Raw genomic sequence first — 57,671 nt, 5'->3', positions numbered from 1 at the left:
TGAGATTGGCGATCACAATACCATTCGAGAGGCTTGCAGTTTACACCGCGGTACCGCCCAAGACAGTGAGCTGACCAAAATTGGTAGCCATAATCTGCTGATGGTCAATACTCATGTCGCTCATGATTGCGTGATTGGCGATCATAATGTACTGGCAAACAATGTCGGGGTGGCAGGGCACGTTACTATTGGCGACCATACTATTATTGGCGGTAACTCAGGCATTCATCAATTTTGTACGGTTGATGACTATAGCTTGATTGGCGGCGCCAGTTTGATTTTAAAAGACGTCGCTGCCTTCACCATGGTATCGGGTAATCCTGCAAAAGCTCATGGTCTCAATGTCGAAGGCATGCGCCGAAAAGATTGGTCGAAAGAAACCATTGATGTTTTGCGTCAAGCCTACCGTACTATTTTTAGATCAGGTCTGACCACAGCAAAAGCGTTGGAGGTGCTACATGGTGAGTTACTCTCTCAAGAGCCAAAAGTTCAATTATTGATTGATTCATTAGAAAACAGCCGTCGCGGGGTGGTACGCTAACTATCCACATAGTAGCTGTTAAAAACTAACTATTAAAAAGAGATTGCCAAAAAGTGACTGTTAAAAATTAATTCTTAAACGATTGCTATTGAACAAGGATTATTAAACAGCAATTATTAAAACAATATCGAGTATTGATTGTTTAATTAGTTAAGATATTACCAGTTAGCATTAGCAATATAAAAAGCCATAACGAATCGTTATGGCTTTTTATGTTTAGAATTACTTGACTTTTTTGGTCGCTTAGCAGAAACTTCCTAATCATGTACAGTTAGATTCTAGTAACTTATTTTAACCAACCGCTCATTTATAGTCTCTTTAAGTATCTGTCTTTTACCGAGTTTGATAGCTTAAAGGGAACTGCAATTGAATCTTAGGAGTGTCGTATGGCAGAGCAAAGGGAAAATTGGTCCAGTAGAACTGGATTTATTATAGCCGCTGTCGGTTCAGCCGTGGGGTTAGGAAATATATGGCGTTTTCCGTATGTGGCTTATGATAATGGTGGTGGGGCATTTATGGTGCCGTACCTTATTGCCTTATTGACCGCAGGTATCCCGCTATTATTTTTAGATTATATTGTCGGTCACAAGTATCGTTCTGCGCCGCCGCGTGCTTACAAAAAGATGGTGAAAAACGCCCAGTTTATCGGGTGGTGGCAGACGCTGGTTTCCTTTGTAATTGCCATTTATTATGCTGCCGTTATTGTTTGGGCCGGTAGTTATATGTTTTTCTCCTTTGGTCAAAAATGGGGCGAGGATACCACCACTTTCTTCGTCAGTGATTTTGTCCACCATACCGGGGATTTAAGCTCAGTATTTGTACCACAGATGTTTATAGGGCTTGTCATTGTTTGGGCAGTTGCCATGTTGATTATGTTTGGCGGTATCCGTAAGGGTGTTGAGCTTGCCAACAAAATCTGTATTCCATTGCTGATCGTGTTGTTTGGTATCATGGTATTCAAAGCAATCACTTTACCAGGTGCTGAAGTTGGCCTAAATGCCTTCTTTGAGCCAAACTGGGAAAAAATGAAAGATCCTAACGTTTGGCTTGCTGCTTATGGTCATGTGTTTTTCTCGCTATCGGTCGGTTTTGGTATCATGGTGACCTATGCCTCCTACCTTAAAAAGAACACCAACCTGACGGGTGCAGGCCTAGTCGTCGGTTTTGCCAACTCTTCTTTTGAGTTGATTGCTGGTATTGGTATTTTTGCTGCTATTGGTTTTATGGCAGTGTCAACTGGTCAAGATGTGGCAGAAGTTGCCAGTGGCGGTGTTGGATTGGCATTCTTTGTCTTCCCAAAAATCATCTCTACCATGGGGGCCAGTGGTGATTTCGTTGGTTTCTTATTCTTTGGTTCTTTGGTCGTCGCGGGTATTAGCTCGTTGATCAGTATTCTTGAAGTACCTATTTCTGCATTCCAAGATAAGTTTGATTGGACACGTAAAAAGGCTGTTGCTGTGATAGGCGGTGCTTGTGCGGTTATCTCTATCGTTGCGTTCTCTACAGGTAGCTCGCTGGTATTGGTCGACGTGATCGATCACTTTGCCAACAATATTGGTATCGTCGCTGGTGGCTTGATGTCAATTGTTTGCGTAACATGGTTCAATCGTCAAAAAATCCCAGGTTTACTCGATCATATCAATCGCATCTCTAGTGTTAAGTTAGGCGGCGCTTGGGTATTTATGCTAACGGTCATTACACCAACCGTTCTAACTATTGCTTTGGGTCTTAAACTGATCGATTTGATGCAAGAGCCGTATGAAGGCTACTCAACCACCATCCTATTGTTATTCGGCTGGGGCATTGTGGTATTCTTCGGGTTAGGCGCGTTTATCCTTACTCGTATCAGAGGTCGTCACGATGATGAGGATGATAAATCTCGTTTGATTGATGATAGTCTCTAACCAGATTGAAATTTTAATAGGAATTTATTATGAGTACTTCAGCGATTATTTTTATGATTATTTCAATGCTGCTTATATGGGGTGGTTTAATTGCTGCCATTCTACATTTGAGAAAGCATCCTGATATTCCAATGGATCAATTACCTGATGACCATATCTACTAAAATCTTTGCGCTTATAAAGATTTTGGTTATCAAAAATAAAATGCCAGTCAGTTTTCACTGACTGGCATTTTTAGGTTTTAAACTTTTAAATAAAACAATTAAGAGCTTTATTCACATTAGCGAAGGTTTAATTCTGGAACCGTTTGTCCGCGTTTGCTATAAAATTCGTTCACAAAGGCATCGAAGTTATCTTCTTCGATCGCATCTCTAATACCTTGCATCAAGCGCTGATAGTAACGCAAGTTATGAATAGTCGCTAATTGTGCGCCCAGCATCTCTTTGCACTTGTTAAGGTGGTAAAGATAAGCGCGACTAAAGTTTTGGCAAGTGTAACAATCGCATTCAGGGTCTAGTGAACCTTCGTCATTACGATATTGGCTGTTACGGATGCGTACCACGCCGGCGTTGTCTGTATCGCCTGTCACAAAATAATGGCCATTACGCGCATTACGGGTGGGCATGACGCAGTCAAACATATCTACGCCGCGGCGCACGCCTTCAACTAGATCCTCAGGCTTACCAACGCCCATCAAATAGCGCGGTTTGTCTGCTGGCATATCATCAGGGAGGTAATCTAATACATCTATCATCTCCTCTTTAGGCTCACCAACTGATAGACCACCGATGGCATAACCGTCAAAGCCAATATCGAGTAAACCATCGAGTGACTGCTGACGCAAATCAGGATACATACTGCCTTGTACAATACCAAATAATGCGTTGGTGCTGCCCAGTCTGTTATGCTCGTCGACACAGCGCTGTCCCCAACGAAGTGATAATTCTAAAGACTTCTTGGCTTCGTCATGAGTGGCTGGATAAGGGGTACACTCATCAAACTGCATGACGATGTCTGAATTCAAGCTGTATTGAATCTGCATGGATTTTTCTGGAGACAAGAAAACCTTGGCACCATCGATAGGTGATTTAAAATTGACACCTTCTTCTGTAATCTTGCGCATGGCCCCAAGGCTAAATACTTGAAAACCACCTGAATCAGTCAAAATCGGCTTGTCCCAATGCATAAATTTATGCAGACCGCCAAATTTATCGATCACTTCCGTACCCGGACGTAGCCATAAATGAAAGGTATTTCCCAAAATGATATCCGCACCGATGGCTTCGATATCGCGTGGCAGCATACCTTTGACCGTACCGTAAGTGCCGACAGGCATAAAGGCGGGCGTTTGCACGTCGCCGTGATTGAGATGAACCGTACCACGGCGCGCACGCGTTTCGCCGCTGGCCGTTTTGTGTAAGACAAATTGCATATGATAACCGCTATTTAAGCTATGAAAATAGCGCCAATTATAGCATTGTTGGCTGTTTTTTTGGATAAGTATGTTTGTACCTGAGCCATATAATCACAGTAGGGGACTGACAGGACCCATTGTCCTTACTGTTTTTAGTGTGACTCACTGCCATAAAAAAAGACAGCCGTGGCTGCCTTTTCTTGTATCAAGCTTTAATGGTTTTAGATTAGCGGTTTTGTTCTCGGATGATGTTTAGCATGCGGCGCAATGGTTCAGCGGCACCCCATAATAGCTGATCACCGACCGTAAATGCACCCAGATATTCAGGACCCATATTCAGCTTACGTAGGCGTCCTAAAGCAACGGTCAGCGTACCAGTTACCGCCACGGGTGTTAAGCGGTTGATAGCGGCTTCTTTGTCATCTTCGACCACATCTAGCCATTCATTACCGCTATTTTTAAGCGCAGCTTCGATTTCCTCTAACGGAATGTCTTTTTTGAGCTTGATAGTCAGACCTTGCGCATGGCAGCGCATCGCGCCGATACGCACACACATACCGTCGATAGGGATGGTATTGGTGTCATTATTACCAAGGATTTTATTGGTTTCAACGCCGCCTTTCCATTCCTCTTTTGACTGTTTGTTTTCTAGCTGTGCATCGATATAAGGAATCAAGCTGCCAGCCAATGGCACACCAAAGTATTGCTTAGGAAAGTCAGCTGAGCGCTGGGTCTGCGCAATTTTCTTATCGATATCTAAAATCGCACTGGCAGGATCGGCCAGCTCATCTTTAACCGCATCATGCAACACACCCATGCCACTGATCAACTCGCGCATGTTGTTGGCACCAGAGCCACTTGCGGCTTGATAAGTCATCGCGCTAACCCATTCAACCCAGCCTTTATTAAACAGCTCACCGATTGCCATCAGCATTAATGATACGGTACAGTTACCACCAATGAAGTCTTTTTTACCATCCGCTAAAGCGCTATCAATCACCGAGCGATTGACTGGATCAAGAATGATGATGCTGTTATTTTCCATGCGCAATGTACTTGCCGCATCGATCCAATAACCATTCCAACCGCTATCACGTAATGGCTGATGGACTTTTGAGGTGTAATCTCCACCTTGGCAGGTAATAATCACATCACAAGCGGCTAGGGCATCAATATCATGAGCGTCTTTTAATTGGCTGGTTGCAACACCTTCAAAGCTTGGTGCTTTACCACCTGCGTTGCTGGTCGAAAAAAACACGGGTGTGATACCGTCGAAGTCTTTTTCTTCAATCATGCGCTGTATCAACACTGACCCAACCATACCGCGCCAGCCTACCAAGCCTACTGTCAAATTACTCATGCAATCTAATCCTATTTACCGTTATTTATTCATTGCCAGCCGACAATATTTATTCGTTGCTAGTCGGTAACAATGCCGTGAATGGCCATAAAAAGCAAGACGTTTCGGCAATTTTTCGTGCACTATTAACTGTGGTAATTATAACTTTAAGTTATTAACATAATGCCAGTACCTACTGTCTTTATAGGGGCTCTTTATAGGATCTATCTTATCTAAAAGTAAGAGGCGTTAGCTAATGAACAGCCTATTCTAAACCCGCAAAATTGTAACGTTTTACGACAGTTATCGCATAATTAATACGCAATGAGTAGGCGACAGTCTTATGAGATGATAAAGTAGCCTATCATTTTTGTTCAATTAAAAAAGCGCCTATCTTTGGGTTTGAGGTAAACATCATCGCAGTTTTTATTATTCTAATAAACGGTTAATACATATTATGGATTTCTCATTATTATATTACAGTGCACAGTGGCTAGCAGGATTCATCGCGTTTGTAACAATTTGGGGCTGGATACCACTTGATAATTGGTGGATACGTTGCGTTGATTTTCCCCGCATTCAGATTCTGGTATTAGGAATCATTGCGTGGGTTGGGCTGGTGATGTTTGGGTCAGAGTGGGAGCTTGGGCAGTGGGTATTGTTCGTATGTTTGAACATCACTTTAGCGTTTCAGCTTAGAATGGTTTTGCCTTATACCAAGCTATGGAAAAAAGAGGTGAAAAAAGCAACCGTGAAGCCAGAAGGTGACTTTTATCATCTTAAAATCATGGTCTCAAATGTTTTAACGCCCAATGATGACACGCAAAAATTGGTTGATTTGGTGAATAAAAACCAGCCCGATATTTTAATCACGCTAGAGAGTGATAAGAAGTGGGAAAAAGCTTTGGGTCAAATTGAACCTGATTATCCTTATACGGTAAAAATACCGTTGGATAATTTGTATGGTATGCATCTTTACTCAAAGCTTGAACTGATTGATCCTGAAGTCAAATATTTGATGATTGATGACATTCCCTCTATTCACACACAGTTGCGTCTTCAGGATGGCAAAGTGATTTGGTTATATTGCTTGCATCCTATGCCGCCAAGTCCCACAGAAGCGGACAAATCCACCACTCGCGATGCTGAGCTATTGATGGTGGGCAAACACATAAAAGAGAGCGGACACACAGCGATATTGGCAGGCGATCTCAACGATGTGGCATGGTCAAAAACGACCAGACGTTTTCAACGTATCTCAGGGCTGTTAGATCCGCGTATTGGTCGCCATTTTATCAACACCTTTCACGCCAGCTATCCGTTTTTACGTTGGGCGTTAGATCATCTTTTTCACAGCGCCTGCTTTACGGTGGTTGATATCCGGCGTTTGCCTTCGATTGGCTCCGATCATTTCCCAGTCATGACGACGCTACAATACGAGCCAGCAGAAGAAAGCCAGCAAAAGCAAAATGCGCCGACTGCACAAAGCGAAGACATTACAGAGACTGATCACAAAATAGAAGAAGGCAAAGAAGAGGGCAAAGTACTCTCAACCGAACATGCAGAAGAGCAAAGAAAAGCCGATTGATAGAGTGTTAGTGATAAGGCCAAAGTGATACAGCCTTTGATTGTGTAATGTACTACAAGAATGTAAGCATATGCTTACGTTAAATAAGGTCTTTAGCGTCTAGTGACATGAAGGGGTTTGGCCTACAATAAATTCATCAACAAAAGGATAGGCAAGGATGCATTGTTGAGGCAGATATCTAAACATTCAGATCAGCCCGCTGTCGTTTAGATGACTGTTTATGACTTAGGATTAGTCAATAAGGAGCAAACAATAATAAGAACACGAAGCGTTATAGCCCTGAACCAATCGCCCTAGGTTCGGGGCTTTTCTTTGTGTCAGTTTTACTTATAAAGCCTTGTATAAGCTTTACTAAAAAAGGGTACATGCATTGGCACGTACCCTTTTTTGATTTTAATATACTAATAGCGCTGATTTTATGTGTTTTGCTAAAATCGGTAGAGACTATCCAAGCACTTGAATATAAGCACCAGCGCGTAGCTCTTGTAACCAATCTTCTTTGGCTTGCGGCGCTAAACGTTGATAAAGCGCTTGGCGTGCCATATTGCGACGATATTGCTCACTCACATCTTGCTCACGCTTGCCTTCTACTTCTAAGATGTGCCAGCCAAACTGAGTTTTGAAGGGCGCAGAGTAATCACCAACCGTGGTATTTTTCATGACCGCTTCGAATGGTGCAACCATATCTGATTCACTGACCCAATCAAGATCACCACCGCGACCCGCTGAGCCTGGATCGTCTGAATAGGTTGAGGCTAAATCAGCAAAATCTGCTCCATTACGCAGTTGACCATACAAATCATTAATCTTTTGCTCAGCCAGTGCATCTGTCTGTAGCTCATCGACTTTGACTAGGATATGACGCGTATGCCACTGCGGTACTAGCATTTTGTCACTTTCTTTTTTATCAGCAAGCTTGATGATATCAATACCTTCAGGTGTCACTAACGGTGCGCTGACCGCGCCAACTTCAAGCTTGGTAATCTCGCTTGATAGTTCAGTAGGTAGAGACGCGGCTTGATGAAAGCCCATGTCGCCACCCTGCAATGGAATGGGATAGTTGCCCTGACTAGCAGCAACCGCTTCAGCCACATTCACATTTGGTTCAAGCAGACGGTCGCGTAAATTTTGTGCCACTTGCAATGCTTCTTGACGTTGAGCATCTGATAGGCGGCTATAGTCATCTATATAAGGAACGCGTACATGGATGGTCTGATACTCGCTCTGGTTCAGACGCTTGGCTTCAGGCGAAGCCAAAAACGCATCGATATCCTGCTCGCTAATGCGTACACGGCTGCTGATTTGACGCTGTTGTAAAGCTTGAATGGAGGCTTCTTCTATCAGCTGAGCACGTAGCGCGGCATAACTGCCAGGTTGCGCGGCATCTAAGCGTTGTTGCAATTCTGAGAGGCTGCTCAGTCCTTCTGATTGAGCAATTTGACCAAGGCGTTGATTGATTGCTGCTTCGTCAGGGTTTAAACCCACACGCTTGACCATAGACAGTTGTAGCTCACGTAAGATGAGCGCGTTTAATACCTCAGACTGCAATTGTGGTGAGTTTTCAATAGGCTCACCAGCCGCTTGGGCGCGAGCTTGCGTTTGTGTAATGGCATCGATCAAGTCACTTTTTAAAATCGCGTTTTCATTGACCAAAGCAATGATACCGTCCGTGCTATTGGCTGGTGTCAAACGATTACCACTGCTTTGTTCAGCTGTGGTTGCCGCTTGTGCTGTCGCAGGCTTAACAGTAGCCGCTTGGGCGCTCAGTGTCAGCACAAGGCTGGCACTCATAGACAGCAGTACAAAGCGGCTGGTCTGACGTAAAGAAAAAACTCTCATGATGCTCCTCATCAATGTCATCACATCGGATGGTAGTCGGTTTACCCTATCTCATATGCTCGGTGGCACAGTATCAGATAGGGTTGTCCATAATAGGATTACAAACTGGGTAATAGAAAAGGTTCTATAAATATTTATGCAAACGATTTTTCAATTAATCGAAAAATGATTTATCAGTCTTTCCATGCCGTTTGGACTGGTTCAAAGCCCAACACTTTATCAGAAAGCAAGCGGGTTAAGCGACTGCTACCACTGCCAAGGCCGTTTAATCGAATCTCAGCCATAATCGCTTGTGTGGGTTTGTCTTTAACGTTTAGGTCATTATAGTAACGACGGCCATAAACTGCAAAACCAAAACAGCAATCTTCATAATCAACGCCCACCAATGAATCCAGCATTTTATTACGGTTATAATCGTATTGACCTTGTGCCAATACCCGCCAGCTATTATTGATAGGGAAGACGGCAGACGCGGTAAAGGCAGAAAGCGGTAGCTGGTTGGTGTTTTCATCACGTTGGCGTTTGACATATCCCACGTTGAACAAACTGTTTTCTGACGGCTGATAACGCAATTCAGTCGTAATGTAATTTAAATCATAACTGTTGGTAAGCGCGCCGCTGACATCCACCCAAAAGTTGTTATAAGGCTGCGTGCTCGTGTCCCAAACCATGCCTGAAGAAGAAGACGTAAAGACAGGTTGTTGATCATCAAGCGTAACGCGCCCATTATCAAGATAGAACTGCTCTGCTATGCTACCATCAAAACGTGTCACACCCGTTGCGTCGATGTAACGATAGTTGATGCCAGGGGTCAGTGAGTGCAAATCTTGCAATCGATCATGACCCAAAAACCAGCTGTCCGAAAACAGTTGCTCATAGTTAATAGACGCAATACGGGTATTAAAGTTGGGCAGCTCGTTTTGATCTTTATAAGGCGAATAGGTGTATTTCAATCGCGGGCTAAGCAAGCGATAGCCGCCCATGGTATCGTCAAAAGCGCCAAATGGTGAACCGGCTTGATAGAAGTTCAATCCAGCGTCAATACTGGCTTGCGGCACAAATACCGATTGGCTGCCATCTTCATCGCTCAGCTGATTGTCTTCCAAGCTGTCTTCGTCATAAGACGTATAAAGATGCTGCAAGCTTAGCTTGGGTCTGACATAGCCCCAAGAGCTTTCGATGGGATAAACGGCACTGAGTTTATTATAAAGACGCGCACCACTTTTTTCATTTTCAGACCCATCATCAATCGATTTTTTGAAGTAAGCGGAGTCTTGTACACCCGTAACATCAAAATTCTCAAACCAAGGCAGACGATAATTGAGCTTGAGCTGCGGTAGCCGTGAGTAAGGCTTGTCTTTGTCTTGTAGAGGTTGACCGCTGTCGGTAAACGCATCCAATGTCTGGAAAGTTTCTACTTTCAACTCGCCATCGACGTAATCATTATAATAATTGACGCGCGCTCGACGTGGTAAGTTAATGGTGCTGTCTGATAAACCCAACGTATCGAAATCATTGAGGTAGTCGGCGTCCGATACATAGCTGTATTTGGCATCACCGCTCAAACGCGGAATGTCTTTAGACGTCCAATAGTGATCATAGAAGAAGCTGGTACGATCTTCATCATCATAGTTTTTGTCATTAGGTAGATACGAGCCGTTAAAAATACCTTCGCCGTAATTGTCAGTTAAGTAACGAAACTCACCTGAGAGCATGGGATTGCGATCAGTGTAAATGTGGGTATTAAGGGTCGCATCATAGTTGGGCGCAAAGTTGAAATAATAGGGCACATCAATCTCAACACCGCTTTCACTACCGACACTAGCGCTCGGCAATAAAAAGCCGCTACTGCGACGACTGTCAATCGGGAAGTTGAAATAAGGCAGATAAAACACGGGTACATCAGCAATACGGAACGTGGTGTTATACGCTTCGCCTCGACCCGTATCTGTGTCTAAATCAATGCTTTTGGCATCAAACTGCCACTTACGATTGGTCGGCGGGCAGGTGCTAAACATTACCTCATCTAACTCATACTGAGTGTCATTGGGTTTGTTTAGGCGCTTGGCGTAGCCATGGGCTTGCAGTGGTACACTCGCAAATGCCACATCATTGGCGGTTGATTGTCCTGTTTCTGTGTTATAGGCCAAGCTGTCGGCCACACCAATCAAACCACCTTTGGATGCTTGTTCTTTAATATTGTTTTGAAAATTGGTTCGAGTAGCATTTGAGGTATTGGCTGAGGCGTTGTTGCGTGGTTGTTGATTGCCAATCGCTTGGTCGGTAAACATGACTCTACCTTCGGCCGCGGCAACGCCTTGGTTTAAATCAAGCACGACTTTTTCTGCTTCTATGTGCTGGTTGCCTTGATTGATAATGACGTTGCCTGACAGTTCCGCATAATCAACACTGTCATAATAACCATAGTCCGACTCTGAAAACAGCGGGGCTTGATTGTTCGGTATGCCGTTTAGATCAGGTGCTGGCTGACCAGTCGCTGCATTCGTCTCATTGACAGCGCGCTGATAGTTGGGATTGCGCTTTGGATATACCCATTGACCTTCACAGCGTTGGGCGCTATCGATATCACTTGGCAACAACTGTAAGTTTTTACCCACTTTAGGAATGGTTTCTGCGCTAGGCGCTAGGGTGTTTTCGACAGTATCTGTTTCAAAATCTGCGGTCTGATCCGCTTGCTCTAAGGCTGAGGTTTTATTCTCACTGCCAGTCACATTACCAACATCAGTGTCGGGTGTTAGCTCATAAAACTCGGCCAAACGCATTAGACTGTCTTGAATACTTTCATCACTAGCTTCACGTTTATTGCTATTTGTAGCAGGGGCAGCTGCTTCATTAACCTGTCCATTACTCGTCGTTGACGTACTTACTCTTGTGGCAAGACCTGTCTTAGAGGACGAAAAAGACGTTACATCATCGCTGTCTTCAATATCGGTTATGTTCAAAGAGCGGTTGTCTAAAACCCCTTCCTCTAAATTAGTGTCATTTAAATCACCGCTTTCTAATCTACTATTGTCTAAAGCGCTGTTGTTTTCTAAAGCGCTATTATTTTCTAAAGTACGATTGTTTTCTAAAGTACTGTTGTCCAAACGACGGTCATCAGAATCAGCGCCATAACGGGCGCTACTGTCCGTGATTGGTAGTTCAGTTTGCTGCGAGTCAACATCATTGGGCGCCGCATTAACAGTAAGACTGGATAAGCCTAGGGCGCCAAATAAGATCAAACGGATGCTTTGGTAAAGCGGAGAATATAACAAGGGCACACCTATGATTGCAGAGCCTATTGGATTGCGGTACTAAGTTTAGAGCCGTGCTATTTAAACATACATAGCGGGTAATAAACGGCTAAAAAATTCCTAATAAATAATGTAGTCTCAAAATTTGGGCGTTTTACATATAATGACGACTAATCATAGTCAAAAAAAACCAAATCAGCTACACTATTTAGCAAAATTTATAGCATAGCCAAGTTGTTTTTTAAACGGTTGCTCAGAGCAATCTCAGTACTAGATGGTGAATAATCTACTAAGGCGACTGTGACAGTATCTGTCGTGGCTCAAGACGTCACTATTTTAGCAAGTATTGGCGCGACTTATCACTACTTTAATCGTTTATGCTCGATATTTAATCTGCGATCTATTTAACCTACGATGCCTTTTATGGCGAATCCAATCATTTTAGAGCCTACCATGACCGAGACCAATACAAACAATCGCTTACAGCAATTAGAGCACTGGTTACAGCAAGTATTTACTGATAAAGCATTCAATCTTGATAGCCTGCCAGGGGATGCGAGCGCACGCCAGTATCATCGTCTCCAATTGCTCGATAGCAGTGAGACCGAAAATTTGCGCTATATTGTCATGGATTCTGCTGACGAACAAGACGCCATGCGCCAATTTATTAATGTTGCCAAATTGATGTCACCCGCGATCAATGTACCAACGCTGATCGCGCAAGACCTAGAAAAAGGTTTTTTGGTATTACAAGATTTTGGGTCGGTAGAGTTTGCCCATTTGTTGGTCGCGGCAACGCCTGATCAAATCAACCAATATTATCAGCTGGCAATGCAAACGCTGGTTGCGCTACAAACGGTCTCCATTGACACTGCAAAATCTCAGCATCAGTTGCCAGATTACGATACGGCATTATTGGAGCGGGAGATGGATCTATTTAGTGACTGGTTTATACCTTATGTTGGTATCACGCTTGATAAGCCAGTATGGAATCAATTAAAAACCGCATTGATCAAAGAGATATTACAACAACCTCAGGTCATCGTCCATCGCGACTATCACAGTCGCAATCTGATGCAAGACCAAGCAGATCCGTCTCGTTTGGGTGTGATTGATTTTCAAGACGCTGTAATCGGTTCTTATACCTATGATTTGGTCTCGCTGGTACGTGATGCATATGTCGAATGGCCAGAGAGCCAGATAACAACATGGATTCACGATTTTTGGCAATTACAAAAGCAGGCAGCGCTGACGACGGTAGCGACCGTAGAGCAGCTTGAAAACGATGTCAATGTGATGGGCGTGCAGCGACATTTAAAAGTGCTGGGGATTTTTATTCGCTTGTCTAAGCGTGATGGTAAAGATCGTTATTTGGCCGATATCCCAAAAGTGATGCGTGATTTGCTTACAGAGTTGGATTGGCTGGCTGAGCGAGGCAGTGATGAGATCAAGCAAGCGATTATTCCCTTTAACGAGTGGCTACAAAATACGGTATTACCCGCTTATCAAAATAAGTTCGCTTCGGTATAGTTAATCCAATATAAAAAAGACACAGCGAGAATGGGACTCATTTTTTGATGCCTCTGTCGGCGTAGGCACAGCAAGCAAGAAAAATTGGTTCCAGTCTCGCTCCATCCTTTCTTGTATTCATTTTAGTTAGGATCAACTATAGTTAACAAACTTAGATAGTTGAAAGAATATAGTGCAATAACAACGATAAAAAAAGACGGCTCATCATTTAAGTCGAAAACTTACCTAATACAATGAAAAGGAGCATGCATGTCTACGTCTAAGATTACGCAAGCCATGATTTTGGCGGCTGGCAAAGGAACCCGTTTGCGCCCGTTGACACTAGAAACCCCAAAACCCTTGGTAGAGGTAGGAGGACAGCCGCTTATTGTCTGGCATATTAAAGCGTTGTGCGCCGCTGGTATTACCGATATCACTATTAATACCTCGTGGCTCGCTGATAAATTGATGGAGACATTGGGTGATGGTTCACAGTATGGAGTCAAGTTACATTGGTCCGTAGAAGACGATGAGCCGCTTGAGACGGCAGGCGGGATTTTTCAGGCCTTACAATCAGGACAACTGCGAGATGAACCGTTCTTATTGGTGAATTCCGATATTTGGACGACTTATGATTTTACTCAGTTGCGAGACTACACGTTAAGTGCCGATCAGCAGGCGCATTTACTATTGATTGATAATCCTGAACACAATGATGGCGGAGATTTTGCCATTAATAACGGTCTGGCCAGTGAGCAGCCAATCGCTGGAGCAGACAAGTATACGTTTGCTGGTATCAGCGTGATATCGCCTAGATTGGTTGATGGATTGGTATCGGGTCAACCCGCAGCGCTTGCGCCACTGTTTAAGCAAGCCATGATAAAGTTCCAAATTACCGCTGAGGTAATCACCGACAATTGGATAGACGTTGGTACGCCCGAGCGTTTGACGCAAATCAATGATTTTATTGCTAGCAAAGGTGCCGACAATCACCTAGGCGCATAAACTTGGAACGCGTCCTGCTATAAAATAAAAAACAAGCGCAAAAAAAAGCAGCATTGATTTCTCAACGCTGCTTTTTTAATTTTAACGATTGGCACTAGACGCCCATCGCTAATTTGATCAACTGGGCAATGGTAAAAACAACCAAAAACCCTGCTGCATATAAACCAATAAACCATAACCATTGTGACTGTTTTTTACTAAGCTTTTTCATAAAACCTCCTGATTAGCTTATGAATCGTGGCTATTCTATATTAATAGTAACAGCCAAAGTTTCAGTCTGAATCGTCATCAATCTTTATTCATCATGACTATTGCAAGTGATTACTATTGCAAGTGATTACTACATCAAGCAATTATTATGCTTACTGCGCTAAGCCGTTAATACATTGGATTGTGATCAGATTTGCCTTTAAAAGTATAATAAGCAAAAGCGGTATAGCTTAAGATGATTGGTAGCATAATAACGGCGCCAATCAACATAAACGATAGCGAGGTGTCAGCCGCTGCCGCATCATAAATAGTCATCTGATACGGGACGATATAAGGGAATACAGCAAAACACACACCGATATAACCCATCAAAAATAAAGCGACCGTCAGTAAGAAAGGACGATATTCACGCTCTGTTTTTAAATCTTTACGCATAAGGAAGAACAACAGCAGCGCAATAACAGGCATAGGGGCAAGATATAAGAGACTTGGGAACTTAAACCAACCTTCTAATGCATCGATATCTGAAAAATACATAAATATCGTCACGACAATCATTGCCACTACTAGGGCAGACAGCAGCCAGCCTGATACTTTACGCGCCCAAACCTGCAAAGTGTGCTCAGTTTTTATGATGAGCCATGTGGAACCAAGTAAAGCATAACCAATGATCATGGCAAAACCGCAGACGATAGAGAAGGGGGTTAGCCAATCAAAAGGACCACCGGTGTAAAGACGGTTGCTCGCCTCTAATCCCTGTACCAACGCGGCCAGCATAATGCCCTGAAAAAATGTCGCCATGACTGAGCCGATAAAAAAGAAAGTGTCCCAGACGTGGCGACGCGCTGACGCTTTAAAGCGAAATTCAAACGCCACACCGCGCATGATCAGACCAAATAGCATAAAGGTAACGGGCAAATAAAGCCCTGTCATAATAATACCGTAAGCCACTGGAAACGCAGCAAACAGACCACCGCCGCCCAATACCAGCCAAGTCTCATTACCATCCCAAAACGGCGCGATAGAGTTCATCATGCGGCTACGATTTTTATCGGAGCCTGCAAATGGGAACAAAATACCGCAGCCCAAATCAAAGCCATCAAGCAATACATAAATAAAGACAGCAAGGACGATAAGTCCGCCCCAAATCAGAGGTAAGTCTAATACATCACCGAAGTTAAACATTAGCGTAACCCTCCATCATCGACATCGTTAGCAGGCTCGCTAGTATCGGTATCATTTTTCTTTGTGTTATCGCCTGCATTTTTATCACCGCTTAGAGCACGGCCTTGCGCTTCAGTAACAGAGTGATCATAAAAATGATCTTCTGATGGATCTTCATAAGGTTTGGGTCCTTGGGCAATAAGGCGTAAAATATAAAAACTACCTGCGCCAAATACGAAAATGTACAAGACAATAAAGCCGATGAGCGTCGTTGCCACTTGTTGTGCTGCGAGCGGTGACATACTTTCAGCAGTACGAATCACGCCATAAACGGTATAAGGTTGACGCCCTGTTTCGGTCACAAACCAGCCAGCTAGTAGGGCAAGAAAACCAAGCGGCGTCATCATCATCCAAGCACGGTGAAACCACACACTTTCAGAATCGAACTGCTGCTTTTTAAAATACTTATAAAGACTAAATAAGCCGACTAAGACCATCAGCATCCCAATGCTAACCATAATACGAAATGCCCAAAACACGATAATAACGGGCGGTTGATCTTCGGGTGTCCAGTTTTTGAGGCCTTTAACCTCACCATCTAGCGAATGGGTTAAGATTAATCCCGAGACGTAGGGGATGGCCACTTCGTATTTATTGGTTTGGTTCTTTTGATCAGGAATTGCAAACAAGCGTAGCGCCGCGCCGCGTTCATCCTCCCAAATACCTTCCATCGCTGCCACCTTGGCAGGTTGATGCTCCAAGGTATTGAGACCATGCTCATCACCGATCAACACCTGAGCAGGTGCCACAAAAATCGCCATAATCATTGCCATACCCAGCATGACACGACCATGACGGCGGTGATCCGTATGTTTTTTAGATTGAAGATAATAAGCACCGATACCGCCAATGACAAAGGCGGTGGTCAAGAACGCTGCGGTCATCATATGAGCGTAACGATAAGGGAATGAAGGATTGAATATGATTTCGAGCCAATTGGTGGGATATAGTAGCCCATCCGCGCCCATCATAAATCCTTGCGGCGTTTGCATAAAGCTATTGGCGGCCAAAATCCAAAAGCCTGATATCAGCGTACCAATGGCGACAATGGCTGTTGCGGCAAAATGCATGCGTTTGCTCACGCGTCCCCAACCAAATAGCATGATGCCCAAAAAGGATGCCTCTAAGAAAAAAGCCGTCAGTACTTCATAGGCGAGTAAGGGCCCTAAGACGTTCCCTGCTTTATCTGAAAAGACTGCCCAGTTGGTACCGAACTGGTAAGACATGACCACGCCTGATACCACACCCAAGCCAAACACCACGGCAAAGATTTTTACCCAGTGTTTATAGACCTCAGCGTAGATAGGATCGCCAGTTCTTAACCAACGGAATTCAAGCACCGTCAGCCAGCTGGCAAGTCCAATAGAAAAAGCGGGAAAGACGATATGGAACGAGATAACGAAAGCGAACTGGATACGCGCGAGCAAGAGCGCATCTAGTTGGTCAATCATAAACGTAGCGAACATAAGTGGTTACCCTTATCTGTTGGCTGAATAGCGCTGGCTTCCATAAAACGCTTAAGTGACTGCCGTATATCGTATTGACAATAATCATAGGCAATAGCTCAGTGCCAGCTAGCATGCAACATCGAGATAAAGTGCAGGTAAGCTAACAACTGTTTAGCTGAATTGAATAACTTACATCCTTATAAATTAATATAGTGCTGTCGTATATTTAAGACACATTATGCGCTTCCCTAGATATACACGCAAGGCAAGCTACGTCTCAGTTACATACCGGATAGTCGCTTAAAAACGCTCAAAAGAAAGCCAAGCGCTTGAATTAATAACATAAAGACAGCAGGCAATCCAATAACGGTATCTTCAAATGCGCTGCTGATTTATATGTCAGTTCTGCTATATGCCGTTTCTGCTGTATAGAGTTTTTACTGTATAGAGTGTCTTTATTGAATAGCGCTAGTATTCAGCCTTATTCTTGTAGCTGCTTGTGCAAAATCTGCCGTAACGTCAAAATCGTCTGCGGATTGGACTGAATACTATGGCCGCCATTGATAACCGTCTCAGACGCTGCACCGTCTAAATGGGCACTGGTATAAGGAACGATACCGTCTGATAAGCGTTCTGTGAGCGCCTGACTAATATTGTCGTTGACAGTTACAGCCGCCACTAGCGGTTCAGTAGGCATATCTGACGTAACCGTCGAGCCGTTCTCATTGCTTGTATCTTCTTCTACGGCTTGCGACAAGTCGATTTTTACGCCGTTTGGCTGCATTTGTGCCAACCCTTTAGTAATATCCGAATCATTATTGGCAATAATTGAATGATAGGTAATGCGATCATTGATTTTAATGTCTTTAGTCAGCTGTATAAAGGAGGATTTATCGCTGAGCTGGCTTGCCCCATTCTGTAGATAGAGTGCGCCTAATGGGTTTTGTGCCAAATCGCCCTGTGTGGCAATCGTGGCTAAGTTATCAGTGACTGTCTTAACCAAGCCCACTGGCAAATAGACAATACGGCGTAGCGCTCGTGTGAACCAACGGTCCGCATAATCTGTACCTCGAAAAGGAGCCGATAAAAAGACAACCGTGTCTACTTGCGGCAATGCGTTGAGCTCAAAACGATCCTTTAGCGTATCTTCTGAAAACGACTCTTTAAGGGCGTCTCGAATTTTACGTTTCTCACTACCAGACAATAATTCTTCATCATCTAGTCTATCTAAATTGTTGGCCAAATTGTTATCAGACAGCATCATGCGCGCGATAATCGCACCCATACTATGACTGATAATCACACTGTTTTTGCTGGCGCGATTTTGTCCCGTTGGGTCGGTTTGTTGATAAGTGGCATTGATCAAGCGCTGGATCTGATAACGGTTTTCCAAAATAGGTAAATTGGTTGGATAAAATATCTGCCAAACTTGATAGTTGTCGCGCAGCTTATCGTCGTTCAGAATGTCGTTGGTCAAGTTTACCCAAGTGGCAGGGCTAGAGGCTAAACCATGCAGCATGATCAATACGCGCTTGTTGGGATCGTAAGGCTCAAGCATGAAGAGTTTCGGCAGTCTTGCCTCTGGTTGACGGGTGATTAGATTTAAATAGCCCACGCCATCCAACTGATTTTCCGAGAGCCATAAGCCATAACCTGCCGAAAAATTTGCCGCTAGCGGGTAGTCGTCGTCTAAGATGTTAACGGTTTCACTTTGGTACGGATTGTATAAATGAATATCAAGCTTACGACTGTCCAGCACCTCAAGCACGCTATTTCCGCTTGGCTGAATCAATCCTGTTAAGAGTAAATGCCCTGTCGGATAAATGCGGGAATTTGGTTTGCTTTCTGCTGCCTCCTCGTCTTTCTCGCTTGCTAATCGACCTGATAAGGAGGCCACCAATAATTGCCGGATTGTCGTGGTATAGCGATCATCTAAGGACGCCACAAAGCTGATGCCTAAGCCTGGGCGCTTACTGATAGAGTTCAGGCCAGAGAGACGCAGCTCATAAGTGGACACAAGATCCGCGAGCGCGGACGCTTGCTTATGCGCATTTTGTAGATAGTTGTTTTCATTGGGCAAATAAATACCAAGATCATAGTCATCGACTTGTACTTTCATGACTTTAACTTGGTCAGTAGGCTTACCCTCTAATGGGGAGGCATTGGCAATCGTTTCTTGTTTACTAAGATTACTGGCTGAGGTTGGTAAATAATTGACTTTTATATTGTCTTTAAACTTATCTGAGCGGCTAGTTGAGCGATAAAGCTGGGTAATCACATTGTTGCTGGCCGCATTATAGATATCTTGCGTTTGAATATCGACATCGCTTGGAATGCGGTTTTGGGGGCCAGAGCGACTGTCAGCCAGTTCTGCGCCTTCAAAGTCATGCGTCAAATTATCATAAAATAAGTAAGTATAACTGGACTTAATGGCATCAAATAAGCGCGCCTGATAATCAATCACACAACGACTCGTGTTTTCCTCTTGCGATTTAGACTCCGCATCGCTCAGAGGCGCATTGGCATAATAAGGATCTAAGGGCGGCCTAGCAAGGGCATTACGGCAATCCTGAGAGTCAGCAAGCTGACGCGATTTGGCATAATGTAGTTCTGCAAAAATCGCCAAGGAAGGGCGATGATGTTCGTTTAGCATACTATCGGTCAGCTGATTCAAGCATAAGTCGAACTGCTGCATGCAAGCTTGTTCATTGAGCCCTGCTGACAGTAATGCCGATGCGGTATTACTACTTAAGTCGTTACTGGTGACAATGTTGCTACGCTGCGCTGTAATGGTCTTTGAGGAAGCTTGTTTATTGACTGAGACAGCACTACAGGCAGGCAAGAGCGCGACAGCGGCCATCAAAGCAACTGAGGTGATAGGCAGTGAGCTTTTATTAGCGTGCGCCACTATATGTTTAATAGAGCGAGCAAAAGTCATAGGTTCGTCCAGTAAATGGCTATGATGAAGTTATCAGTCATCAAATTAGCAATAATAATAAGTGCGAGTAAAGCATAATTTTTAGTATTAGACTATTTTGCCTGCGGCGCAATCTTTAAGTTCGACTTATCAAGTCATGTAGTCAAGCAAATATACCTTTAATAGCCTAGCGTACTTCTATTAATAGCATATTAACTGACACAAAAAAGCACCGACTTTTTATATTGACATACTATCGATATAAAACGAAGGTGCTTAGTGTTTAGCTATTGGTGTTCAGCTATTAGGGTTTGGCTCAAACAACTGGACAATCATTGATCTAAGTAAACAAAGTTACGTTAGACACTTGGTTTGACGTCAATATTAGGCGCCGCTATGTCCCAAATGTAGAACTTACCGTCTTCCACAAGTTTGATTTGTTGGGGAATAATCGTATTGTTTGGGTTTTCTCCTGCAAGACGACGCAGACGCTGTAATGCGCTATCGCGACGATCACTCAACACATCCGACTGTGCCAAGCTTTGCTCGGCTTCGGTATAACCCAAAGACACCGCCTTATCTAGATACTTTTGACCTTCTTTAAAGCCACCGCCTTCTGACAACATCATGCCGTATAGGAAGTTGGCTTCTCCACTATCTGGCTGGATTTTGATAGCGCGATCCACATACTGGCCGCCGCGTACCGTATAGTCTGAACCTAAGTCCAAGTTACGTCCCATACCATTAAGTTTAGCCGCACGAATCAACACATCATAAGAGGCGTTTGGTGACTGAGCATAAGGTTCGATCCATTCAGCCAATACTTTGATTTTTTCGCGTGTATTATAACGCTGGGTGCGGTTAGGGAAGTTTGGTGGATAATGACGGGCGTTAGGTGAGACTTCGTTGATAAAGGCATCCAGCAAGCTTACGTCTAGTTTATCGGTACCAAGCCCTTTTTGTTGCGGGATCAAGACAGTAGGCACAAAGCTTACGTCTGACAATTGTACCTGCGGCGTTGGGATGTTAGAAAGCTGGCCACCACGAAGATCAATGCCCGTTGCGGTCATTGGACTTGGCGTGTATACACGCGTCGTACCTGTCGGTTCCGTATTTGCTACCCCTGAGGTCGCTGCGGCTTGCGGCTGCGCAGTATTTGTACGCATCGGGACATTGTTCGACTGAGTGCTGCTTGGCTGCGTACCGCTTTGCTGAACACTGCTTGGTTGAGTGTTGGTGGCTACATCCGCTGCTGAGTTTGGTTGTGGCGTAACTTGCGCACTTGGTTGAGCCGTACTGGTAGCGGCATTAGGACGAGCAAGACGAATGACTCGTTTGCTTGAATCCATGGCGCTCGGTACAGACGTGGTAGAAGTCGCTGCCGTATCGGTCTCAGCGGCATTAACAGGTGCAGATAGCAGCAATGCACATGCGGTAGCCAGCGCTGTCATGGTGGCAAGTTTGGGCGACTTGGTTGACAAGCTGCTAGACAAAATCGATTGGTTAATGGCTTTCATAAAAATCGTTACCTTATTTATTCGTTATTGAGCAAATGGATGGCAATTGGGTCATGTCTGTAATGCAAAATCGTACAAATTTTTAATACCCTAGCAAATTAAGCCAAGCGCTATCAGTAGTAGGATTGTTAATAGGGCGTGTTGCCCATTCACAAATAGGCCCTAATAAGCCTGAACCCAGTCAAGGGGTATTCATATTACCATTAACCTTTATCTTACTGGTCATACTTATTATATTACTATCGGTGTGACTACTATCTTTATGACCACTACCTTATAAATGATAAGCGGTGGCTTTCATGCGGTTGGCCATCCAGCGCATGGTATGACGGACCGGTGGTGACAATGCCGCACCACCATTGGTTAACGCCAACTCTCGATGATGCAACTCTTCCATATCCATTTGTGCCAGTATCTCTTTTGAGCGCTTATCATGTTCAGGGAGCTGGTTGATATGATCCTGAAGGTGCTCGCTGACTTGTGCTTCCGTCTCTGCGACAAACCCCAAACTAAACTCGTTGGAAACTGCGCCTGCAACTGCGCCAAGACCGAACGACATGCTATACCACAGCGGAGTAAAGATACTAGGATGACTACCGAGCTCACTCAAACGAGTCTCACACCACACCAGATGATCGACTTCTTCCTCAGCTGAGTGCTGCATGGCTTGCTTAACGCCATCGTCTTTCGCCGCAAACGCTTGCCCATGATAGAGACCTTGCGCACAGACTTCACCAGTATGGTTGATACGCATCAATCCTGCGACATGGCGCGCTTCAGTAATGGTCAGTTCAGGAATCTCATCACTGCTCACAGGTAAGGGACGAGTACTGGGGTTTGAATGTGGCACGACAGCTCGTAATGCTTTATCAACCCCAAGTAATAAATGGTCGATTTTGGTTAAAGGACGCAGGGTCATGGTTCACTCCTGATGGCTTAAAGATCAATAGTAAATATAATATAAAAAAACGCTATTATAAGACAACGCTGGTAATGACATTGTATTAACTTATAGGACGACTTCATCATGCGTTTGAATGACGGCCTTTTTAATATGTTGGTTGAGTTTGATATATAGAAAACCGCCAAAGAGAATATTGAGCAACCCTGTCACCAAAAATAGCTGCGGTAGCGTCAAACCTAACGCATTCAAGATAATAATCGCAAAAATCGCTGAGGTAACCATAAAGATGGCATTAAAGATATTGTTGGCACCAACAACCCGTGCACGGTGACTTTTGGGTGAATAGGCCTGCATAGAGGCATACAAGGGAACAATATATAGACCGCCACTAAACCCTAATAAGAACAAGTCGACAAACACACGCCAGCTACCACTGATGCCGAATAAATCACCAATGCCGAAGAGCGTCGCACTAGTCACATCAATACTGAGACCTGAAAGCGAAAAGTACAAATCAATGGCAAAGATACTGAGACCGGCAATACCAAAAGGCAATAGGCGTAGACTGACTTGGTTTTTGGTCAAAGACTTACACAATAAGGAACCGATCGAAACGCCAACAGAAAATAAGGTCAATAAGAAAATAACCACTGACTCATCGCCGTGCAAGATGACCTTACTGAACTCAGGCGTTTGCGTCAAAAACGTCGCGCCGTAAAACCAAAACCAGCTATTGCCAAGAATGACAAAGAATAAAAAAGGCAAGGAGTATAAGTAGCGTATCGTGGACAGACTGGTGGTAATGATGTTCCAGTTGATATTAAGATTGGGCTGCATGGCAGGCATCGTAGGAATATAGCGAGCGGCCAAGTAACCCAAAACCGCGACAATCAGTACGGCTGCACTGATCCAATATAACGACTGCGACAACTGCGTTAAGACGCCCGCGATAATCATACCCAAAAGAATGGCAAGGGAGGTGCCCATTTGAAACAGACCGTTTGCGCCCACCAACTCATCTTCTTTCATTGCTTGCGGCAAATAGGCGTACTTAATCGGGCCAAAAAAGGTCGAGTGCGTCCCCATTAAAAATAAGGCCACAAAGAGTAGTGCATACCATTCAAACACAAAGCCAACCGCAGCAATCGCCATAATCACCAGCTCAAGCACCTTAATAAGCTGCGTGAGTTTTGATTTTTCGTATTTATCTGCAATTTGTCCTGCCAATGCCGAAAACAAAAAGTAGGGTAAAATAAACAACATGGCAGCCAAGTTATTTAAAATACTCACTTCCATGCCCAATTGACTTGCGGCAGTATAAGTTAGAACCAGTATGAGCGCTTGTTTAAAGACATTGTCATTAAAAGCCCCTAAAAACTGGGTAAAAAACATGGCGCTAAAACGGCGATGCTTAAACAATTGGAATTGATTAGCCATGAAAATTCCTACAAATGAGTCGCGACTGATAAAGTAAAAAAAGGATTCAATAAAATCTTTAAGAGTGAGGTAATTATCAACAGTATCAAAAACTTATTAAAATATGGCATAGGTTTTATCAATATTAGAACGTATAATAGCAAGGCTTTGTTAAAAATACATGCAACCGATGCTATGATTTCATAATTAACTAAGTTATGATTTGTAAATTTCACACGGCTGTACACTAAGAGGCAAGTGACGATAAAGCATCACGATTGCCCAATTCTACCCGTCAGTTGATGAAAACAGCATTAAATGTTGTTCTGTAAACTGTGGCTATCAAAAGCGTGTTTATCGAAAATAGTCATCAAACAAACAATGGTCAAAAAACAGTTATCAAAAGCAAAGTAGCAAACCATCATTCCAGCCCACTGCTATAAGTTTATCCACCGGTAAGACTTGGCGATTGTTATCGTTAATAATATTGTACCGCGTGAGGTGATAGGAAATAGAAATGAAACATCAGCCTTCAACGCTAGCGCGTAACGTATCTATGGTTCAGCGTGATATGGTCAATATTCAAAATGATATCAGTAGTCCACACACGCAAAAAAACGCTCATCCAGCCATTATTGGTATTCAAAACAAAACGCCGCGCCTGCATTTTAGACGCTCGGCGCTTTTTACGGCGTTAGCCACCAGTTTGGTTGGTTTTGGTATTGCTCCAGTAGCATGGGCTGAAACCGAAAATAACGTCACCATTCCCAATCAAGCGGTTAATAATCAAACAGACAATTTGGCAGACCTGCCTTTAGAAGATGACGACCAGCTTGACATGGCGTTAGACGCGCTACGTCTAAAAAAGGCGGTAGAGCAAGGCGTCATTGATCAGTCTGTATTGGACGACTATAGCGAGCAAACTTTAGGTATTAAAAAGGCGGACTCAAAGAAGTCTGATTCAACGAATAACAACGCTCAAAGACCACAGACTCAAGAACAACGAACTCAGAATACGGCTGGCTTGCGACCAGATAGCGCCAATAATTCTAGTGACAGTAATTTTAGCGACAGTGATTTTAGCGACAATAATTTTAGCGACAATAATTTTAGCGACAATGACTCTAGGGACAATGACTCTAGGGACAATGATTCTAGGGACAGTGATTCTAGGGACAGTGATTCTAGGGACAGTGATTCTAGGGACAGTGATTCTAGGGACAGTGATTCTAACGCCATGGATGAGATGTATGAGATAAATACGGATCAGATGGCGCTGTCCAATCCTTCTAATGAGGATTTATTACAGCAAGCGGCCGCCATACAAGATCAGGGTTATCAGATGATGACACCTGAGCAAATTGATCGTGAACTGGCGGCGATGGATCTACAGAACACGCAAGATATCAATAATATTAATAATAGTAACGGGGTTGATGACCTTGATGGTATTAATAACAACAGCATCAACAATGAAGATAGCGATTTTGATGGGCCAATTGCGACGCTGAATGACACGACTCCGCCCATTGGCTTGGATGCAGACTTGGATGTCGATAGTTTGCCAACCCCTAGTAATCTCGATACCTTAGGTCAAAGTGAGACGAGCGCCGAATCGACAGAAACAGCCGAGGTAATGTCGCGTCCGCTTGAGGTGAGTGATGCGGTTAGTAGTGGTCGTGTAGACGATGACGGTAGTGAGACTATTGCCGCGAACGACAATGATACCGCTGGTGAAAACCTGACCTCACCAGACTTTATCGATCCGGATGATTATTTGCCAGATTATCAGACAGAAACTCAAGCGGTCAGTGAGAGCATTGAACAAGCCGATAAGCCCAAACCATTGGCGCGTAATAGAGGGAACATTGTTAAGCGCTTATACAACCGTTTGTTTAATAGAGATGCAATCACACTACCTCGTGTAGAAACCACGGTGTACATGCGTCAAGCAGCACCCGAAAATACGGCAGAGGGTCAGCCAAGACTAGTCGAAGCTGATGACGATATTCAGCCGATGAAAAACATCAAAGCTGCCCTTGATGATACGACGGTTCAATCGGTTGTTGATTTTACCGCTGCGTTGCCGCGTTTACGTGAAACGGCATTAGATGCTGCCAAAGCAGTGGGGTATTACGATATTACCTTACGTTTGCGCCAACCTAATGCGGATACGATAGATGTGATTGTTGAAGAGCTGGGGGAACCAGTACGTGTCGATAGCCGTATTTTTGAGATTCGAGGTGAGGGTCGTGAGCAAGAAGAGTTCGCCGAGCTTGAAGAATCGCTGCCGCCACAAGAAGGGGATATTTTCAATCACCGTGTTTATGAGAACAGCAAAGCGGCGCTTGAGTCACTGAGTAATACATACGGTTATTTCGATCAATATTGGCTAAACAAATCTGTCGATATTATCTTACCAGATGACACAGCAGATATCTCCTTGATCTATAATACGGGTGAGCGCTATGCGTTTGATGACGTTGTATTCTTTACTTATGACGCCGAAACCAACACGTTGACTCAAGATCCCGATAAGCTGCCTGTCGAATTGTCATTGCTACAGCAGTTGTATGACTTTAAAACAGGCGACCCTTTTTATCGTCCCGATGTGACTAAATTCAGCAATGATTTATCGGCAACCCGTTACTTTAACACGGTCAACGTCGAGTCAATATTGCCGCCAGATGAACGCACTGAAGCCAGCACACTGGCTTTTGATAACTCGGCGAATAACAATAGTGAAACAGCAGATATTGATAACGACGGCGTAGCAGACGTCGATGGTACAGATGCTAGTGCTAACACAGAAAGTCTAACAGCCTCTAATAATGCTCAAAATAGTGGGCAAGGCGATGTAAATAGTGATGTAAATAGCAATTCTGCGGACGCAAATGATTCTGATACGGCGGATGTAAACGGTCTGAATACCAGTAGTGGAGAGACAGTCAATCCTGCCGATATTGCTGCGATTCAGTTTGAAGCAGATGAAGAAACGCTTGATAAGTTGCAGGCTATTAAACAAAAAGCAGAGCGCCTAAGCAACTCGCCCAATGATCGAGTATTGGATGAAAAAGATGAAGAGGCTGAAAACCTGTTAGGTAAGATTAGCGACTCAATCAGTAATATCGCGGAAAAAATATTTCCTGACGATGATAATGAGATAGATCGCATCATTACTGATGAAGACTTTGTACCACCAACGCTGGCAGGACGTAAAACGCCGCAAGATGTGGCAGAGAATAAACGAGTACCACTGTATGTATTTGTATATGCCGATAAACCGCGCGATGCCCAAGTGGGCTTGGGGTATGGAACGGACACAGGCGTGCGAGCCACAGCGAAGATTGATTATAACTTAATCAATCGCCAAGGTTATCAAGCGGGGGCAGAAACAGAAGTGTCGCGAATTGCTAAAAACGTCACTGTCTATGGCAGCCGCCCTTGGAAGCACCCACTCAATGATAAGCTGGATGCGCGCCTGACTTATGAAGAAGAAGTCATCGATCAAGGGGAAGGTAACTTTGATTTGTCTACCAATACGTTAGAAGCAGCATTGGCACGTAATATCCGCCCTGATAGCGGCTGGAATCGCAGCTATTCTATGCGTTACCGTTTGGATGAGCTTGAAACTGGCGTAGGTGTTGATGAGTTAGAAAAACTTCCTATAGAATTTACCTCCTCAAACCCTAAGCAGCAAGCGTTATTATTCGGCTATGGTATCAATAAAACCAATGTCGATAGTGCGACCAATCCAACTCGCGGAATACGTCAATATTACTCACTCGAAGCGGGTGCTGATAGCTTGGCAAGTGACACCGACTTGGCTATCGTGCGCGCTGGAGTCAGTGGGATTTATAGCTTTGGTGATGACAAAAAGCATCAAGTACTCGGCAGTCTCAATACCGGTTATATCTGGGCTGATGACTTTTATGATGTGCCTTATAAGCTGCGCTTCTTTGCAGGTGGTGATCAGAGTCTGCGAGGCTATGACTATGAAAGCTTATCGCCATTAGAGAACGGTTATTTGACGGGCGGTCAAGTGCTGGCGGTCGGTAGCGCAGAGTATAACTATGAATTCAAACCGGGTTTCCGCGGGGCATTTTTCACTGATGTGGGTAATGCGTACGACAAAAACTTCGAGACTGAGACAAAGGTCGGCGTCGGCGTCGGTATCCGCTGGGCCTCGCCTGTAGGCGTGGTGCGAGTCGATGTAGCCGCTGGTGTCACAGAAGAGAGCATTCCTGTCAGATTGCATTTCTTTATTGGCTCGCCTTTATAGATATCCAAGTGGCTGTTTTTATTAAATGCAGCCATATATTGTATTATTCGTTTTGTATCGTGCCGATTGCTGGCAATCATTCTTTAACGTAGTTGAGTGTCATGTTGACAAAAAATACCCCGCCAAACAATGCACCAGATGAAGATCCAGCACAGCGCGATGCACGCGCTGTCAAACGCTGGTATCCGCTGTCTTTTTTACTCAAACTACTGGTGCTTACTGTCATCGTATTAGCGATTATGTTTGCGGTTTTCTTTTATGCAGTCGGTACAGATTCTGGCACGAAGTTCATATTAGAGAAAATCAGTGCTGAGACTGGTATCGAGTTTAAGTATGGGCGCGGCAACTTACGTGACGGTATCTGGATTACTGATATCGATATTGATGCGACTGAAGACCTTGAAGTATTGGTCGATAAAGCCTATGTAAAGATTGGCTGGCGTGCCATATTTGCTAAAGAAGTGCATTTGCGTGATGCAGACATACAGACCATCGAGATTCTCAATAAAAAGCCACCAACGGGTGAGCCATTCGATTATAAAACCTTAGAGTTGCCAGTCAACTTACGTTTTGATCAAGCAAAAATCAAAAAAATTGTCTATAAACAAGTCACAAAAGATCCCATCGTGGTTCACGATATTGCTGCCCGTGATTTGACGTGGGTAGGCACGACGGTGACGGTTGGACGCGGTGATTTACGCTACGCTGATATCGTGAAAATCAATGCGCTGCAAGGCGAGATTGATCTAGAGGGGGATTATCCCCTAGATGTGAGTGCGATTGCAGAAGTCAGTGCGTTAGAAAAAGCTTATATTGCTCCGCTGAATATTACCGCTACTGGCACCTTAAAACGCACGTTCGGACAAGTACGTAGTCGTTACAACGACAGTGATGTGAGCGGTGATTTTGTCGTACAAGGCTTAGACACTGACTCACCGTTTAGAGCCAAGTTGCAATGGGATGACGTGTTGATTCCTTATGCGGAAAGTCAAAACATTCATCTAAAAAGTGGTACGGCGACAGCGACAGGCGTTATCTCAGAGATACATCTGCGAATCAATACCGAGCTGACCTCAAAAGACATTCCGTCGGGTCATTATCAAGGCCGCGGTATCATTGCAAACAGTCAACTACGTATCGAGCGCTTAGAGGCTGATGTGCCCGCTGGTCAGTTGCTACTGCAAGGGGTTTTGGATTGGCAAAATAGCTTTGATGCAAACCTACAAGCGAGTGGTAGCAATTTTGACATTCGCCGCGCCATTCCTGAGGACTATGCTGATTTTAAAGCGTACGCACCGCAAAAACTCAATGGTGGACTGTCGTTCCATTATCAGCAGCAAAATCGCTCTGGTAATACAGAGATTGATGCAGAACTGCGTCAACGGGATGGTGAGTACGTCAATGCCAACCTAGTTGCTGGTAAAACTTCGGCGAAATCGAAACAAGGACCACCTTGGTATATTGATGCAAAATGGCGAAATCTAACCCGTCAAAACGTGCCTAATATTGGCAATATCGATAGCCCAAGCGGACAGGCAAATGTCATTGTTCAAGGGTCGCGCTTATCCGTTGATGGTAAGGCGGTGATCAATGAGTTGAATGCAGCACCCAAAGGAAATTACGATGTGCGCCTGCGTAAAACGGGCGATGTTATTGAGATTAGCCGCCTAAATTATGACGGTATAGTGGGTGATCTAACAGGTACAGGTCAGATTCAACTGGCGAAACCACGCCGTCCATTAACATGGCAAATCGATGCTCGTACCGATGGCTTGTTACTGAACCAATATCGCAGTGATTTACCACTTGAGCGTCTGACCGGTAGCATCAGCGCGCGCGGTCGTTTATTAGATATTAAAAAAGGTGGCGTTAGTGGTCAGCGTCATATCATCACTTTGAGTAATACGGATTTGCAGGCGCAGCTAGATGCTACGCAAGATGGCCGTACTATTGGTATTACAGGTAGTGGTGATGGTAGCGTTGACATCGTTGGTGGCGAGCTGTCTGTGTTTGATGTGCGCTTTGGCGGGCAGGTTGATACCGCAGACATACCAAAAGGCAATCTCTCTATCGATGTGGCAGGCACACCTGAGCTTATCAGCATTCGTAAGGTTGCTTATGATGGCGAAGCAGGTGCCGTGAGAGCGAGAGGTGCTCTTGATTTGCGTAAGAACATCGGTTGGCGTATTGATGGCCGCTTTGACAACTTTAATGTGGGGTATTTTTTACCCAACAATCCAGCAATTCTGACAGGCGATCTAAAAACCAGTGGCGAATGGAAAAATCCGTCCGAAAACAGCAAGAATGCAGCAGGCACCCTACAACGCTTTGCAGTCAATTTCGATGGTGTGCTAGATGCTGAGCAGCTCCCAGCTGGTAAGCTCACTATTGATGCCAGTGGCGATGCTCAGCTCATTCGTATCAAACGCTTCCGTCATGTGGGCGCGGCAGGCAGTATCGATGCACAAGGAACGTTAGATGTGCGCCAAGGCATTGCTTGGGACATCAATGCCGTGATGGATCGCTTTAACGTGGGGTACTTCTTAAAAGATACGCCAAGCCTTATCACAGGTACTATCAATACTGATGGGCGTTGGGGTGATACGCAGCAAAGTATCAATATCAATCAGATCGACTTAAATGGTGTATTAAAAGGTCAGCCGCTGAGTGCTAAAGGCAGCTTAACGGCAAAAATGCGCCTGCCAAAAGACTTGGCAAGCTACTTTGAGCGTCTACAAACAAAAGGTGCCCAAGCGCAGTATCAACAAGTTAATGCCTTGATCGACAGTTTGAACGCAAACAACTTAGTATTGCGTTGGGGTGACAATTACATCACGGCGAATGGCAATGCCAAGCAACTACAAGCCAAAATCAATATCACCAGTCTTGATCAGTTATCAAACCAGCTGACAGGTAAAGTCACTGGTGGTGCGACCTTATCTCAGCCAGCAGGACAAGCACTGCCAACGATCTATATAGATTTGGTTGGTGAGCGTCTTGCGTTACCGGGATTTGTATTGCGTCAAGGTCGTATCCGCGGCAAGCTGGTCAATTTGGCAAACAGCCCAAGCCAGCTTATTATCACAGCCGAAGGTTTAGACGCGTCTGGACAAAGTCTGAAAAATCTCAAAGTCACATTTAATGGCACTGAACAGTCCCATGTGGTTGACCTCAATGCGGCCAATGAGCAAATCGATATCAGCGCAAGGCTCAAAGGGGGCTTTAATCGCGATAGACTCAGTTGGTCAGGTGTGATTGGTCGCGGCCGTATCAAGTCAAGATACGCCACTTTGAACCAGTTGCAGCCTACCCAGTTAATTGTAAATTTGCCTAACAACCAAAGTGGCAATAACAGCGATCTGAAAGTACAACTGGCGGCTCACTGCTGGCAAGCCTCGGATCAAAGTGGCAAGCTGTGTTTACGTGAAAAATTAGTAGCATCACCAGCGGCTGGCGAAGTTAATATCGCCCTACAAAACCTAGACACCTCATTGTTCTCTGTCTTTTTGCCCAATGACATTGATTGGCAAGCCAAGATCAATGGTAAAGCCATTGTCGGTTGGCAACGTGGTCGTCCACCAAATATCAATGCAACATTGTACTCAGATAACGGCAAAATTGGTTTGATACAAGATGGGGATAGCGCACCTGTCACTTTGCCTTATAAGCGTGTGTCACTCATTGCCTTATCTGTTCCTGAAGGTATTAAGCTACGGGCAGACATCAATACAGGTCGCGGCGCTCGTGGCTATGCCGAAGTTGTGGCTGATCCCTACAAAGATCCTAAACCCATCTCAGGGGCATTGGTACTCAATGAGCTAAATCTTGCGATATTCAAACCTTTCTTTCCTGGTATGCGCGTACTAGAAGGCAATATTACGATGGCAGGTGGTCTTGGTGGTACGTTAGAGACGCCGCAGTTCTATGGTGATGTCAAACTCACCAATGGTCGTATCGCCATGCTTGATTTACCAGTGAATTTAACGAGAGTAAACACAGAAGCCAAAATACGTGGCACGCAAGCAACCATTGATGGAACGTTTAACAGTGGTACTGGCAAAGGTTCCTTAACTGGTACGGTTAATTGGCAGCAAAAACTGCAAGCCAAATTGAGCGTGGTTGGTGAGCGTTTGGTAGTCACGCAGCCACCTTTGTTAGTGGCTGAAATCAATCCTGATATCGATATTATCGTAAGGCCAGGCGACCGTTATGTTGATATTACAGGCGCAGTCAGTGTGCCTTCAGCGACCATTCGACCGCCAGAAGCCAGCGAAGACATTATCACCCAGACCGAAGATGCGGTAGTGCTTGATCGTCGTTTGATTGGCAACATCAATGAGGTACTGGCTGTCTCAAAACCTTGGTCAATCAATGCAGATATTGGGGTCGACTTAGGTGAAGATATCAACTTCCGAGGTTTTGGCGCTGTTATTCCATTGGCAGGTGCGATTAATATCAATCAAACCGGTACTGGCATTATGCGGGCAAGAGGGGTGGTACAGGTCTCACGTCGTACCAGCGTCAATATTTTTGGTCAGAACCTAGAGCTCAATTACGGGCAAGTACGTTTCAATGGCGATGTCATGAAACCGACTCTCAGTATTGAAGCGGTAAAAACCATCGATGGTAAAACAGTGGGTGTACGCGTTAAGGGCAGTACGGAAAACCCAAATATCATTGTCTTTAACAATGCCGGCTTAACGCAGCAGCAGGCTATGAATGCCTTGGTCACAGGTCGCATCGACAATAGAAGCGCCACCCAGATTAGTGAACAAGGATTTAAGTCTCAGGTAACCAATAATTTGGCGGCAGCGGGATTGAGCTTTGGACTTAGTGGCACACGCAATCTAACCAATCAAATTGGGCAAGCGTTTGGCTTCCAAAGCTTGACGGTGGACGCTTCAGGCAGTAGCGAAGATACCAACGTCAATGTCACAGGTTATGTGTCTCCTGACTTATATATTCGCTACGGGGTAGGGGTATTCAATGCGCAAAACAGCTTATCCATTCGTTATCAGTTGACCCGTCGTATTTACGTCGAAGCTTCTTCGGCAGCAGAAAACGCGGTCGATGTGGTCTACAGTTGGCAGTTCTAAAGCTGCCAGTTAAAAAACGATGACAATGACAATGAAAGTGACAGTTGTGATTGATAGGGATTAATATATAGAGGGTTTGCTTTAGTAATATCGATACGGCTGGAATAAATTTTACCAAGCTTTTGTTTTAGCTAGCAGAAGCGGGGAATTTATTCCAGTCAGACTGAGTCCTTTTATATTTACCTGACGATAGAGTGGTACTGCACCATTTATAGACAATAAAAAACGCCTTTTAATGAAGGCGTTTTTTTATAAGTAAGCGAGCATTTTGTCAGTTTACTTGGTTAAAATAAGGCGATTGTTACGCGTTAGGCGTAGGCGATATTCTTCGCCTTCATGTTCAATACGCACTTCTTTGGTCAAAGCAAACAGGTGCTGCGACTGTAGGGTTGGTAGACGGTTTTCGCGGCAATTCAAGTAACGAGAAATGACCATGCTCATAATAAATTCCTTTTGATAAAAAGTGGCTAGATAAAGAAGCGATAACTTAACTGCTTTTAACGATAATAATTATCATTTACATTTGATATTTTTGCAAGCTAATTAATAAAATAAAATGCAGCTATTATGTAAACTTATCTTAATCAAACTCTACTGCACTCTTAAAACCAACCTTTTCTGCCAATCTGTCGCTCAACGAGAAGACGACACGTCAGATCGTTTCATGGTTTGGTAAAGTAAATGATTGAGCGCGAATAAAAAAACATAACAAACCTAGTGATAACGAGTTCTTATGCAAAATAAACCAAACCAGCCAATCAAGTCTTCTCACACAAACACGGTAAATGTTGCAGTAGCAGTGATTCATTATAAGGAGCAGTATTTACTTGGATTTAGAAGCGCCGCCCAGCATCAAGGCAATCTTTATGAGTTTGTAGGGGGCAAGATAGATACCGATGAAAGCGCAGAGCAGGCGGTCCTTCGTGAAGTTGCTGAAGAGACGGGTATTGGTATGTCTGACAATACGGTGGTTAAACTTGGTCGTCTGCATCACGATTATAGAGATAAGCAGGTCAGCTTACAGGTTTATAAGGTGGAGCTGACAGCAGCGCAGTTTGAACAGCACAGAGGTTGTGAACGTGGACTAGAAGGTCAGGCACTGACATGGGTCAGTAAATCTGATTTATTAGCAGGAAAGTACCCTCTACCAGCTGCGAATCAAACCATTCTTAAATGGCTCAGCGTCCCTACTCATATATCGATTACCTATCCACTGACACACTTTAGTGATTGTGCCAATCCAGCAGCTGCATGGTTACAGTATCATCAAGAGCATATAGTAGCAGGGGCTTGGGTCTATGTGCGAACAAAGGAAGTGGCAGCAACAGACCCAGCCCCAGCCTCACAGTTGCTACGTCTGCGCCCAGACCTCTTAGCAATTTTACCTTATGACGATGACAGGCGGTTTTTAGATACTAAGGTTTTGCATGCTACGGTTTCTGATAATAAGGTTTCGTCAACTGATCATTTGATTGCTCAAAATCAAGTAGTGGCCAATCACCTCACCCATACAGCATTGATGCAATGGTTTGATAATTTTCAAGCGGTTCCTATCGATGACGACGCATCTTATGGCGAACCCTTATCCAGTAACTGTCCCCTCATAGTGAGTTGTCATGATGAAGCGAGTATTATTGCCGCTAACAAGCTTGCCAGCACGCGCTTACAGCAGCAATTTTCTCCAGTTATCGGCGCTTTTTTATCGCCTGTGTTGGCGACTCAGACACACCCTGATGCGCAACCATTAGGCTGGGAATCGTGGTCAGCACTCGCGCAATTGGCTGATATGCCTATCATTGGTTTGGGTGGATTGTCACCGCTGATGATTGAACAAGCGTTAATGTATGGCGGCGTCAGTGTGGCTGGTATTCGGCAATTTTTTGACGGCACAAATAAAAAAAGCAGCGAGTAGAGCGCTCGCACATTTAAAGGAAATTATGATCTATTGTGATGGAATTTTTAAGATACATAGTCTGTAAATGTTAGTGCCCTTCAAAGAGAATTTTATTAAAAAAATAATAGCTTGCTTACATCTCTTGTATCATAAGCTGATTAAATAGACACAGATATCAGGTTAGTTTGTTTATACATTTAGGATTGTTTATCAGAATAAATGCCTGATTTTTAATATATTTATCTCGCTGGTAACCGTGTGTTTATTCCGATAAACAAACGGTTACTTACTTACAAACCGTTGCGTTTCCCTACATTGAGACACTGTTTTAATAAGTGATTTACTCTTAATATAAAATACCTAATTTAGAGCATGTTTGACTTATTTCTGATAAGCGAATAAACAATTTAAACGTCTCAATACATATTTATTATATTTAATTTTTAGAGCCCTACCTCTTACCAGAGTATTTGCTGCAAGAGCCTGATGCATAGAACATTAGATCTAATCGATGATATACAAAGTATTTTAACAGTCACTATTAATATGGTATTTCTATGAAAACCAATAAGTTACCTAAATCAGCATGGTCTGATTCTCAGGAAGCTGGTTCTCAGTCTCAACAGGCTAGCCAGTCAAGCAGCGCTTATCTAAATGATAATGATAAGCGACAGACCAGCGATGCGAGCAATGATTCTAGTTATAACCCGGGCAGTGCCAACGATGATTATGCCTCTTATTTGGCTGAAACGGCACCTTTGCAAGACAGTTATTTTGGTTATAAAAGTGCTGACAAAAACCTGACGCAGACACCAGAGTCTCTGACGGTTGAGAGCAATGACAGAAATAGTGAAACCAGCATTAATAGTGACAGTTTTGATACGGCTAATGGCTACAAAAAGCCGCAGCAACTTGACCAAGTTAAATCAGGTCAAAGCAAATTAAGTCAAAGCCAGCCAAGTCAAAGCCAACAAGCGCTTAACCAAAAAGAGCCGTTCCTGTCGGAATTTTTTGAAGATAGAGACAGTCTTCTAACAGAAGATTCAGAAGGAAGCGTGACTTCTTTTTCTAAGACTACCAATCCCTCTTATAAAGAAATACCAGAGCGTATATTTATGAACGGGCTGATAAAGCATACGGGAATTGCCTTGGCTATTATCATACCTTTAGCCGCGTTTTCTGCTTATGCAGCAACACCGCCGATGACCTCTACTACCAATGCAGACATGACGACAAATACCACAATGACTAACACCACTACAGAGACAGCATCAGTTAAACCGGATGCCATTATTCATAAATCTGCTAGCACACCAACTACTGTTGATAACGTAGATTTAAAGAAGTATGCCGGAACTTGGTATGAAATCGGGCGCTTACCTATGTATTTTCAGCGTAAATGCGCGGGTGATGTTACCGCCAATTATACCGAAAAGACAGATGGTTCAGGTATCGTCGTTACCAATAAATGCGTAGATAAAGACGGCGCTAGTATTACTGCGGAAGGATTGGCAAAGCCAGTTGATGCCACAGGCAGTAAATTAAAAGTTACTTTTTTGCCTTCATGGATTCGCTGGTTACCCGTTGGTCGAGCCGATTATTGGGTATTAGCACGTGATCCAGATTATAAAACGGCACTGGTAGGAACGCCTGATAAAGACTATTTATGGCTGCTTGCTCGTTCGCCTAATATCAGTCAAGAAACCTATGCAAAATATCGTCAAATCGCTCAGCAGCAGGGATATGATCTAAAAGAGTTCAAATTAACCGCGCAGAGCAATCAAACAGTTAAATTGGTTCCTTAGTCACTCATCGGCCCGATTTCACAGAAATTAGGCAGTATGATATTGGATGTGAAAGGCTAAGCTGCATTTAAGAGTTCAATAGTGTTTGAGATACATGGTATTTGGAATAATAAAGAGCAAATAGGAATGTTCCCGCATTACGGCTCTTTATTTTTTTGATAACCAGCATAGGTTTGAAAAATACGTTATAAACCTGAGTAAAACGGTTATCGCTGGCAAAATTAGGCATTTTAGTCTAAAATCTAACCGATCTAAATACTCTGAAGCCAATCACTGACACTTACTGTGTTTAGTCGCCACCCTCGAGTAATGATTTAGACTACTCATAAACCCTCTGATTTATATTTCTTTATACTCTACTGATTATACATTACTGACCATAAGGATGTTTCTCGTGAGCAACGCTGATACCTTACGCCAATTGCATCAAAACCATTTGAATAACTATAACAACCAAGAGCAACACGCGATTGAACTTATGGGGCTATTGAACACGCTCTATAATAAGCAAGATGTTCAAGTGACGCTGTTCGGTGACACCTTAAACACGGCTTCAGTTGGCCAAATACTAGCCTTGCATCAAAAAACAGCACTACGCAATAAAGCGGCAACAGCGATCGATATCGCTGATACTTTGGCGATGGTCAAAGCACTGGCAACGAACACCAGTCTTCAATCAGCCCAAGTTGATGTCGGACAACTGATAGCCAATGACAGCGATTTACAAGCAGCGCTGCAAGCAATCAATACCGATCAGAACACCGCCAATGCTGCAACTGACGTTGTGCTATATGGCTTTGGTCGTATTGGTCGTATCCTAACGCGTTTACTCCTATCACAAGCATCTAGTGCCAAAGGCTTGCAGTTAAAAGCTATTGTGGTACGTCCTACCGCTGCAGGTGATTTGGCAAAACGTGCCTCATTGTTAGAGCGTGACTCAGTTCATGGTGGTTTTGCAGGCGGCGTCGTGGTTGATGAAGAGAACAATGGTTTGATCATCAATGGCCGTTTTGTGCAAGTTATCTATGCCAATGATCCGAGCGATATCGATTACACCGTTTATGGTATCGATGGTGCGCTTGTTATCGATAACACCGGTATTTGGAAAGACGAAGCGGGTCTTGGTAAACATCTACAATCGACTGGCGTGAAAAAAGTGTTGCTAACGGCGCCGGCAGGTGGTGAGATTAAGAACGTTGTTTACGGTGTAAATAATGACACAGTGGCTGAAGATACAATTGTTAGTGCCGCGAGCTGTACTACCAATGCGATTACGCCAGCTTTAAAAGTGTTGCATGATGAGTATGGTATTGAAAATGGTCATGTTGAAACCATTCACTCATTTACCAATGACCAAAACCTAATCGATAACTATCACAAAGCCGATCGCCGTGGCCGTAGCGCGGTACTTAATATGGTTATGACCAGCACTGGGGCTGCAAAAGCAGTCGGTAAAGCGTTACCTGCTTTGAGTGGTAAATTAACGGGTAATGCCATTCGTGTACCAACGCCAAATGTCAGCTTAGCGATTTTGAACCTAAATCTGAAAACGGCACCAGAGAGTGTGGATGCGTTGAATGAATTTATGTACAACATCTCTAATAGTAGCACGTGGCAAACACAGATTGCTTATACCGATTCTACAGAAGCGGTATCGACTGATTTTGTTGGTGATACTCACGTGGGTATTGTAGATGCACAGGCGACCATTTTGACGGACAATCATGCGATTGTTTATATTTGGTATGACAATGAAGTAGGCTACAGCACGCAAGTATTACGTTTGGCCACACAAATGGCAGGCATCAGCTATACTCAAGTTCCCGCATAAAAAGTCTGTATGTTGACCTTGAAACGTAATAAAATGCGGTAATAAGCATAAAGCCAAAACGATTTCTGAATTGCATGATGGTCAGAGCGTTTGGCAAGGTATGAAATGTGGTACCCAAGCACCCGATAGTCCGATTGATTATCGGGTGTTGTTGTCATAATGAATGGTAAGTACAGATATTAAGTACAAACATCAAGCATGTGGTTGTTGATACTCAAACCACATGACTGCTTTAAAACTCTATAGTAAAACCCTAAAATACAGCCGTTGGTTGTAACCAGTGTATAAACTGGATTGTGAATTAAGGAACGTAAGATGCGATTTATTGATGAAGCCGTCGTAACGGTAAAAGCAGGTGACGGTGGTAACGGAATCGCCAGTTTTCGCCGAGAAAAATATGTCCCGCGCGGTGGGCCTGATGGTGGTGATGGTGGTAAGGGCGGTGACGTCTATGTCATTGCAGAGGACAACACCAATACTCTAGTTGACTATCGTTATACCCGTCGTCATGACGCCATGCGAGCTGAGAATGGTCACAGCAGAAACTGTTCAGGTAAAGGGTCAGATGATCTTTATTTACCTGTACCAGTGGGTACGACGGTCGTTGATACCGAAACCGACGAAGTGCTAGGTGATTTGATTGAAATTGGTCAGACACTACTGATTGCCAAAGGTGGTGATGGTGGTTTGGGCAATACCCATTTTAAAAGCTCGACCAACCAAGCACCGCGTAAAGCCACGTCAGGTTTTGAAGGTGAGCTAAAAGTTCTTAAGTTTGAGCTAAAAGTTGTGGCTGATGTTGGCTTGATTGGTTTGCCTAATGCTGGTAAATCTACTTTTATCCGCCAAGTCTCTGCTGCTAGACCCAAAGTTGCTGATTACCCATTTACCACGCTGGTTCCTAATCTAGGTGTGGTGGATATTGGGCGTCATCGCTCGTTTGTAATGGCCGACATTCCTGGTTTGATCGAAGGCGCATCAGAAGGCGCAGGACTCGGTATTCGCTTCTTAAAGCATGTTGCGCGTACGCGTCGCCTGTTACATTTAGTTGATGTCAAGCCTGTTGATGGTAGCGACCCGGTCGAAAACGCTCGCGTCATCTTAAATGAGCTTGAGCGTTTTTCGCCTGAATTGGCTAACTTGCCGCAGATTTTGGTATTAAACAAAATTGACCAAGTCAATGATGAAGATTTGAATGCACTTTGCACACATATCGTGGCAGAGCTTGGCTGGACAGGGATGGTATTTCGTACAGCAACCCTGACAGGGGAAGGCGTTGATGCCGTTAAATATCATTTGATGAATGATATCGAACTTGAGCGTGAGCGTGAAATAGAAGACCCTATCTTTGCTGAAGCGCAAAAAGAGCGTTTTGAGCGCTTGGAAGCTGAAGTGCGTCTGAATACTGAAGCACAGCGTGAAGCTTACCGCGCCGCTCGCAAAGCGGCACGTGAAGGCTTAGATCCATCTGATTTTGATGATGACGACGACGATGGCGTTGAGGTAGTATATGTGCCTTAAGTCAATGTATTTAGAGAAGTACACTTAAATGTTTTAAATAAGTCCCATAATTCATTCATATAAAAAACAGGAGTTTATATGGCAGTTGACATACAAAACACGACCGAAGAAGCAAGGTTTATCAAACAACCCCGCAACTTTAATATTCAACGCGTTATTGTCAAGATTGGCTCATCATTGTTGACCAATAATGGTCGAGGCCTAGATCGAACTGCCATATATGAATGGGCAAAACAGATTGCAAAATTGCACAACCAAGGCATAGAGATTTTGCTGGTTTCTTCAGGCGCAGTGGCTGAAGGGGTCGTGCGCATGAACTTAGAAGAGCGCCCTAAAAAACTGGTTGCGTTGCAGGCTTGTGCGTCCATTGGTCAGATGGGTTTGATTGAAACCTGGTGGTCAGCATTGATACAGCACGGTGTGCAAAGCGCTCAGTTACTGTTAACTCATGATGACTTGTCCAATCGTCGTCGCTATCTGAATACCACTGGTGCATTAACGCAGCTTCTAGATTGGCGCGTTTTACCCGTGATTAATGAAAACGATACCATCACTATTGATGAGATCAAATTCGGTGACAACGACACATTGGGCGCGATGGCCGCTGCGATGGTCAACGCTGATTTGTACATTATCTTAACCGATCAAGAAGGGGTGTTCACTGATAATCCTCGCGATAATCCTGATGCCAAAATGATTCGTCAAGAGCGAGCAATGGCCGATTATCTATTTGACATAGCGGGTGATGGCGGGAAGCTTGGACGCGGTGGCATGTTGACCAAAATCCGCGCAGGTCGTCTGGCTGCAATGGGTGGTTGCCCAACCGTTATTGTGAGCGGAGCCATTGATAATGTGATCACTCGCGTGGTATCAGGGGAGGCCGTTGGTACGTTGCTTACGACCAATGATGAAGACAAAATCATCGCTCGTAAACAGTGGCTTGCTGCGCACTTGCGTATGTCAGGCAGCCTAGTTGTCGATGCCGGTGCTGCAAAAGCATTGACTGAGCACAATAGAAGTCTATTGCCAGTTGGTGTGGTAGAGGTTCGTGGTGGATTTGATGAGGGTGATGTGGTCGAGATTACTCATCAAGACACAGGCGAGCGTATTGCCGTTGGACAAGTGAACTTCTCATCCCATGACGCGCGCCGTGTGGCTCGTGAGCGTACCGAGCATTTCGATAAGATTTTCGGTAGTAACGAAGAGCGAGTGGTTATGGTACACCGTGATAATTTGGCGTTAACGGTATAACGTTTGCGGTGGGTTTATCTTAAAATCGACACCGTGTGTGACTGAGACAAGTTTTTCGTCGCCTCTGTTTAACCGCAGGCAAGGAAAGCTTATATCAGTCGCATCGAGCTATTGACCTAGCGATTTTATTTTAAGCTGACTATAGATTGTGTGAGTCGCAATTTTTATGCGTTTGAGAATTAAACGCTCTTTATCATTACTGATATTATCGCTAGAGTTGTTATTTAAGCGTGAGCGTAAACCATATTTTAAGCGTGAGCGTAAACCATATTTGAAAATGAAGCGGCACATAAAGTATCAAGCATTCTTCACTTAGTTGTTTTCATTCATAAGTGACACGCTTATACATGATAAACGCTGAGCCCTCTTATATTTAACTTATTTTACCCAGTATCGTATTCAGTGTTAAGTATGAATAGGGTGCTGTTTTGGAGATTTGTACATGAGTACATCAGACAATATTGGCTCGACCCCGCAAGGATTTGCGCCATTAAAAAACGACCGATTGCTACGCGCATTGCGTTTTGAACCTATAGATACCACGCCTGTCTGGATGATGCGCCAAGCTGGTCGTTATTTGCCAGAGTACAAGGCGACTCGTGCCGAAGCGGGCGACTTTATGAGCCTATGTAAGGATACGGCTCGCGCAACTGAAGTCACTTTGCAGCCGTTACGCCGCTATGACTTGGATGCAGCTATCTTATTCAGTGATATTTTGACCATTCCTGATGCCATGGGATTGGGGTTGTACTTTGAAACGGGTGAAGGCCCTAAATTTAAACATCCGATTCGTCAGCAAGCGGATCTTGATAGATTACCAGTATTAGATGCTAATGATTCGCTCGATTACGTGATGCGTGCCGTGACCAGCATCCGCAAAGCCCTGAATGGACAAGTGCCTTTATTTGGCTTTTCGGGAAGTCCGTGGACACTGGCTACCTATATGATCGAAGGCGGTAGCTCAAAGGATTATCGTTATACCAAAGGTTTTTTGTACAGCAATCCTGATTTTTTACATCAGCTGTTGGATAAATTGGCCACAGCTGTGATTGATTACTTAGACGCGCAAGTCGTCGCTGGTGCTCAAGTATTACAGATCTTTGATAGTTGGGGCGGAGCGCTTGGTCATCGTCAATTTATTGACTTCTCACATACTTACAATAAGCGTATTGTCGCTGAGCTAAAGTTGCGTCATCCGCAAGTACCCGTGGTGTTGTTTACTAAAGGCGGTGGTCTATGGCTTGACGTTCAAGCAGATAGCGAAGCGGACGCCCTAGGTCTTGATTGGACAATGCCAATTGATCGGGCTAGACAAGTATTAAATGACAGTCAGCGCCAATTGACCAAACAACGTAAAAAACTACAAAGCAGCAAGGCCATTCAAGGGAATTTAGATCCAGCCACCTTGTACGGCTCCCCTGAAACCATACGCACTGAAGTAAAAGCGATGCTTGATAGTGCTTATGCAAGCGGTGAGAAAACAGGCTATATCGCAAACTTAGGTCATGGTATTACTCAATGGGTTAATCCAGACCATGTCAAAGTATTTATTGATGCGGTACATGATTATCAGATTTAAATAAGTCGTTTTAACAACGCCAAAGTTTGAGGTCATCAATATAGCGGCCAAAAACTCGGGTTTTTAAACGCAAATATTGTATTCATTTCGTATTTACGCGCAAAAGAAAAAAGGATGTCTTATGATTTCAGCAGCGATTGTTGGTGGTACAGGTTATACAGGTATCGAGCTGATCCGCTTATTGTCTGCCCACCCTGAGGTGTCTATTGATTTACTCACCTCACGTAGCGAAGCTGGCACCAGAGCTGATGAGATATTTCCAAGCTTACGCGGTATCTCAGACATTGTTTTCAGCGATTTGGGTGACAATACGCTTGCGACATTACAGAAATGCGATGTGGTATTTTTTGCCACGCCGCACGGTGTTGCCATGCAGCAAGCCGAAGCACTGACAGAAGCAGGCGTAAAGGTAATCGACTTGGCGGCTGATTTTCGCTTGCAGTCACTGGCAGACTTTGAGCATTGGTATCAACAATCGCATGCTTGTCCCGAACTTTTGAAAACAGCGGTTTATGGACTACCGGAAGTCAATCGTGACAAACTTGCAAGTGCGCTGGTTGTTGGTAACCCCGGTTGTTATCCGACCACCGCTATTTTGGGTTTAAAACCAATCATTGATACCCAAAATAAGCAGAGCGAGAGATTGATTGATGCTCGTATCGTTATCGATGCAAAATCTGGCGTCTCAGGAGCGGGTCGTCAAGCAAAGCTTGCTCTTAATTATGCTGAAACCACGGACAACTTCAAGGCTTATAGCGTTGAAGGACATCGTCATTTGCCAGAAATTGAGCAAGGCGTTGCACAGCTATTAGACAGTCAGTTTACACATCGCATTCGTTTTTTACCGCACCTTGTACCAATGATACGCGGGATGCTCAGCTCTATTCATATGGAGTTGACTGAGGCAGGCGCCGCTATCGATTGGCAGCAAGCATTTGAAGAAGCCTATGCCTCAGAGGCATTTATTGATGTAATGCCAACAGGTATCTATCCGGATACGCGTAGTGTTCGTGCCAGCAATCGGTTGCGCATTGCAGTGCATCAAGACAACGAGCGCGCTGAGCTCACGGTCATCGTCGTGCAAGACAATTTAGTCAAGGGCGCCGCCGGACAAGCCGTACAGAACATGAATGTCATGTTTGGATTGGATGAGTCGATGGGACTAAATTTTGCGCCTATTGTGCCTTAATAAAGGGAATCTGACTCGTAAGTTATTCATATCTATGGTGCTAGGTATTGATTATAAATTCCGTTATAATGATTTGCCTTTACTGTTAAGAGATATTGTCTAAATGCGTGTCAAGCTTGTACAACGCTTTCGCTCACCATCAGCACGTTTATCGTGTCAACATACTGCTCTTTATGATATAAAGCGTAGACCGTCCTCTCTTAAAAGTAGTGATGGTTTTAGAGGCATGGCTGGTAGCACGCAGCGAGGTGCCTCTACATTGGTGTTGGCGCTATTTATTGTCGTGGTGTTGGTGACTGCGACTGTTGGACTGATATTTGGCCATAAAATCGGGTATCAGCAGGGCTTTCACTCGATGCAAAATGAAACCCAGCAGGCGTTAATCAATAGTACGGAAGCTTCCAAAGAGCTTGATAAGTTACGCCTTAGCAACAAGATAGCCATGACTCAAGCTGCTACGTCTAAGCAAGAGCTGGCGATAAGCTTGGCTAATATAAAAGAGTTACGTGAAAACCAAAAAGAGTTATTGGTTGAAAATAGCCAATTGGCTCAACTGAATGAAGCGTATGCTGAAATTGTCAGCGATAACGGTGGTATGCCTTTACAAGTACTTGGTGCGAAAATTAAACCATTGCCTGAGAACGCGTTTGAGTATGGTTTTGATATTGGCATGCTAAGTAGTGATGGCAAAGCCAAACGCTTGACACCAACATTGACCTTGCTTAATGACAATTCATTGGTTGAAGTGCCTTTAGACCCTGCCAGCTATACTATCGAAGGCATCAATCGTATTCGCGGCCGTTTTACAATGCCTGCAGGCTTTAAGCCGTTACAGGTCAAATTGAATTTGCAAGCTGGTGGTCAGACGGTAGAACAATTATATGATTGGTCACTTGGTGCCAGCGTCGATAGCATGCCGTTGTCACTGTTAGATTTACCAGAAGTGGATGAAAGCCCGATTGAACCTTGATTACGTATGGATCGTAAGTATTGATTGATTGGGATTAACCAATAGTAGTATGAACAACCGAATGCATGAACAAACGAACGATGCTATCAGTTGAACAATACTATCAATCGAACAACCGAAATCGAGCTCATGGCTGTTAAATTCACTACTGTTAGGAAGTTATCTTAATCAGTCTGATCGTCCATTTCCAACAAGATCGAACCTAAAAAACGGCTTACCAGCCATATATAGACAACATCTACGTGACTAATGTCTTAGCAGTTTTGTAATGGACGCATGACATACCTGACTTCCTGCTTTACTCTTCTCTTACTTCAAACTTACCTTGTATTTATATTATTATGACAAAACAAATGATACTAAAATCGACGCCAACCGTTGCGGATTGGCATTTTCCAAATATGCCAGCGCCTCGTGCGCAGGAAGGCGATACAGACAATGAAACATCGCCGCAAGCGGATGTATTGGTAGCAGAGCCAGAAGTGGCCAAGCCGCCTATGTACGCAGTGGTGATGTATAACGACAATTATACGCCGATGGAGTTTGTCGTTTATGTTTTACAGTCTGAATTTCGTCATAGTATGGATTCAGCGGTTGAGATTATGCTGACGATTCACAACACCAGTAAAGGTATTGCTGGGATTTATCCAAAAGACATCGCTGAGACCAAAGCCAAAAAAGTAAACAGTCTTGCACATCGCGAAGGTTATCCGTTATTGACCCAGATTGAGCCCCACCAAGGCGAATAGGTTGTTCAACTTTTTATCTTATCGCTGACTTTATATTGTCACTGATAGGGCATCTGCCTATTCGTTTATTGCCTTTTATCATGTCCTCATAAATACTATAATTTTACAAACACTGTATTTTAAAAAGTCAAACCATCAGCAAGCGCTATCAATGCTTATCACAAGTCTGATAAGCATTTTGCTCCGTAAATGACTGTAGAGCTACCTGTAAAATAAACTCTCAATAAATTGCTATATTGTTTTTATGCTCTTGATTTTTCTATCATATAACCTTATATACTAAGTCACACCGCTGAACAATCATTCTTTTATGCTTGTTTTTTTACTGTTTTTGTTTGCCCTTTAATCCTCTTATTATCCAAACAAAACCACTCAAATCTTCTGTACTCTTATTACTATTTCAATATTGCTTATTTTGACATTGTTTATTTTGATATTGCTGTCATCTACTCAGCTATCATGGTCATACGACTTTGTCTTTATCAATAAGTTGTTTGTCTCTAAATGCGCTTAAACGTACTTCGATACACTTTAGTCTGTGTTAATAGATTGACTCTGATTGAGTATCGTGTTGAGATAAAGATAAGTGAATATGTACCGCTAAATGCTTCATCTGTGACCAGCGACCAGTTCAGCTATTACGATGAAGTCAGCTCTATTTTATTCAGCAATACCTTTTAATAATATAAATATTGCCCTTGAACAATCCATCTACTGCCCTGATTTACTTACTAACTCATTCATAAAGCTATCAATTATAAAGATAGGTATAACCGTAGGAAGTCGCTATGTTAAGTCGTCATCTTGAAGTTTCCTTGCGTTTAGCAATGACACTTGCGCGCCAAAAATCGCATGAATATCTCACTGTTGAACATCTGCTTTTGGCGTTACTAGAAAATACCCACGCTGCCAATACATTGACGGCGTGTAATGCCAACGTTTCCACGCTGCGTACCGAGCTTGAAGCTTATATTAATAAGCACACGCCAACCGTTGACGCAGACACGGAGCAATCGCCGCAACCGACGCAAAGCTTTGATCGTATTTTGCAACGTGCAATTTTTCACGTGCAATCTATTGGTGGTGGCCGTCTTGTTGAAGGCTCAGATATCTTAGTGTCTATGTTCTCAGAACATGATACGTACGCGGTCTATTTACTCAAAAAACAAGGCATCAGCCGTCTTGAGTTGACCCAGTACTTATCACATGGTCAAGACAAAGAAGAGCCGTCTGAACCACGTGCTTCTATGACAGGTGAGCGTCGTAGTGCGTCAGAAAAAACCAGCAAAGATCCGTTGGTAGAATACGCCACAAACCTGAATCAGCGTGCCGCTGAGGGAAAAACGGATCCATTGATTGGGCGCTCTTCTGAGATTGAGCGTGCAGCGCAAGTATTGTGTCGCCGCCGTAAAAACAACCCTTTGCTGGTTGGTGAGCCGGGCGTTGGTAAAACCTCTATCGCTGAAGGTCTAGCGTGGTTAATTATCAATGACAAAGCACCAAAACCGCTTAATGGTTGTGTTATTTATAGTCTCGATATTGGGTCTTTAATCGCAGGTACCAAATACCGCGGTGATTTTGAAAAACGCATGAAGTCATTGCTTGATGCGCTCAAAAACAAGCCAAATGCTATCTTGTTTATTGATGAGATCCATATGATTATTGGCGCAGGATCGTCAATGAGCAGTAATATGGATGTATCGAACCTGATTAAACCAGCGCTTGCCAACGGTGAGCTACGCTGCATTGGTTCAACGACCTTTACCGAATACCGTCAGGTGTTTGAAAAAGATCATGCATTGTCACGTCGTTTCCAAAAGATCGATGTAAAAGAACCCAGTGTCGATGACAGTATCGATATCTTACGCGGTCTTAAACCGCGTTATGAAGAGTTCCACAATGTCGAGTATACCGACGAAGCGCTGGTTTCTGCGGTACAGTTATCTGCCAAGCACATTCATGAGCGCTTTTTGCCCGATAAGGCAATTGACGTGATTGACGAAGCCGGTGCCTATAAGCGTTTGGGTGTGATTCCTGATGCCGCTGACATCGAGGCCGAAGAGAGCTTTATCGCTGATATCGAGCAAGACTTTGATGCTCAGATTGAGGCCAATGACAGCTCGGATGGTGACATTGAACAGGATGCTACTGATAATGAGATGCAGGATGAAGCGGATACGGCAAAAGCCAATGACCGTGCTCAATCCTCTGATGACGCCAAACCATCTAAAGGCAAGAAGAAACCACCGATGAAAATCGATGTGGCCGATATCGAAGCCATTATTGCAAAACTTGCGCGTATTCCGCCCAAATCTGTATCAAGTGACGACAAGAGTATTCTTGAGCACCTAGATCGTGATCTTAAGCATCTCGTGTTCGGTCAAGATGAAGCCATCGAAACGTTGGCCGATGCGATTAAGCTATCACGTGCGGGTCTGAAAGCTGCCGATAAACCCATCGGTTCGTTTATGTTTGCAGGACCGACAGGCGTTGGTAAAACTGAAGTGTCACGTCAATTGGCGAATCTATTGGGCGTCGAGCTAGTACGCTTTGATATGTCAGAATACATGGAGGCGCACACAGCATCACGTTTAATTGGTGCACCGCCAGGTTATGTCGGTTATGACCAAGGTGGTTTGCTGACCGAAAAAATCAATCAGCATCCGCATTGCGTATTACTGCTTGATGAGATCGAAAAAGCCCATCCTGATGTGTTCAACTTGCTACTTCAAGTGATGGATCATGGTACATTGACCGATAACAATGGTCGCGTTGCCATCTTCAAGCAAGTCATTGTGATTATGACCACAAACGTTGGTGCGGACAGTATTAGCCGCTCCTCGATGGGCTTTACACAACAAGATCATAGCCGTGACAATACTGAAGCGCTCAAGCGTGTGTTTACGCCTGAGTTCCGCAACCGGTTAGATGCGATCATTCAGTTTAATCCGTTAGACACGTCAGTCGTGGTGTCAGTCGTTGATAAGTTCTTGGTTGAGCTACAAGTACAGCTCGATGACAAGCAAGTAACGCTAGAGATTGATGATGACGTACGCGATTATTTGGCAGAAAAAGGCTATGATCGTTTAATGGGTGCCCGTCCAATGCAGCGCTTGATTCAAGATGAGATCAAAAAGCCATTGGCCAGTATGATTTTGTTTGGTGACTTGGTCAACGGCGGGGTTGTCCACCTCACCTTAGAACCTGAAGCAGACGACTCGCAAGATGATGCTTCTGTGACGCTGAACAAAAATAGTGGCAAAAAGTCTGATAAAGGGTCAGCGGACAGTCGCATTGTGTTAACGGTCGTCGAGACTCATGCACCGCATCCAGATTCTGAGTCTTTAGCCAGCTAAATCTTTATTACCAATATTATAAGAACGGTTGCTATACTATAAAAACGGTTACTGCGGTAGCCGTTTTTTTATTGCTATAATTTAAACAAAGCCGTTTTAGTATATTGTGTGCATTTACACAAAACGGTTTTATATAGAATATAATGAATTATCTTATAAAAAATAAAAAGGACATCGTATGGAACTGTTTGATGAGCAAACGACAAAAACCCCAGAACAAAAACAAGCCATTTTAGACAATGTACGTTTACCTGAGGATTGGAAAAAAGCACTGGCTGAAGAGTTGACCTCAGATAATATGGACAGTCTCCGAGATTTTTTAAAAGAGTCTTATCAGTCAGGTGGTAATGTTTATCCGCCTGCACCGCTCATGTTCAATGCTTTTAATTTAACGCCGCTATCAAAGGTAAAAGTGGTTATCTTAGGCCAAGATCCTTATCATGGTCCGGGACAGGCCATGGGGCTGTCGTTTTCTGTACCCAAAGCCATTCCCAAACCGCCTTCCTTAAATAACTTATTAAAAGAGATGGCCGATGATATTGGTGTTCATCCCTCGAAGCATGGTGATTTGACCTATTGGGCGGAGCAAGGTGTGCTGCTTTTGAACAGCTCGTTGACTGTCAAAGAGGGCGAGCCAAACAGTCATCAAAACCAAGGCTGGGAGCAGTTTACCGATGCAGTAATCGATGTTGTTAACGAGCAAACAGAGCACACGGTATTTATATTGTGGGGCAGTAAGGCACAAAAAAAGGGTAAGTACATCAATACGGATAAACACCTTATCTTAACAGCCGTCCATCCTTCACCTCTTGCGGCCAATCGTGGGGGATTTTTTGGCTCTAAACCGTTTTCAAAAACCAATGACTACTTAAAGCAACATGGCCAAACGCCGATTGATTGGCAGCTGCCTCAATAAATGACAAATACTTTCAAACTTAATTTAGAGCCGTATCGTTTAGCGGTCAGTCAGTTAACAAGTATAACGCTTGAAAATTGTACGTTTTGGTCGCTACAAGATGTTGGATGGATGCAAGAAGCATTACGGCTTGCCAGACAAGGCGCGTCTTGTGGAGAGGTGCCAGTCGGGGCGGTATTAGTCCATGACCAGCAGATTATTGGCCAAGGGTTTAATGAGCCGATTGGGCGTCACGATGCCACGGCTCACGCTGAAATTGTTGCGCTAAGAGATGCTTGCACGCGTTTAAAAAATTATCGCTTGCCCCTGCAAACAACGTTATATGTCACGCTAGAGCCCTGTACCATGTGTATCGGTGCGCTAATCCATGCACGCGTTGATAGGGTGATATACGCCGCAAGTGAGCCAAGAGCGGGTATGGCGGGTAGTCAAATGAATCTTCCAGTGCAATCTTTTTACAATCATCGTATTCAGGTCAATAGTGGTCTTTGCCAAATACACAGTAGTCAAATGCTTAAAGCGTTCTTTCACGCTCGCCGAAAAGCGGCAAAAAATAGAGTGAATACAATCAATTAACAAGATATTAGTGTTGCTGCTAGTGATAGTAGGGTTTTTTTGATATAATATTGCCCTATTTGACCGCGAAACAGTTATATCACAGTCAAATGTTTGATAAATAAGTAAATGTTGTGATGTTTTTATGATAGAAGCCTTATAAGAATTGTTCATTATTAAGTGAGTACTATGACCGTCTCTACCCCTAATCACTCTACCCTTAATAATGACGGTATCCTTAATAACGATAGTCAGGCTCAATCGCCGCGCTTTCCGGTCATTTGTATCGATGGGCCAAGTGGTGCAGGCAAGGGAACAGTCACGTGGCGCTTAGCTCAAGCGTTGAATTATCAGCTGCTTGATTCCGGTGCCTTATATCGTATCGTAGGGCTAAAAGCGTTTGAAGCAGGTTTACTTTCAGCAGATTCAAGCAAAGTAATTGATGAGACGGCTGTGTTAGAGCTGACACAAGGATTGGACATCGCTTTTGTACCGAATAATGAGTCAGGACGTGTTGATATTTTGGTGAATGGTGAAGCGGTTGGCGAGCAAGTTCGCAATGAAACCATTGGTGGCTATGCCTCACAGATAGCAGTCTTTCCAACCGTTCGACAAGCATTGCTTAAGTTGCAAAAAGACATGGCAACTCGTTCGGGGTTAGTGGCAGATGGTCGTGATATGGGTACCGTTGTGTTCCCAGATGCGGATGTCAAAGTGTATCTGACAGCGAGTGCCAAAGCCCGAGCTGATCGCCGTGTGGCGCAGTTACTACAAGCGGGTCAGCAAGCCGATTTTGATGCCATTTTGACGACCATTAAAGCGCGTGATGATCGTGATGAAAACCGTACGACGGCGCCTTCAAAGCCGGCAGAAGATGCCTTATTGCTTGATAGCTCGACTTTAGATGCTGATACTGTTTACGAACAAGTTAAAAGACATTGCCAAGAAAAAGGGATTTGTTTTAATCGTTAATAAAAACAACATAGTAAGTACCAAAAATTTTGCTATACCCTTTGTTTTTAGTATAAAATTATAGGGTTAAAGTTTTAAGAATTTTATAAAGATTTGCCGCAGAATTGAATTAAGTTTTAATTAAGAAAGAATTTAATATCAGACCTTTGTTGCTAGTGAGCGTTATCAATAATTTGCTTATTAGCAACAAACGTTTTTATTACATGATTGCATAAGATATAAAACCAGTATTCTCGTTTTATGCAGTCATAAATTTGATCCGTACTGTGCTGGACAGGATACGGCTATACAAAGGTAGACATAATGGAATCATTTGCTGAACTATTTGAAGCGAGCATTGAAGAACAGGGTCTGGATATCGAGCGTGGCTCGGTTATCACAGGTACTGTTGTGGCCATCGATAGCGATTGGATCACGGTAGATACTGGTCTTAAATCTGAAGGTATCGTCGCTCGTGAAGAGTTTTTAAGCGAAGAAGGCGAACTTGAAGTTGAAGTTGGCGACAGTGTTGATGTCGTGGTTGAAGCGGTAGATAACGGTATGGGTCAAACCTTACTGTCACGTGAAAAAGCCAAGCGCGTCGAGACGTGGAATGTCCTTGAAAAAATCTATGACAACGATGAAATCGTAAAAGGTATCATTTCTAGCAAAGTAAAAGGCGGTTTTACTGTAGACGTGGGTTCAGTACGCGCGTTCTTACCAGGCTCATTGGTAGATGTACGTCCGATTCGTGACACAACGCATCTTGAAGGCAAAGAGCTAGAATTCAAAGTTATCAAGCTTGACCAAAAACGTAACAACGTTGTGGTTAGCCGTCGCGCAGTTATGGAAGCTGAAAACTCAGCTGAGCGTGAAGAGCTATTGAACAAGCTTGAAGAAGGTATCGAGATCGAAGGTATCGTTAAGAACCTAACTGATTACGGTGCATTCGTTGATCTTGGTGGTATTGATGGTCTATTGCACATCACTGATATGGCATGGCGCCGTATCAAGCACCCATCTGAAGTTGTTGAAGTCGGCCAAGACCTAAAAGTTAAAGTATTGAAGTTTGACCGTGAGCGCAATCGCGTAAGCCTAGGTCTAAAACAACTTGGTACTGATCCTTGGGATAACGTTGGCGGTACATACCCAGTTGGTAGTGTTGTAAAAGCACGTGTAACCAACCTAACTGATTATGGTTGTTTTGCTGAGATTTCTGAAGGTATCGAAGGTCTAGTACACGTATCAGAAATGGATCATACCAACAAAAACATCCACCCATCAAAAGTGGTACAAGTGGGCGATGAAATTGAAGTAATGATTCTTGATATCGACGAAGAGCGTCGCCGTATCAGCCTAGGTATCAAACAGACGCTAGCCAATCCATGGGATGAGTTTGATAAGAAGCATGAGCGCGGTGATAAAATCACTGGTACGATCAAATCAATTACTGACTTCGGTATCTTTATCGGTCTAGACGGTGGTATTGATGGTCTGGTTCATCTGTCTGATATCTCTTGGAACGAAACTGGCGAAGACGCTATCCGTAACTACAACAAAGGCGACACCGTAGAAGCAATGGTATTGTCTGTAGATGCAGAAGCGAACCGTATCAGCCTAGGCGTTAAGCAGTTAAGCTCTGATCCATTCAACGAGTACCTAGTTGGTAACGACCGCGGTGCTATCGTTAATGGTAAAGTGAAAGAAGTTGACGCTAAAGGCGCCACTATCGAACTTGCTGACGAAGTTGAAGCTTACTTACGTGCCTCTGAAATTCAGCGTGATCGTGTTGAAGATGCTACTAAGCACTTGAGCGTTGGTGATGACGTTGAAGCGAAAATCATCAGTGTTGATCGTAAAACACGCAACATCAACTTGTCTATCAAAGCGAAAGACGAAGCTGAAGAGCGTCAAGCGATTAAAGATCTTGGCAGCACGACTACTACTGCAGCGCCAGGTTCTGATGCACAGCCAAAAACTATTGGTGACTTGATCAAAGAGCAAATGCAGTAAGCTGTAAGCTGTAAGTTCTTGATATAAAAGTAATATAAAAAAAAGCGACTTAGGTCGCTTTTTTTTATAATTGGAATTTGTGTTTGCCAATAATTGCCAAGGTTTTTAACTAACTAGGCAAACTCTTGTTTTCATTTACTATAATATCCGCTATCATTTGCAACATTGAGTCACAAGTTACCAGTGATGACTCATACAAGATGAAGACATTGACTTAAGCATTGGACTTTTTAATCCAATAGATATCCTCTCTTAGAAGCAGCGATTCAAAATTGCTGTTGAATAAGGTTCAAAAGCCATGGTCTGATTCATAATCATCTTATCCATTAATTAAAAAGGCAAGCGTAATAATGCAGCAAGCAATTAACAAATCCGAATTCATTAGTAATCTGAGTGCAAACTGTGAGACTATAACTGATACCGTAGTCGATGACGCAGTGCGCGAAATATTAAATCTGATGACCCATACTTTATCCAATGACGGAAGAGTAGAGGTTCGTGGTTTTGGTAGTTTTTGTCTACATCATCGCCGCGCTCGTATGGGCCGCAATCCAAAAACAGGGGAGAGTGTGCCAGTACCTGCGAAGGCCATTCCTCATTTTAAGCCAGGTAAAGCGCTACGTGAAGCGGTGAATGAAAAAGTTGCAAATAATTAATAGTAACCACAGAATGCTGATTTAAAAAGTTTTTAATAAGATAACGTGTTAGAGAGTTTTGCGGACACGTTATCTTATAAAAATTAATGGCATTCCAAACCGAGGTATATGTCTCATGCGATTTTTACTTTTTGTCTTACTATTTTTAAGCTTTGCTTATGCGCTTGGTTTGGTATTAGCGAACAACACAGAAGTGGGTGTAAATTTAATCTTTTCACAAGCGCCAGCAATGAACTTGGGACTGTTACTGATTCTATGTTTGATACTCGGTGTCGTCATTGGTATTTTATTGTCTATACTGATATTCCGCGTTTTACAAAACAAATGGGAAATATCACGTTTGCAAAAGGCGAATACAAACCTACAAGAACAATTGACACAGGCCAATATCGTGATTGATCGTCAAGCGAATTCACCAACGGTAGAAGACGCCGTTTATGGATCTACAGCGAGCAATGTACAAGATACTACCGCCGTCAAGATGGACAATCAGCCTATTCTTACTAAACATAAACGAGACTAAAGTAGTAAGTCATGGGCTTATGACTTAGCTTTATATCTCATTTTTTAATAATCATAATATCAATACGGCATTACCATGAATAACGTAATACAGTCTCCCGTCATCGTTGCTTTAGACAATATGAGCATGGAGGCGTCTCTTGCATTGGCAGATCAACTAGATCCAGCACTGTGCCGCTTAAAAGTGGGTAAAGAGCTATTCACTCGCTGCGGCCCTAACATCGTTCAGATGCTGCATCAGCGCGGTTTTGATGTCTTTTTAGACATGAAGTTTCATGATATTCCTAATACCACCGCCCAAGCGGTATTGGCCGCTGCTGATCTTGGTGTATGGATGGTTAATGTCCATGCCAGTGCGGGCTTAGAAGCCATGACCGTATCAAAGAAGCGCTTATTAGAAGGTGGGTTTGATACATTGTTGATCGCCGTTACTGTCCTAACGTCTATGGATAATGAAGCATTAACGCAAACAGGTATCACAACAGGTTTGGATGAGCAGGTTAGCCGATTGGCTCAGCTTACCAAACAAGCTGGCCTTGATGGTGTGGTATGCTCAGCAAAAGAAGCCAAAGTACTCAAAGCGTTATGTGGTGAAGACTTTAAGCTAGTAACTCCCGGTATTCGCTTACTAGAAGACGATGCTAATGATCAAAAACGTATCTGTACACCAACGCAAGCGCTAAATGATGGTTCCGATTATCTGGTCATTGGTCGCTCTATCACACAAGCGACTGACCCTGCGGCGAAATTACAGAAAATACTGCAGAGTATTTAGTCCATTTAGATAACTAGCGCTTGAATTTAGGCCACGCCTTAATGGCCTGAAGTGAAACAGTAATAACAAAGACAGCCTAATCCGCTGTCTTTTTTTACTTTTTGTGAGTAGTAAAAAAGGTGCTACACTGTTTAAACTTGTGTTTACACCTCTCTCAGAGAGATATTGAGGGTATCAACTTTATTTGCTCCCCTAGAGCCTGTATTGACACTAATTTAGATTTCTATTCAAATTTTTAAAACAGTATTATTGGACGACATCGAACAACATGAAATTACAGATATTAAGTGACTTACATATCGATAGTTATGCACGTCAATCGCACCCTATCGGACATATCCCTAAAACTGATGCAGACATCGTATTAGTGGCAGGCGATACGGCCAATAGTGATAGTGGCATGCCTTGGCTACAAACACAGGCAGAACGCTTGAAAGTGCCTTTGATTACCATTGCTGGTAACCATGAGTACTTTAACGAAGATGTGCTGCATTTTGATAAAAAGTTGGCCACTTGGGATAATTTTGATAATGAGTTGCAGCAGGGCGTAAAAGTATTGCAGTGTCAGCATATTGATATCGGCGACGTGAGGATTTTGGGCTGTACATTGTGGACAGACTATCGATATAACGCCAACGATGAAACCATGATTGCTGCCCGACAATTTATGCGAGACTATAAACAAATATATGCAGGTAATGAGCTGTTTTCACCTGAGGTTTCTATACAGATACATGCAAAGCAGCGCCAATGGCTTCAACAAGCGTTAATAACGGCAAAAGCGCTGGGTAAAAAAACCATTGTGATGAGTCACCATAGCATCAGCCCATTATCAGTGTCTGAAAAATATGCCAGTCTACCGAGTAATGCCGCTTTTGTGAGTGATCTATCGGCATGGATGCACGAAGATTGGGCACCAGCGCTTTGGGTGCATGGTCACACTCACGAAGCGTTTGACTATCGTATTGGTCATACACGTGTGATTGTCAATCCACGCGCTTATCCTAACGAAGTCAGCAGTACGTCTTTAGCATTTGCTTGGGATAGAGTGATTGATTTGGATGAATAGGGTTATAAAAAATGATTCTCTTTATGATCAGCGTCATAATATGTTGGTCGTGACTTTTTTACCAATCAATTAACCAATAAATTAACTAATAAAACGAGGCTGACAGCAGCCTATACAATGACTAAATAGATATTGTATTCATTCTGACCAAAAAATCTGCTACGCTTACTACTATGAGTAAAAATCTAAATAATTCCTTATCAACACCAGCCGTCGAGAAGAGTACGGGTCATACCCCAAGTGCGCCAGCCCCCTCTCATCTGCCTGATAGTATGATCGCTTCTGTCGGCCTACTACCGGAAGGTGAGCGGCTGATTTTATTTACCAGACATTCACTGCGTGAGCGCTCTGATGGCAACGGTTTTGCCAGTTACCAGCTGCCTTTGACGCCTAAAGGTCGTATATTGGCGAAGTCTTGGGGACGTTGGTTGGCAGGGCATCTGCCGTATTCACTTGATGTTGATAGTATTTCAAGTCCAATTGGTCGCTGTATCGATACTGCGCAGCTGATGCAGGAAGGCGCAGGACTGCGACGTGAGATCACGCATCAATCATTATTGGTTGAACCTGGCAGCCTAGTGACTGAACCTGAAATTGCCAATCCCATATTTAAAGAAATTGGCGTCCTAAATTTTATCAATCGATTTTTACAAGGCAATCTT

The 57,671-nt window shown here is 43.7% G+C and carries 39 protein-coding genes (2 of these 39 cut by a window edge); 27 read left to right on the top strand and 12 right to left on the bottom strand.

The annotated features are described in order from the left end of the window. The 3 genes from lpxA to AAJP47_RS10465 all read left to right on the top strand — a co-directional run. Positions 1–541 carry the 3' portion of an acyl-ACP--UDP-N-acetylglucosamine O-acyltransferase gene (gene lpxA / locus AAJP47_RS10475; RefSeq protein ID WP_346717871.1) on the top strand. 239 nt of this gene lie to the left of the window's left edge, so the window shows 541 of its 780 coding nt (coding positions 240–780); its start codon lies beyond the left edge, outside the window; the stop codon is at positions 539–541. Between the two features lie 386 nt (positions 542–927). Beyond that, positions 928–2,445: a sodium-dependent transporter gene (locus AAJP47_RS10470; protein ID WP_346717870.1), complete on the top strand. Its 1,518-nt coding sequence runs from the start codon at positions 928–930 to the stop codon at positions 2,443–2,445. Positions 2,446–2,474: 29 nt separating this feature from the next. After that, the gene (locus AAJP47_RS10465; RefSeq protein ID WP_346717869.1) at positions 2,475–2,609 is read left to right on the top strand and encodes a methionine/alanine import family NSS transporter small subunit; all 135 of its coding nucleotides are present in this window, start codon (positions 2,475–2,477) and stop codon (positions 2,607–2,609) included. A gap of 116 nt (positions 2,610–2,725) precedes the next feature. Here AAJP47_RS10465 and tgt read toward each other — a convergent pair whose 3' ends face one another. Together tgt and asd are read right to left on the bottom strand one after the other, a co-directional pair. Continuing rightward, positions 2,726–3,877 (bottom strand): tRNA guanosine(34) transglycosylase Tgt, encoded by a 1,152-nt coding sequence (gene tgt / locus AAJP47_RS10460; protein WP_346717868.1) that lies wholly within the window; start codon positions 3,875–3,877, stop codon positions 2,726–2,728. 208 nt (positions 3,878–4,085) lie between these two features. Then, positions 4,086–5,219: an aspartate-semialdehyde dehydrogenase gene (asd, locus tag AAJP47_RS10455; RefSeq protein ID WP_346717867.1), complete on the bottom strand. Its 1,134-nt coding sequence runs from the start codon at positions 5,217–5,219 to the stop codon at positions 4,086–4,088. Between the two features lie 436 nt (positions 5,220–5,655). Between asd and AAJP47_RS10450 the strand changes: the two genes are divergently transcribed. Next, positions 5,656–6,786: an endonuclease/exonuclease/phosphatase family protein gene (locus tag AAJP47_RS10450; RefSeq protein WP_346717866.1), complete on the top strand. Its 1,131-nt coding sequence runs from the start codon at positions 5,656–5,658 to the stop codon at positions 6,784–6,786. A gap of 444 nt (positions 6,787–7,230) precedes the next feature. Here AAJP47_RS10450 and AAJP47_RS10445 read toward each other — a convergent pair whose 3' ends face one another. Then, a complete protein-coding gene (locus tag AAJP47_RS10445; RefSeq protein WP_346717865.1) occupies positions 7,231–8,625 on the bottom strand; it encodes a peptidylprolyl isomerase in 1,395 nt (464 codons plus the stop codon). Between the two features lie 173 nt (positions 8,626–8,798). Next, a complete protein-coding gene (locus AAJP47_RS10440; protein WP_346717864.1) occupies positions 8,799–11,900 on the bottom strand; it encodes an LPS-assembly protein LptD in 3,102 nt (1,033 codons plus the stop codon). Between the two features lie 402 nt (positions 11,901–12,302). On the opposite strand from AAJP47_RS10440, the gene AAJP47_RS10435 reads away from it, so the two are divergent. Together AAJP47_RS10435 and murU are read left to right on the top strand one after the other, a co-directional pair. Further along, positions 12,303–13,409: an aminoglycoside phosphotransferase family protein gene (locus tag AAJP47_RS10435; RefSeq protein WP_346717863.1), complete on the top strand. Its 1,107-nt coding sequence runs from the start codon at positions 12,303–12,305 to the stop codon at positions 13,407–13,409. Positions 13,410–13,658: 249 nt separating this feature from the next. Beyond that, positions 13,659–14,393: an N-acetylmuramate alpha-1-phosphate uridylyltransferase MurU gene (murU, locus tag AAJP47_RS10430; RefSeq protein ID WP_346717862.1), complete on the top strand. Its 735-nt coding sequence runs from the start codon at positions 13,659–13,661 to the stop codon at positions 14,391–14,393. 94 nt (positions 14,394–14,487) lie between these two features. Here the strand turns inward: murU and AAJP47_RS13470 are convergent, their stop codons facing one another. From AAJP47_RS13470 to AAJP47_RS10400, 7 genes are all read right to left on the bottom strand, one after another. Next, the gene (locus AAJP47_RS13470) at positions 14,488–14,604 is read right to left on the bottom strand and encodes a DUF2474 domain-containing protein (protein ID WP_497198716.1); all 117 of its coding nucleotides are present in this window, start codon (positions 14,602–14,604) and stop codon (positions 14,488–14,490) included. 167 nt (positions 14,605–14,771) lie between these two features. Continuing rightward, positions 14,772–15,788, bottom strand: coding sequence for a cytochrome d ubiquinol oxidase subunit II (gene cydB / locus AAJP47_RS10425; protein WP_346717861.1), 1,017 nt, complete (start codon positions 15,786–15,788; stop codon positions 14,772–14,774). Next, on the bottom strand, positions 15,788–17,293 hold the full coding sequence (locus AAJP47_RS10420) for a cytochrome ubiquinol oxidase subunit I (RefSeq protein WP_346717860.1): 1,506 nt from the start codon (positions 17,291–17,293) through the stop codon (positions 15,788–15,790). The genes cydB and AAJP47_RS10420 overlap by 1 nt, the downstream gene beginning before the upstream one ends. A gap of 463 nt (positions 17,294–17,756) precedes the next feature. Next, entirely contained in the window at positions 17,757–20,213 is a 2,457-nt protein-coding gene (locus AAJP47_RS10415; protein ID WP_346717859.1) for an esterase/lipase family protein, read from the bottom strand. A 338-nt stretch (positions 20,214–20,551) separates the two neighbouring features. Then, complete coding sequence (locus AAJP47_RS10410; RefSeq protein ID WP_346717858.1) at positions 20,552–21,709, bottom strand: hypothetical protein; 1,158 nt, start codon at positions 21,707–21,709, stop codon at positions 20,552–20,554. A gap of 274 nt (positions 21,710–21,983) precedes the next feature. Then, complete coding sequence (coq7, locus tag AAJP47_RS10405; RefSeq protein ID WP_346717857.1) at positions 21,984–22,628, bottom strand: 2-polyprenyl-3-methyl-6-methoxy-1,4-benzoquinone monooxygenase; 645 nt, start codon at positions 22,626–22,628, stop codon at positions 21,984–21,986. A gap of 90 nt (positions 22,629–22,718) precedes the next feature. Beyond that, positions 22,719–24,050 (bottom strand): MFS transporter, encoded by a 1,332-nt coding sequence (locus AAJP47_RS10400; RefSeq protein WP_346717856.1) that lies wholly within the window; start codon positions 24,048–24,050, stop codon positions 22,719–22,721. Between the two features lie 496 nt (positions 24,051–24,546). On the opposite strand from AAJP47_RS10400, the gene AAJP47_RS10395 reads away from it, so the two are divergent. Then, positions 24,547–28,311: an autotransporter assembly complex protein TamA gene (locus AAJP47_RS10395; RefSeq protein WP_346717855.1), complete on the top strand. Its 3,765-nt coding sequence runs from the start codon at positions 24,547–24,549 to the stop codon at positions 28,309–28,311. A 101-nt stretch (positions 28,312–28,412) separates the two neighbouring features. Further along, positions 28,413–33,407, top strand: coding sequence for a translocation/assembly module TamB domain-containing protein (locus AAJP47_RS10390; protein WP_346717854.1), 4,995 nt, complete (start codon positions 28,413–28,415; stop codon positions 33,405–33,407). A 276-nt stretch (positions 33,408–33,683) separates the two neighbouring features. On the opposite strand, the gene hemP is transcribed toward AAJP47_RS10390, so the two are convergent. Next, a complete protein-coding gene (gene hemP / locus AAJP47_RS10385) occupies positions 33,684–33,842 on the bottom strand; it encodes a hemin uptake protein HemP (RefSeq protein WP_227672156.1) in 159 nt (52 codons plus the stop codon). A gap of 298 nt (positions 33,843–34,140) precedes the next feature. On the opposite strand from hemP, the gene AAJP47_RS10380 reads away from it, so the two are divergent. The 19 genes from AAJP47_RS10380 to AAJP47_RS10290 form a co-directional block, all read left to right on the top strand. Continuing rightward, on the top strand, positions 34,141–35,319 hold the full coding sequence (locus AAJP47_RS10380) for an NUDIX domain-containing protein (RefSeq protein WP_346717853.1): 1,179 nt from the start codon (positions 34,141–34,143) through the stop codon (positions 35,317–35,319). A 539-nt stretch (positions 35,320–35,858) separates the two neighbouring features. Further along, the gene (locus tag AAJP47_RS10375; RefSeq protein ID WP_346717852.1) at positions 35,859–37,106 is read left to right on the top strand and encodes a lipocalin family protein; all 1,248 of its coding nucleotides are present in this window, start codon (positions 35,859–35,861) and stop codon (positions 37,104–37,106) included. Positions 37,107–37,491: 385 nt separating this feature from the next. Next, complete coding sequence (locus AAJP47_RS10370; RefSeq protein ID WP_346717851.1) at positions 37,492–38,937, top strand: glyceraldehyde-3-phosphate dehydrogenase; 1,446 nt, start codon at positions 37,492–37,494, stop codon at positions 38,935–38,937. 315 nt (positions 38,938–39,252) lie between these two features. Beyond that, positions 39,253–40,458: an Obg family GTPase CgtA gene (gene cgtA, locus AAJP47_RS10365; protein WP_346717850.1), complete on the top strand. Its 1,206-nt coding sequence runs from the start codon at positions 39,253–39,255 to the stop codon at positions 40,456–40,458. Positions 40,459–40,536: 78 nt separating this feature from the next. Beyond that, positions 40,537–41,709 carry a glutamate 5-kinase gene (proB, locus tag AAJP47_RS10360; protein ID WP_346717849.1) on the top strand — a complete coding sequence of 391 codons (1,173 nt, stop codon included), beginning with the start codon at positions 40,537–40,539 and terminating at the stop codon, positions 41,707–41,709. 442 nt (positions 41,710–42,151) lie between these two features. After that, positions 42,152–43,288 carry a uroporphyrinogen decarboxylase gene (gene hemE / locus AAJP47_RS10355; protein WP_346717848.1) on the top strand — a complete coding sequence of 379 codons (1,137 nt, stop codon included), beginning with the start codon at positions 42,152–42,154 and terminating at the stop codon, positions 43,286–43,288. Positions 43,289–43,409: 121 nt separating this feature from the next. Further along, positions 43,410–44,477: an N-acetyl-gamma-glutamyl-phosphate reductase gene (argC, locus tag AAJP47_RS10350; RefSeq protein WP_346717847.1), complete on the top strand. Its 1,068-nt coding sequence runs from the start codon at positions 43,410–43,412 to the stop codon at positions 44,475–44,477. A gap of 103 nt (positions 44,478–44,580) precedes the next feature. Continuing rightward, a complete protein-coding gene (locus AAJP47_RS10345) occupies positions 44,581–45,447 on the top strand; it encodes a hypothetical protein (RefSeq protein WP_346717846.1) in 867 nt (288 codons plus the stop codon). A gap of 353 nt (positions 45,448–45,800) precedes the next feature. Beyond that, entirely contained in the window at positions 45,801–46,196 is a 396-nt protein-coding gene (locus AAJP47_RS10340; RefSeq protein ID WP_346717845.1) for an ATP-dependent Clp protease adaptor ClpS, read from the top strand. Between the two features lie 788 nt (positions 46,197–46,984). Beyond that, positions 46,985–49,552, top strand: a complete 2,568-nt coding sequence (clpA, locus tag AAJP47_RS10335; protein WP_346717844.1) for an ATP-dependent Clp protease ATP-binding subunit ClpA — start codon at positions 46,985–46,987, stop codon at positions 49,550–49,552. A gap of 178 nt (positions 49,553–49,730) precedes the next feature. Then, positions 49,731–50,468, top strand: coding sequence for a uracil-DNA glycosylase (locus tag AAJP47_RS10330; RefSeq protein WP_346717843.1), 738 nt, complete (start codon positions 49,731–49,733; stop codon positions 50,466–50,468). After that, positions 50,469–51,044 (top strand): tRNA adenosine(34) deaminase TadA, encoded by a 576-nt coding sequence (gene tadA, locus AAJP47_RS10325; RefSeq protein WP_346717842.1) that lies wholly within the window; start codon positions 50,469–50,471, stop codon positions 51,042–51,044. Positions 51,045–51,212: 168 nt separating this feature from the next. Then, on the top strand, positions 51,213–51,995 hold the full coding sequence (gene cmk / locus AAJP47_RS10320) for a (d)CMP kinase (RefSeq protein WP_346717841.1): 783 nt from the start codon (positions 51,213–51,215) through the stop codon (positions 51,993–51,995). 303 nt (positions 51,996–52,298) lie between these two features. Continuing rightward, positions 52,299–53,987, top strand: a complete 1,689-nt coding sequence (rpsA, locus tag AAJP47_RS10315; protein ID WP_346717840.1) for a 30S ribosomal protein S1 — start codon at positions 52,299–52,301, stop codon at positions 53,985–53,987. Between the two features lie 350 nt (positions 53,988–54,337). Beyond that, complete coding sequence (locus tag AAJP47_RS10310; RefSeq protein ID WP_346717839.1) at positions 54,338–54,643, top strand: integration host factor subunit beta; 306 nt, start codon at positions 54,338–54,340, stop codon at positions 54,641–54,643. Positions 54,644–54,758: 115 nt separating this feature from the next. Then, complete coding sequence (locus tag AAJP47_RS10305) at positions 54,759–55,166, top strand: lipopolysaccharide assembly protein LapA domain-containing protein (RefSeq protein ID WP_346717838.1); 408 nt, start codon at positions 54,759–54,761, stop codon at positions 55,164–55,166. Between the two features lie 75 nt (positions 55,167–55,241). Next, positions 55,242–55,940, top strand: coding sequence for an orotidine-5'-phosphate decarboxylase (pyrF, locus tag AAJP47_RS10300; protein WP_346717837.1), 699 nt, complete (start codon positions 55,242–55,244; stop codon positions 55,938–55,940). Between the two features lie 268 nt (positions 55,941–56,208). Continuing rightward, positions 56,209–57,009, top strand: coding sequence for a metallophosphoesterase (locus tag AAJP47_RS10295; protein WP_346717836.1), 801 nt, complete (start codon positions 56,209–56,211; stop codon positions 57,007–57,009). Positions 57,010–57,182: 173 nt separating this feature from the next. Beyond that, positions 57,183–57,671: the 5' portion of a histidine phosphatase family protein gene (locus tag AAJP47_RS10290; RefSeq protein ID WP_346717835.1), read on the top strand. It continues 348 nt past the right edge of the window; 489 of the gene's 837 nt are visible here — the first part of the coding sequence; the start codon lies at positions 57,183–57,185; its stop codon lies off the right edge, out of view.

Source organism: Psychrobacter halotolerans (assembly GCF_039680845.1).
Taxonomy (GTDB): domain Bacteria; phylum Pseudomonadota; class Gammaproteobacteria; order Pseudomonadales; family Moraxellaceae; genus Psychrobacter.
The sequence above is the reverse complement of the archived record's forward strand: the minus strand, read 5'-3'. Positions and strand labels throughout refer to the sequence as shown.

Coding starts and splice junctions, on each gene's coding strand:
- argC (WP_346717847.1), top strand. CDS start 43,410: ATGATTTCAGCAGCGATTGTTGGTGGTACAGGTTATACAGGTATCGAG.
- AAJP47_RS10380 (WP_346717853.1), top strand. CDS start 34,141: ATGCAAAATAAACCAAACCAGCCAATCAAGTCTTCTCACACAAACACG.
- tgt (WP_346717868.1), bottom strand. CDS start 3,877: ATGCAATTTGTCTTACACAAAACGGCCAGCGGCGAAACGCGTGCGCGC.
- AAJP47_RS10420 (WP_346717860.1), bottom strand. CDS start 17,293: ATGTTCGCTACGTTTATGATTGACCAACTAGATGCGCTCTTGCTCGCG.
- AAJP47_RS10340 (WP_346717845.1), top strand. CDS start 45,801: ATGATACTAAAATCGACGCCAACCGTTGCGGATTGGCATTTTCCAAAT.
- murU (WP_346717862.1), top strand. CDS start 13,659: ATGTCTACGTCTAAGATTACGCAAGCCATGATTTTGGCGGCTGGCAAA.
- AAJP47_RS10370 (WP_346717851.1), top strand. CDS start 37,492: ATGTTTCTCGTGAGCAACGCTGATACCTTACGCCAATTGCATCAAAAC.
- pyrF (WP_346717837.1), top strand. CDS start 55,242: ATGAATAACGTAATACAGTCTCCCGTCATCGTTGCTTTAGACAATATG.
- proB (WP_346717849.1), top strand. CDS start 40,537: ATGGCAGTTGACATACAAAACACGACCGAAGAAGCAAGGTTTATCAAA.
- cydB (WP_346717861.1), bottom strand. CDS start 15,788: ATGTTTAACTTCGGTGATGTATTAGACTTACCTCTGATTTGGGGCGGA.
- cmk (WP_346717841.1), top strand. CDS start 51,213: ATGACCGTCTCTACCCCTAATCACTCTACCCTTAATAATGACGGTATC.
- AAJP47_RS10400 (WP_346717856.1), bottom strand. CDS start 24,050: ATGGCTAATCAATTCCAATTGTTTAAGCATCGCCGTTTTAGCGCCATG.
- AAJP47_RS10465 (WP_346717869.1), top strand. CDS start 2,475: ATGAGTACTTCAGCGATTATTTTTATGATTATTTCAATGCTGCTTATA.
- AAJP47_RS10305 (WP_346717838.1), top strand. CDS start 54,759: ATGCGATTTTTACTTTTTGTCTTACTATTTTTAAGCTTTGCTTATGCG.
- clpA (WP_346717844.1), top strand. CDS start 46,985: ATGTTAAGTCGTCATCTTGAAGTTTCCTTGCGTTTAGCAATGACACTT.
- AAJP47_RS10375 (WP_346717852.1), top strand. CDS start 35,859: ATGAAAACCAATAAGTTACCTAAATCAGCATGGTCTGATTCTCAGGAA.
- AAJP47_RS10410 (WP_346717858.1), bottom strand. CDS start 21,709: ATGAAAGCCATTAACCAATCGATTTTGTCTAGCAGCTTGTCAACCAAG.
- AAJP47_RS10470 (WP_346717870.1), top strand. CDS start 928: ATGGCAGAGCAAAGGGAAAATTGGTCCAGTAGAACTGGATTTATTATA.
- cgtA (WP_346717850.1), top strand. CDS start 39,253: ATGCGATTTATTGATGAAGCCGTCGTAACGGTAAAAGCAGGTGACGGT.
- AAJP47_RS10435 (WP_346717863.1), top strand. CDS start 12,303: ATGGCGAATCCAATCATTTTAGAGCCTACCATGACCGAGACCAATACA.
- AAJP47_RS10445 (WP_346717865.1), bottom strand. CDS start 8,625: ATGAGAGTTTTTTCTTTACGTCAGACCAGCCGCTTTGTACTGCTGTCT.
- coq7 (WP_346717857.1), bottom strand. CDS start 22,628: ATGACCCTGCGTCCTTTAACCAAAATCGACCATTTATTACTTGGGGTT.
- AAJP47_RS10310 (WP_346717839.1), top strand. CDS start 54,338: ATGCAGCAAGCAATTAACAAATCCGAATTCATTAGTAATCTGAGTGCA.
- AAJP47_RS10395 (WP_346717855.1), top strand. CDS start 24,547: ATGAAACATCAGCCTTCAACGCTAGCGCGTAACGTATCTATGGTTCAG.
- AAJP47_RS10390 (WP_346717854.1), top strand. CDS start 28,413: ATGTTGACAAAAAATACCCCGCCAAACAATGCACCAGATGAAGATCCA.
- tadA (WP_346717842.1), top strand. CDS start 50,469: ATGACAAATACTTTCAAACTTAATTTAGAGCCGTATCGTTTAGCGGTC.
- AAJP47_RS10415 (WP_346717859.1), bottom strand. CDS start 20,213: ATGACTTTTGCTCGCTCTATTAAACATATAGTGGCGCACGCTAATAAA.
- AAJP47_RS10450 (WP_346717866.1), top strand. CDS start 5,656: ATGGATTTCTCATTATTATATTACAGTGCACAGTGGCTAGCAGGATTC.
- hemP (WP_227672156.1), bottom strand. CDS start 33,842: ATGGTCATTTCTCGTTACTTGAATTGCCGCGAAAACCGTCTACCAACC.
- AAJP47_RS13470 (WP_497198716.1), bottom strand. CDS start 14,604: ATGAAAAAGCTTAGTAAAAAACAGTCACAATGGTTATGGTTTATTGGT.
- AAJP47_RS10345 (WP_346717846.1), top strand. CDS start 44,581: ATGCGTGTCAAGCTTGTACAACGCTTTCGCTCACCATCAGCACGTTTA.
- asd (WP_346717867.1), bottom strand. CDS start 5,219: ATGAGTAATTTGACAGTAGGCTTGGTAGGCTGGCGCGGTATGGTTGGG.
- AAJP47_RS10330 (WP_346717843.1), top strand. CDS start 49,731: ATGGAACTGTTTGATGAGCAAACGACAAAAACCCCAGAACAAAAACAA.
- AAJP47_RS10295 (WP_346717836.1), top strand. CDS start 56,209: ATGAAATTACAGATATTAAGTGACTTACATATCGATAGTTATGCACGT.
- rpsA (WP_346717840.1), top strand. CDS start 52,299: ATGGAATCATTTGCTGAACTATTTGAAGCGAGCATTGAAGAACAGGGT.
- hemE (WP_346717848.1), top strand. CDS start 42,152: ATGAGTACATCAGACAATATTGGCTCGACCCCGCAAGGATTTGCGCCA.